General features: G+C 59.5%; 48 protein-coding genes and 1 pseudogene (1 of these 49 running past the window's edge). 15 read left to right on the forward strand and 34 right to left on the reverse strand.

The genetic code is table 11. From position 1 onward, the window contains the following. A pseudogene (locus AC1DD5_RS22075) lies at positions 1–342 on the forward strand (esterase family protein); the annotation flags it as partial. 23 nt (positions 343–365) lie between these two features. Next, positions 366–2,081, forward strand: coding sequence for a CocE/NonD family hydrolase (locus AC1DD5_RS22080; RefSeq protein WP_477516735.1), 1,716 nt, complete (start codon positions 366–368; stop codon positions 2,079–2,081). 1,568 nt (positions 2,082–3,649) lie between these two features. Here the strand turns inward: AC1DD5_RS22080 and AC1DD5_RS22085 are convergent. From AC1DD5_RS22085 to AC1DD5_RS22095, 3 genes are all read right to left on the reverse strand, one after another. Beyond that, positions 3,650–4,828 carry a thiolase family protein gene (locus AC1DD5_RS22085; RefSeq protein WP_477516736.1) on the reverse strand — a complete coding sequence of 393 codons (1,179 nt, stop codon included), beginning with the start codon at positions 4,826–4,828 and terminating at the stop codon, positions 3,650–3,652. 281 nt (positions 4,829–5,109) lie between these two features. Further along, positions 5,110–5,997, reverse strand: coding sequence for an SDR family oxidoreductase (locus AC1DD5_RS22090; protein ID WP_477516737.1), 888 nt, complete (start codon positions 5,995–5,997; stop codon positions 5,110–5,112). 230 nt (positions 5,998–6,227) lie between these two features. Further along, positions 6,228–7,016, reverse strand: coding sequence for a citrate/2-methylcitrate synthase (locus tag AC1DD5_RS22095; protein WP_477516738.1), 789 nt, complete (start codon positions 7,014–7,016; stop codon positions 6,228–6,230). A gap of 430 nt (positions 7,017–7,446) precedes the next feature. Here AC1DD5_RS22095 and AC1DD5_RS22100 point away from each other — a divergent pair, with 430 nt between their 5' ends. After that, positions 7,447–8,430 (forward strand): acyl-CoA thioesterase domain-containing protein, encoded by a 984-nt coding sequence (locus AC1DD5_RS22100; RefSeq protein ID WP_477516739.1) that lies wholly within the window; start codon positions 7,447–7,449, stop codon positions 8,428–8,430. Positions 8,431–8,620: 190 nt separating this feature from the next. Here AC1DD5_RS22100 and AC1DD5_RS22105 read toward each other — a convergent pair whose 3' ends face one another. The 19 genes from AC1DD5_RS22105 to AC1DD5_RS22195 form a co-directional block, all read right to left on the reverse strand. After that, positions 8,621–10,015 (reverse strand): cytochrome b/b6 domain-containing protein, encoded by a 1,395-nt coding sequence (locus tag AC1DD5_RS22105; RefSeq protein ID WP_477516740.1) that lies wholly within the window; start codon positions 10,013–10,015, stop codon positions 8,621–8,623. A 110-nt stretch (positions 10,016–10,125) separates the two neighbouring features. Then, positions 10,126–11,115: an electron transfer flavoprotein subunit alpha/FixB family protein gene (locus tag AC1DD5_RS22110; protein WP_477516741.1), complete on the reverse strand. Its 990-nt coding sequence runs from the start codon at positions 11,113–11,115 to the stop codon at positions 10,126–10,128. Positions 11,116–11,166: 51 nt separating this feature from the next. Further along, positions 11,167–11,940, reverse strand: coding sequence for an electron transfer flavoprotein subunit beta/FixA family protein (locus AC1DD5_RS22115; RefSeq protein WP_477522785.1), 774 nt, complete (start codon positions 11,938–11,940; stop codon positions 11,167–11,169). Between the two features lie 166 nt (positions 11,941–12,106). Beyond that, positions 12,107–12,859: an enoyl-CoA hydratase/isomerase family protein gene (locus AC1DD5_RS22120; RefSeq protein WP_442006399.1), complete on the reverse strand. Its 753-nt coding sequence runs from the start codon at positions 12,857–12,859 to the stop codon at positions 12,107–12,109. Then, complete coding sequence (locus AC1DD5_RS22125) at positions 12,859–14,034, reverse strand: thiolase family protein (protein WP_442006424.1); 1,176 nt, start codon at positions 14,032–14,034, stop codon at positions 12,859–12,861. The genes AC1DD5_RS22120 and AC1DD5_RS22125 overlap by 1 nt, the downstream gene beginning before the upstream one ends. Positions 14,035–14,154: 120 nt before the next feature. Further along, complete coding sequence (locus AC1DD5_RS22130; RefSeq protein ID WP_477516743.1) at positions 14,155–14,880, reverse strand: nitroreductase; 726 nt, start codon at positions 14,878–14,880, stop codon at positions 14,155–14,157. Between the two features lie 166 nt (positions 14,881–15,046). Continuing rightward, complete coding sequence (locus tag AC1DD5_RS22135; RefSeq protein WP_477522786.1) at positions 15,047–16,249, reverse strand: CaiB/BaiF CoA transferase family protein; 1,203 nt, start codon at positions 16,247–16,249, stop codon at positions 15,047–15,049. Positions 16,250–16,312: 63 nt separating this feature from the next. Further along, positions 16,313–17,110 (reverse strand): enoyl-CoA hydratase/isomerase family protein, encoded by a 798-nt coding sequence (locus AC1DD5_RS22140; RefSeq protein ID WP_477516745.1) that lies wholly within the window; start codon positions 17,108–17,110, stop codon positions 16,313–16,315. 136 nt (positions 17,111–17,246) lie between these two features. Next, on the reverse strand, positions 17,247–18,392 hold the full coding sequence (locus AC1DD5_RS22145; RefSeq protein ID WP_477516746.1) for an acyl-CoA dehydrogenase family protein: 1,146 nt from the start codon (positions 18,390–18,392) through the stop codon (positions 17,247–17,249). Next, positions 18,389–19,459 carry an acyl-CoA dehydrogenase family protein gene (locus AC1DD5_RS22150; protein ID WP_477516747.1) on the reverse strand — a complete coding sequence of 357 codons (1,071 nt, stop codon included), beginning with the start codon at positions 19,457–19,459 and terminating at the stop codon, positions 18,389–18,391. Before AC1DD5_RS22150 ends, AC1DD5_RS22145 begins: the two co-directional genes overlap by 4 nt. After that, positions 19,452–20,234, reverse strand: coding sequence for a TetR/AcrR family transcriptional regulator (locus AC1DD5_RS22155; protein WP_477516748.1), 783 nt, complete (start codon positions 20,232–20,234; stop codon positions 19,452–19,454). Before AC1DD5_RS22155 ends, AC1DD5_RS22150 begins: the two co-directional genes overlap by 8 nt. A gap of 272 nt (positions 20,235–20,506) precedes the next feature. Then, entirely contained in the window at positions 20,507–22,684 is a 2,178-nt protein-coding gene (locus AC1DD5_RS22160) for a 3-hydroxyacyl-CoA dehydrogenase NAD-binding domain-containing protein (RefSeq protein ID WP_477516749.1), read from the reverse strand. A gap of 288 nt (positions 22,685–22,972) precedes the next feature. Next, on the reverse strand, positions 22,973–23,401 hold the full coding sequence (locus AC1DD5_RS22165; RefSeq protein ID WP_477516750.1) for a MarR family winged helix-turn-helix transcriptional regulator: 429 nt from the start codon (positions 23,399–23,401) through the stop codon (positions 22,973–22,975). Positions 23,402–23,608: 207 nt separating this feature from the next. Then, on the reverse strand, positions 23,609–25,348 hold the full coding sequence (gene leuA, locus AC1DD5_RS22170; protein ID WP_477522787.1) for a 2-isopropylmalate synthase: 1,740 nt from the start codon (positions 25,346–25,348) through the stop codon (positions 23,609–23,611). A 77-nt stretch (positions 25,349–25,425) separates the two neighbouring features. Continuing rightward, positions 25,426–25,578 (reverse strand): hypothetical protein, encoded by a 153-nt coding sequence (locus AC1DD5_RS22175; RefSeq protein WP_477516752.1) that lies wholly within the window; start codon positions 25,576–25,578, stop codon positions 25,426–25,428. A gap of 206 nt (positions 25,579–25,784) precedes the next feature. Next, the gene (locus AC1DD5_RS22180; protein ID WP_477516753.1) at positions 25,785–28,697 is read right to left on the reverse strand and encodes an FAD-binding and (Fe-S)-binding domain-containing protein; all 2,913 of its coding nucleotides are present in this window, start codon (positions 28,695–28,697) and stop codon (positions 25,785–25,787) included. A 387-nt stretch (positions 28,698–29,084) separates the two neighbouring features. Continuing rightward, a complete protein-coding gene (locus AC1DD5_RS22185) occupies positions 29,085–29,792 on the reverse strand; it encodes an NUDIX hydrolase (RefSeq protein ID WP_477516754.1) in 708 nt (235 codons plus the stop codon). A gap of 34 nt (positions 29,793–29,826) precedes the next feature. Then, the gene (locus AC1DD5_RS22190) at positions 29,827–30,321 is read right to left on the reverse strand and encodes a MaoC/PaaZ C-terminal domain-containing protein (protein ID WP_477516755.1); all 495 of its coding nucleotides are present in this window, start codon (positions 30,319–30,321) and stop codon (positions 29,827–29,829) included. A gap of 23 nt (positions 30,322–30,344) precedes the next feature. Next, positions 30,345–31,187 carry a citryl-CoA lyase gene (locus AC1DD5_RS22195; RefSeq protein ID WP_442006385.1) on the reverse strand — a complete coding sequence of 281 codons (843 nt, stop codon included), beginning with the start codon at positions 31,185–31,187 and terminating at the stop codon, positions 30,345–30,347. Between the two features lie 592 nt (positions 31,188–31,779). On the opposite strand from AC1DD5_RS22195, the gene AC1DD5_RS22200 reads away from it, so the two are divergent. From AC1DD5_RS22200 to AC1DD5_RS22230, 7 genes are all read left to right on the forward strand, one after another. Beyond that, positions 31,780–32,559, forward strand: a complete 780-nt coding sequence (locus AC1DD5_RS22200) for an SDR family NAD(P)-dependent oxidoreductase (protein ID WP_442006384.1) — start codon at positions 31,780–31,782, stop codon at positions 32,557–32,559. Between the two features lie 116 nt (positions 32,560–32,675). Then, positions 32,676–33,728 carry an NAD(P)H-dependent flavin oxidoreductase gene (locus tag AC1DD5_RS22205; protein ID WP_442006383.1) on the forward strand — a complete coding sequence of 351 codons (1,053 nt, stop codon included), beginning with the start codon at positions 32,676–32,678 and terminating at the stop codon, positions 33,726–33,728. Positions 33,729–33,831: 103 nt separating this feature from the next. Then, entirely contained in the window at positions 33,832–35,376 is a 1,545-nt protein-coding gene (locus AC1DD5_RS22210; RefSeq protein WP_477516757.1) for a class I adenylate-forming enzyme family protein, read from the forward strand. 80 nt (positions 35,377–35,456) lie between these two features. Beyond that, positions 35,457–36,683: an NAD(P)/FAD-dependent oxidoreductase gene (locus AC1DD5_RS22215; protein WP_442006381.1), complete on the forward strand. Its 1,227-nt coding sequence runs from the start codon at positions 35,457–35,459 to the stop codon at positions 36,681–36,683. 46 nt (positions 36,684–36,729) lie between these two features. After that, positions 36,730–37,227: a MaoC/PaaZ C-terminal domain-containing protein gene (locus AC1DD5_RS22220; protein ID WP_442006380.1), complete on the forward strand. Its 498-nt coding sequence runs from the start codon at positions 36,730–36,732 to the stop codon at positions 37,225–37,227. A 175-nt stretch (positions 37,228–37,402) separates the two neighbouring features. Further along, complete coding sequence (locus tag AC1DD5_RS22225) at positions 37,403–38,218, forward strand: polysaccharide deacetylase family protein (protein ID WP_477516770.1); 816 nt, start codon at positions 37,403–37,405, stop codon at positions 38,216–38,218. A 5-nt stretch (positions 38,219–38,223) separates the two neighbouring features. After that, complete coding sequence (locus AC1DD5_RS22230; protein WP_442006423.1) at positions 38,224–38,871, forward strand: adenylate kinase; 648 nt, start codon at positions 38,224–38,226, stop codon at positions 38,869–38,871. Between the two features lie 577 nt (positions 38,872–39,448). Here AC1DD5_RS22230 and AC1DD5_RS22235 read toward each other — a convergent pair. The 5 genes from AC1DD5_RS22235 to AC1DD5_RS22255 form a co-directional block, all read right to left on the reverse strand. Continuing rightward, positions 39,449–39,754, reverse strand: a complete 306-nt coding sequence (locus tag AC1DD5_RS22235) for a 3-methyl-2-oxobutanoate hydroxymethyltransferase (RefSeq protein ID WP_442006378.1) — start codon at positions 39,752–39,754, stop codon at positions 39,449–39,451. Then, positions 39,651–39,872, reverse strand: a complete 222-nt coding sequence (locus AC1DD5_RS22240; RefSeq protein ID WP_477516758.1) for a 3-methyl-2-oxobutanoate hydroxymethyltransferase — start codon at positions 39,870–39,872, stop codon at positions 39,651–39,653. Before AC1DD5_RS22240 ends, AC1DD5_RS22235 begins: the two co-directional genes overlap by 104 nt. Continuing rightward, on the reverse strand, positions 39,839–40,183 hold the full coding sequence (locus AC1DD5_RS22245; RefSeq protein WP_477516759.1) for a 3-methyl-2-oxobutanoate hydroxymethyltransferase: 345 nt from the start codon (positions 40,181–40,183) through the stop codon (positions 39,839–39,841). Before AC1DD5_RS22245 ends, AC1DD5_RS22240 begins: the two co-directional genes overlap by 34 nt. 96 nt (positions 40,184–40,279) lie before the next feature. Further along, positions 40,280–41,095, reverse strand: coding sequence for an alpha/beta fold hydrolase (locus AC1DD5_RS22250; protein ID WP_477516760.1), 816 nt, complete (start codon positions 41,093–41,095; stop codon positions 40,280–40,282). A gap of 212 nt (positions 41,096–41,307) precedes the next feature. Next, on the reverse strand, positions 41,308–42,552 hold the full coding sequence (locus AC1DD5_RS22255) for a PucR family transcriptional regulator (RefSeq protein ID WP_477516761.1): 1,245 nt from the start codon (positions 42,550–42,552) through the stop codon (positions 41,308–41,310). 782 nt (positions 42,553–43,334) lie between these two features. Between AC1DD5_RS22255 and AC1DD5_RS22260 the strand changes: the two genes are divergently transcribed. From AC1DD5_RS22260 to AC1DD5_RS22280, 5 genes are all read left to right on the forward strand, one after another. Beyond that, positions 43,335–44,573 (forward strand): NAD(P)/FAD-dependent oxidoreductase, encoded by a 1,239-nt coding sequence (locus AC1DD5_RS22260; RefSeq protein WP_477516762.1) that lies wholly within the window; start codon positions 43,335–43,337, stop codon positions 44,571–44,573. 297 nt (positions 44,574–44,870) lie between these two features. Next, positions 44,871–45,776 (forward strand): nitrilase-related carbon-nitrogen hydrolase, encoded by a 906-nt coding sequence (locus tag AC1DD5_RS22265; protein WP_477516763.1) that lies wholly within the window; start codon positions 44,871–44,873, stop codon positions 45,774–45,776. After that, the gene (locus AC1DD5_RS22270) at positions 45,773–46,177 is read left to right on the forward strand and encodes an acyl-CoA thioesterase (protein ID WP_477516764.1); all 405 of its coding nucleotides are present in this window, start codon (positions 45,773–45,775) and stop codon (positions 46,175–46,177) included. Before AC1DD5_RS22265 ends, AC1DD5_RS22270 begins: the two co-directional genes overlap by 4 nt. Before the next feature lie 113 nt (positions 46,178–46,290). Further along, positions 46,291–46,653, forward strand: a complete 363-nt coding sequence (locus AC1DD5_RS22275) for a hypothetical protein (RefSeq protein WP_442006371.1) — start codon at positions 46,291–46,293, stop codon at positions 46,651–46,653. A 1,492-nt stretch (positions 46,654–48,145) separates the two neighbouring features. Continuing rightward, the gene (locus AC1DD5_RS22280; RefSeq protein WP_477522788.1) at positions 48,146–48,595 is read left to right on the forward strand and encodes a transposase; all 450 of its coding nucleotides are present in this window, start codon (positions 48,146–48,148) and stop codon (positions 48,593–48,595) included. A gap of 605 nt (positions 48,596–49,200) precedes the next feature. Here the strand turns inward: AC1DD5_RS22280 and AC1DD5_RS22285 are convergent. The 7 genes from AC1DD5_RS22285 to AC1DD5_RS22315 form a co-directional block, all read right to left on the reverse strand. Continuing rightward, on the reverse strand, positions 49,201–51,030 hold the full coding sequence (locus tag AC1DD5_RS22285) for a dipeptide ABC transporter ATP-binding protein (protein ID WP_442006369.1): 1,830 nt from the start codon (positions 51,028–51,030) through the stop codon (positions 49,201–49,203). Beyond that, positions 51,027–51,923 carry an ABC transporter permease gene (locus tag AC1DD5_RS22290; RefSeq protein WP_442006368.1) on the reverse strand — a complete coding sequence of 299 codons (897 nt, stop codon included), beginning with the start codon at positions 51,921–51,923 and terminating at the stop codon, positions 51,027–51,029. The genes AC1DD5_RS22285 and AC1DD5_RS22290 overlap by 4 nt, the downstream gene beginning before the upstream one ends. Next, entirely contained in the window at positions 51,920–52,927 is a 1,008-nt protein-coding gene (locus AC1DD5_RS22295; RefSeq protein WP_442006367.1) for an ABC transporter permease, read from the reverse strand. The genes AC1DD5_RS22290 and AC1DD5_RS22295 overlap by 4 nt, the downstream gene beginning before the upstream one ends. Positions 52,928–52,982: 55 nt before the next feature. Then, on the reverse strand, positions 52,983–54,584 hold the full coding sequence (locus tag AC1DD5_RS22300; RefSeq protein WP_477522789.1) for an ABC transporter substrate-binding protein: 1,602 nt from the start codon (positions 54,582–54,584) through the stop codon (positions 52,983–52,985). 319 nt (positions 54,585–54,903) lie between these two features. Beyond that, positions 54,904–56,568: a carboxylesterase/lipase family protein gene (locus AC1DD5_RS22305; RefSeq protein WP_477516766.1), complete on the reverse strand. Its 1,665-nt coding sequence runs from the start codon at positions 56,566–56,568 to the stop codon at positions 54,904–54,906. A gap of 292 nt (positions 56,569–56,860) precedes the next feature. Then, positions 56,861–57,325, reverse strand: coding sequence for a CBS domain-containing protein (locus AC1DD5_RS22310; protein ID WP_477516767.1), 465 nt, complete (start codon positions 57,323–57,325; stop codon positions 56,861–56,863). 96 nt (positions 57,326–57,421) lie between these two features. Continuing rightward, positions 57,422–57,671: the 3' portion of an MFS transporter gene (locus tag AC1DD5_RS22315; protein ID WP_477516768.1), read on the reverse strand. The gene runs 1,151 nt beyond the window's last position; only the last 250 of its 1,401 coding nucleotides appear in the window; its start codon lies beyond the right edge, outside the window; its stop codon occupies positions 57,422–57,424.

The following is a 57,671-nucleotide window of genomic DNA, read 5'->3' on the forward strand; positions in this document are numbered from 1 at the left end:
GGCGCCTTCACCGCTGCCTTCCACCGCCCGGACCAGTTCGGAAACGTGATCTCTCACTGCGGCAGCTTCATCAACATTCTGGGCGCGAACAACCTCCCCAGCATGGTCCGGCGCACCCCCCGCAAGCCAATCCGCGTCTGGCACCAATCGGGCAAGCGCGACGTCGATATCGTCTACGGCAACATCCCCATCGCCAACCATGACCTCGACGCAGCCCTGAAGTATCGCCGCTACGATTCCATGTTCGTGTTCGGCACCGCCGGGCACACCCTCGGACACGCCGGCGCAGTGTTCCCCGAAACACTCCAATGGATCTTCCGCGACCAGGTTGAAGCCAAATGACCCAGAACACGAAAGCAGAGGGCATGAACACCACAAACGAAGTTATTGACACGTCAACTTCAGTGCAGGTGACACTTGATGTCCCTGCGCGGATGCGGGACGGCGTCGTGCTGCGGGCCGATATCTACCGCCCTGCGGGGGACGGGTCTTGGCCTACCTTGGTGGTGCGCACGCCTTACAATAAGGCCGGTGCTGCGGACAACGTTTGGAATGGTTTCTCTCCGACAGAAGTGGCCCGAAAAGGGTTCATCATGGTCATCCAGGATGTTCGGGGCCGCTACGCTTCAGACGGCGACTGGGAGCCGCTGCAGCACGAGGGTCCAGACGGCTTTGACACCATTGCTTGGGCCGCCCAGCTTGCCGGCTCCAACGGGCGGGTCGGCATGGTCGGTGGCAGCTACTGCGGGAACACGCAATGGCAGGCCGCGCTTCAGCAGCCGCCCGCGTTGAAGGCGATCACGCCCCTGATGACGTGGACGGAGCCGCGTGAGGCCCTGGTAGCCCGCGGCGGTGCGACGCAGTTCACAGTGATCACATCGTGGTCGCTGGCTGCCGGTTTCGACTGGTTGTCACGTCAGGGCCTGACGGACGATGAGTTGGCGGCCCGCGTTTCGGCCCTTATTGAAGACTTCGACGGTCTCGAGAAGGACGGCTACTGGGAGTTGCCGGTCACCGAACTGCCCGTGCTGCGACGGCACGGCACGCCGGTGTTCGTAGAGCCGGGCGCAGCCACTGACCTGGAGGCAACCGAGCACATGCGGGTGGCCGGGAGTCACTCCCGTGTCCAGATCCCCAGCCTGCACACTGGAGGCTGGTACGACACCTGCCTGCAGGGAACCATCGACAACTTCACAGCAATGCGCAACCTCGGCCAAGAATCGCGGCTGATCATCGGACCATGGACCCACGAGGACTTCGGCAACCGGATCGGCGCGCAGGACTTCGGAATCATGTCCAGCCGGGACGCGGGAGCCCATCCAAACGGCAAGTGGAGCGATGAAGTGCTGGCGTTTCTCCGCGGCCACCTCACCGAGGATGCACCCGTGAGTGCCCCGGCGCCGGTCCGGATATTTGTGATGGGACGCAACGAATGGCGGGACGAGGAAACCTGGCCCCTGCAACGCTCTCGCACCGAGCGCTGGCACCTGCATGCCGATGGAGGCCTCAGTACGAAGGCACTGCCCGTCGAGTCAGGACCGAGTGAGATCGACTACGACCCCGCCGACCCGGTTCCCACGTACGGTGGGCCAATGGCACTCACACCAGGACGGGGACCGCATGACCAGGCACCGGTCGAGTCGCGACCGGACGTGCTCGTCTTCACCTCCGAGGTCCTCAGGGAGGACCTCGAGGTAACAGGGCCGATCCGGGTACGGCTGCACGTCCAGAGCTCAGCGCCCTCGACAGACTGGGTCGCCCGCCTGTGCGACGTGCACCCCGACGGACGATCCTTGAACCTGACCGACGGAATCCTCCGCATAAACCACGGTGCTGACGAGGCTCAGGAGATCGAGATCGACCTGTGGTCAACAAGCAACGTGTTCCTGGCCGGACACAGGATCAGGGTGCAGATCACCAACAGCTGCTTCCCCCGGTGGGACCGGAACCTCAACACCGGCGACCAAGCCGGGACGGAGTTCGTCCCCGCACATCAGCGGCTCTACCATGACACCAGCCGCCCGTCATACATCGAACTCCCCATCGTCCCAACGGAAGAGAAACAAGTTCCCCGCACCTAAATGAGTTCAGTGGGCACTGCGCAGACCAGGTGGCCCAGTGCCCACTGACCCGGATCGTACGCCGCAGGCTTACATACCTCCGATGCCATCGATAATCGCCCTGCCCCACACTGTAAAGTCGGGGATTCTGTTTCGCTTTGCAGCTGATTGAGACGGTTACTGAACGCCGTATCCGGAGTCTCTCCCAGCAATCCAGATATGGGGAACCAGCCCTCGATCTACCGGCAGACTGCTGACAGGTGACTGGAAGTGACGCAATAAAGTTGCGTGAAGGGCCTCAAGGACACTTTCTCAGTCCAAAGGACGTCCTTATGCTCCGCCTGAGGCGATTCTTGCGTCTGACGCCTCGGAGCTAGCAGCGTGTAAGGTTTCTTGACCACTGGACCTATTGCGGCGGGTCGCTGATCGGTACGATCCTTCCGTGCCGACCGGGGCCTGCTGAGCAAAATCGGATAAGCATCCTAATCGTGTCCTGCTCTGCTGCGTTCTGCGCCGGTATCGCTGCCCCTCCAGGACCGCCGGAAGCGGGGATCGGGCAGAAACCCGGGGAGGATTCTCGACGGCGGAGAGACCCGGAGCCTGCCGCGTGGCTAAGCATTCCCCACCAACGATAGTCAATCCGCTACGTCTGTCCCAGGGTGCTGTGCCATGCGGCTAAAAGACCGCCATCCCCAGCGGCTTCAAAGCGGCTGGAGTCCGTAACGACAGGATTCGCCCACAGGGTGAATGGGGACCCGGGATCTTTCCAGCTCGGCAACTTGATATCCACATTTAAAAACTTGGTTCTTCGAGTTCTTCGTAGAAGCTGGCGGATTATGGTCTCGTGGTGACGCCGCAATGGAGAACGTACCCCTCTAAGTTGAGTGCGGCCCAGAACCCTGGACCTCATTCCAACTGGCCGCCCGATCATATTCACACAACACGCACTCAAAGTTAACGCAGTCTAAGGACTTCACCGAGGTCCTGTACGTTAAGGCCTCCGGTATTAGCCTGCGGGAGGATGAGCAGGTGGAATTCCTAATCTCACGCTGCGTTGAAGGGCCAACCTAACACCTCGCATTCGAAACCGGGATCCGAGACACTTAGTGCCGGGCTACCCGGTGAACAGCGCCCTGGCGGCAAGGGAGGCCGCGAAGCGAAATCGTCGCAAGTTGCTGGTCGCGTTCACGTATGTCGCAATGGATTTTCCGCCGTAGTTCGGGAACCAGCGCCCCGACACTGTCGTGGTAACGATACGGGCGCTTTCATATCCGCTCATGACAAGGACATCTTCGACGCAGTTCCGCCCAGCTTTGTGAGAGCATTAAACTAGGTGGACCGAGCGATATCCCGGTCCCTCAGCTTAAAGTTGAGCTCGTCAACGCTTCTGGGCCAACGGCGCCGTCCGCTCAACCGGCAGGGATCCTTCAGTGCTACGGGAGTACAACGACCAATCCCAGCTAGGTAACTGCAGTCCACAAAGGGGATGCGGACAGCGCCGCATCCCCTCTTGAGGACAATCCGCCCGGTTCCCCCGACCTTAGACCAAGACCGCCAGGCTCGTTAGTCATGCTGGCAGCGAAAGAAACCTAGGCTACGAGGATTGAGACCACCGCTGCAGCAGAATCTCCGCCAACCTGCCCCCCAGAGTTCTGTGCTACGGCGACCTTTGCCGACTCCCGTTGCCGTGCACCCGCTTCTCCACGCAACTGAAGGACCAGTTCGAATATCTGAGCGGTTCCGGTAGCGCCAATGGGGTGGCCCCTGCTGAGCAAACCACCGCTCGGATTGACGGAAATCCTTCCGCCAAGGTCCGTCGCACCACTGCGCAACAGTTCCGCAGCACCCCCCGGCGCACAGAACTGCATGACTTCGTAATTGATTAGCTCGCCAGGGGCCGATGCGTCATGAACCTCTGCCACATGGACGTCCTCGGGACCAATCGAAGCTGCCTCGTAAGCCACCTTCGCAGCCCGAGACGAAGCGTTCGGCTTCGTCGGATCTGCTGAGCCCGAAACAAGCGCCGAACTGGCTACCCAAACAGGCCTGAACCTTGAGAGCTTGGACGCCACACGAGCCGAACACAGGACCACCGCTGCTGCCCCATCGCCGATTGCAGAGCACATCGGAAGCGTCAGCGGTTCACTGATCATCCGGCTTGCCAGCACTTCCTCGACCGTCGTCTCTTTACGAAACTGCGCGAAGGGGTTGAGCGACGCAGCGTGACGACTCTTGACGGTTATTCGAGCAAAATCGGCTGGCGTCGTTCCCGTGGCGTCCATGTACCTGCGAGTACGTTCTGCGTAAATGTCCATAAAAATGGAGCCGCTGCCGGAGCCAACATGCGAGGGCAGTTCCTCTTCCTTGTCTACCGCACCTCCGAACGCTGCGATTGAGACGGTCTTGTCTGCATGGCTCAGCTTCTCCGCTCCCACTGCCAGCACAACATCTGCCTGGCCACTGGCCACTGTCTGCCACGCCAGATGGAACGCTGTGCTGCCCGTAGCGCAAGCGTTTTCCACATTGATTATGGGCTTGCCCATGAGGCCCGTGTTCCTGAGCGCGGCTTGGCCTCGAATCATCTCCTGTCCGGTGATGACTCCAGACGCCGAGTTGCCGAAGTAGACGCGGTCTACTTTGTCCGCATCGATTCCGGCATCCTCCAGCGCTATTCTCACAGCTTCCTCGGAGAGACTCTTCACCGATCGATCAAGAAACTTCCCAAAAGAAGTCATTCCAATTCCAGCGATCGCTACGCGGTCGGTCATAGTTACTCCAATTCACTCTCTCAACAAAAACGCAAAGGCTCCGCTGCAGTGCGGGTCGTTTGCTCAAGTAGCCTTTGGCCAGTCTAACACTTACTGGTTGGTAATCAAGTCTTTAGTTCGACCTCCGAATCAGGCGACTCTTGCCAACGTCTCGGTCAGCAGTTTTCCACCGCGGCGAAACGCACCGTCCCCTCACCAGTGCGAGGACGCAAACACCTGTATGAGCAGGCGAATTCGGGCACGGCGCCTCTCCCGTTCGGCAATGGAAGGACGCGTTACGCTCAGGCTTCTTGGGCGATGGGCTCGACTGCGACGCCGACAAGTGCCTGCTCAATCTGCGGCACACTCCAACGGCTACCGTTCTCGAATGTCTCTACGACCCGCCACCCTTCGTAGACTCCGATCAGATCACCCACCACACGGAACATATGGCCGGAGAGGGCGCAGCGCTCGGCCGCCAGGAACGCGACCAGCGGTGAGATATTTCCGGGGTGCCAGCTGTCAAACTCCGTCTCGGACTCCGGCTCCGCAATCCGTTCGCTTAGCCCCGGCGTAGACAGAGTCAAGTGTGTCCGCGCAGCCGGCGCAATACAGTTGACCCGTACGCCATACCTCTTGAGCTCCTTTGAAGCGACCTGCGTCATGGCAGCGATCCCTGCCTTCGCTGCGGCGTAGTTCGTCTGGCCTGCCCCAGGCTGTAGACCCGCGGCCGAGGAGGTATTGATAATCGCCCGGTCTGCGGCCAACCCTAGTTTTGATTGGTTACGCCAATACGCAGCCGCGTGCCTGCTGACAGCGAAAGTACCCTTTAGATTGACGTCCACCACCGAGTCAAACTCCTCCTCGGTCATGTTGATCAACATCCGATCCCTCATGATGCCTGCGTTGTTTACCACCACATGGAGGACGCCGAATTCGCGGATGGCGGTTTCGACCAGCCGCTGCGCGCCATGCCAGTCACTGACGCTGTCAGTATTAGCCACGGCCTGCCCGCCCGCGGATTTGATTTCGGCAACCACGTCATGCGCCGGACCATTGTCCGGGCTCGCTCCCCCAACGTCATTTACAACCACACGCGCACCCTCGGCCGCAAGCAGCAGGGCGTGCTCGCGGCCGAGACCGCGTCCGGCGCCAGTCACAATCGCCACTCTTCCATCCAGAACACCCATAAGCCTGCTCCATTCCTTCGATCGTTCTTTAATACTGATGCTCAAGCGAGATTGTCCCGAGCCACGCTGCGATGCACGGAAATTCCGACGCAGTTGGGTTGTCGCTCAAATGAACATGCAGGAACTCAGACAGCAAAACTTCACATAAGTTATTGTGAGAAATGCACGATGACCGCAGCGGCAGCGCCAATACTGCTACTCGAACATTGTCATCACTGTTGGATTACCAATTACGATGGGTTTGGGCCAGTGTAATTTACCTGGTCGGCAGGAACGTGCCGCCAGGTGTTTCCTTGTGCAACCTCCTCCAAGTAGTGGGCTGCAAGGCCGACAGACCGCGGTGCGACCAGGAATATTCGCGTCGTCTCCCAGGTGAACCCGAGATCAAGAATGAGAGCTGCAATCGCGCCATCGACGTTCGCTGGAATCTTGCGCCCAACTGCTTGACTCAGCTCGTGTTCCAGGTGGGCCAGCAATGTCGAATGATGGGAGAAGACCCCTTCTTCCTTGGCGATACCCATCAGAATAGGAAAGCGCGGATCCGCACCGTGTTGCGGATGACCAAACCCCTCAAGAGGGGCGCGCTTTGCCCTGCTGTCAGCCACAATCTCCTTGGCGGCTCGCTGCAGCGATTCGTCGGTGACCTCGCCATCTTCGGCTATTCGATGAACAACCGATTGCAACTTCAATGCCAGTTGTTGTCCAGCGCCACCCTGGATGTCCCCGAAGGTGGTTACTCCGGCCGCAATCCCTACTTGAATGGGAACCCCGTATGACGCGAGCATTCTGGTGATCGTACTCGACGGCGATATTCCGTGTTCCATCACCGAAACGAGTAGAGCATCAAGAACGCGAGCCTGACCAGGTGTTGCACGGTTCCCGGTAAGAACCAGGTACATCATCTCAGAATATGAAGTATTCCCGATCAATTGACTCAGGCGGTGTCCCCGAATAATTACATCGTCCTTCTCGACTTCCCCTATGTCAGTTTCCCAAGCATTGGTATCCCGTGTGGTCACTTGATGTCCTCAGTTCTAGTTTTACCTGTAGTTCAATAACTTGCGCACCGAACGCTCCAAGCCTGCACGCTGGCTTCCTATATTGCGTCCAACCGCCAACGCCGCGAGGTACCAGATCCGCGACGCGAGCCTCGTGAGTGCTTTGGCAGTCCCTCTGGACCGCCCTTGCAACCAAGATTGCCGACCCTCGGAGCCGGCGAGCTAGTCGCAACCCCGTGGACTAGTCGTCTAGCTTGCCAATGTTCTGACTGGCTTGAGAGCGGTACTATGCAAGCAGAATATCACTTACTGATCAACAATCAAGTGTTTGACGAGTGGTTCACTAAAGAGTTCGACGGCAGCTTTTGCGGCTGAGACAAGCCAAACACTTGAGGGCACATAGATTGCTAAACGGATTCAGGCATAGCGAAGACTGCGATATGTTCGTGGAATGGCTCCTTCAACTCCGGGCATGCACAAGTCTTCCCCGCCCGCCGACCCCAGCACTGCAGCTTCCCGAGCCGTTGTGGCGCCCACGTCGGGGCGCGTCGAGCGGCTCATGCGAACCCGGCTGCGTGGCGCCGTTGACGGTACGGTACCCGAATGCACCGGTTCCATGGTCACTGGAGTTTGGTGCCTGGACCACGAGGGGCGCCCAACGGGGTTGACGGCCGCCTCCCTGTTGGACCAAACTCTCGCAACTTCTATCCGCGCCGCCGCCCCGGACCTTACTTGGATGGTCACGACGGAGCTGCAACTGAACTTCCTGGCCCCGCTACCTGCTGACGGCACAGTACTGGAGGCTTGGACCAGAAGCGGCTTCGTAGATCCGAGGGGAGGCGTGTCCTTTGGTAGTCTCCGTGGGCCGGACGGTAGAGAGCACGTACATGCCGTTGGCTGGTTTCAAACAGTCGGACCCACCCCTGCCGGGGCACTTGACCATTTCAACCGTATGGGCGCGCTGCCCTTGGGGCCCGAATCCGACGTCACGTTGGACAGATTGCTTGGCATGCGTAGTCCGGCCTCGAGCCCTGCGGGCGGGAAGCCAGCGAACACCGAAAGTTTCCTTCGGGGACCGGATTTCCCTGCGGTCGATGAGTTTATGAATCGCAATGGGACCGTTCACGGAGGGGCCATGACCATGATGGCGGGACTCGCTGCCCATGCGGCCACTCCGGCTCGTGATCATTTCGATCTCCAGTCCCTTCGGATGGTGTTTCTGCGCCCGTCCACTGGACCGATTGCTACACGCGCACGAATCCGACATGCAGGCCGCTCCCTGTGCAGCGTGGACGTGGAACTGTTCAGCATCCGTACAACTCCATGGAACCCGGCATCACGTGGCTCAGAAACTGCTCGGCGAGAGAACCCTGACAAGGCCTTCGAAACCAAGCCAGTCGCACAAGCCCACGCACTCTTCCGTCCGGCCCGCTGACCGACCTAGAGTGACCAGGCGAACAGTGCCGGTGACTCTGGACGTCAGCGCACCGGGCGTCGTCCGAACGGGAGGTCCCAACCGGAAATGGCCTTTGAGCGGCCTGTTATTGGGTTTGTTCCGGCAGGTCACGCAGGGATCAGCGGTGATTCCTGCCCATGCTTCACTCCATGGGCAGGAGTTCGTCGGACTATCTGGTGACCTTGCCCATACGGTTTGCGATGGGTGTGGTGAACAACGGTTTGGTCAGGAACCAGGCTGCGGCGATGACCAACAGCGAGATCAGAAACACGACAAGGCCCCACCAGTCCACTACGTCCCGGGAGCCGTACATGTGGTTTAGGTTCTGTAAGGCTCCGGTGAAGAACACCAGGAATACATGCACCACCGTAAACGCAACGAAGTAGAGCATCACAGGAAAGTGCAATGCCCGCGCCCATTCCACCGGATATATCATCGTGAGGCGCCGTGCACGTTCGGGCCACCAAGTCGACATCCGGACGCCGGTCAGAACCGCCAACGGGGCGGCGATGAACACCGTGAGGAAGTAGGCCATCACCTGCAGTGCGTTGTAATGCACCCAGCCATTTTCGGCCGGCCAGTCCAGCGAGGCATACTGGACTGCTGCTGAGAGCATGTTGGGGAAGACGTCCCAACTCATCGGTACGATCCGCGTCCAGTGCCCGCTGACAAATAGCAGAGCGACGAAGATTATCCCGTTCGCCACCCAGAGCACATCCAGAGTCTGGTGCAGCCATTGGGACAGTGATACCTTTTTCGGGCTGTTGCCCTTCGGGGAGAAGAACGAGTTCTTCTCCGCCGTCCAGTAGCCGGGAGGCTTACGCTCCGTACGGACCTGAAGGCCGGTGCGGACAATCAACACGATGAAGAACATATTGAGAAAGTGTTGCCAGCCTAGCCATGCCGGGATTCCGACCGGCGCACCTTCGGGCTGCCAGGCGTGCCCACTGTAAGACATAACGAACTGCTGCACACCCTCAAGCGTACGTAGCCAACGCGCGCCAACCACCATCAGCAGGCCCAGAACCAACAACACAGCGGTAACTACGGCGGGTTTCCGCCATGCCGGGCCAGTCACCCTCGACTTACTTATGGGGCCGTCCTCTGCCGCCCCCTTTGTGCCGAGGAGACTAGCCGAAGAGGTCATTTTGGCCGCCGGTGCGACCAAACCCGCCTGTGCGGAACCAGAACCGCTCCCTACTGCAGAATCAGTCGATGGACGCGCGACCTCCTGCTCTCCGGCCGCCGGCGGGACAGCGCCCATCCGGCGCTTGCGTGGAGGAGCGTGCTCAGCAGCGGGCTTGGCTTGCTCGCGTTCCCGCTCCGCTGACAGGTCGATTCCCTGAGGCTCCGTCTTATCGATCATCGCAGTGACGTCATCGATGGTCGGCGACATCGTCATGGCCTTCTCTGTAACCGACGAATCGCCCGGCTGCTGCTGCACATGCGTCTGCACGCGCTCTGCAGACAAGGGCCCGGCATCGGTGCGCTCGGGCGCTAGCGGCGTGTATCCTGCCATGCGGCGCCGTCTGGGTGCTTGGCTGGGGTCTCGCTCGCTAGTCATAGATCTCGGTCCTTTGCCTGGGTATCAACTTCGGGTTCAAATGGCCGGAAGGCCTCCGTCAGACCATTGCTCATGGTCCTCACTGGGTAGCGGACTGCCCGGCACCGGGGTCAGCTGCGTCGGTTGTTGATCTCTTCGATCAGCTGTGGGACCACTGTGAACACATCCCCGACGATGCCGAAATCCGCGACGTCGAAAATCGGAGCATCCTCGTCCTTGTTGATGGCAACGATCGTTTTGGAAGTCTGCATGCCAGCCCGGTGCTGGATGGCCCCTGAGATTCCCAGCGCCACATAGAGTTGGGGGGTCACCGTAACGCCAGTTTGACCCACCTGGTAGGACTGCGGCACGTACCCGGCATCAACGGCGGCACGCGAGGCACCCACAGCGGCACCCAGCACGTCGGCTAGTTCCTCCACCACGCTGAACGCCTCCTTCGAACCAACACCGCGTCCGCCGGAGACGACGTTCTTTGCCCCTCTCAACATCGGCCTGCCTGCCTTCGCCGCAGCCTCGCTGACCTCATCGACCGTGGCCCCAGTCGCCGTCGTGGTTGATATCTGCGCAAACGTGACCGAAGGAGAGGCGACGGCTTCTGCCACGCCCTCGATGGAGCCCGGACGCACCGTAACTACCATTAGGCCACCTTCCACGGTCGACTCGGTCGTGAAGTCGCCGCCGAAAATTGAGTGGGTAGCTATGAGCTCCTGGCTCTCCTCGTCGAAGCGAACCGCGACCGCGTCAGCGGCTACAGAACCGCCAGCCACAATTGCGAGCCGACCTGCCACAGCGTTGGAATCGTTCGTCGCCGGTACCAACACCAAGCCCGCCCCATACGTATGTACGGCGTCTGCCAGGGCACCGACCAGCGCGGACCCCAATTCGGTGGCGGCACTCTCCGATTCGGTCAGGTACACATTGGCCGCGCCCAAGTTCCCCAATTCAGCGACTAGGTCCCCGGACCGGCCCGGGGCAGTAACCGCCACCGCAACGGGCTTGCCGAGGTCGGCAGCCAACCTAAGCAGGCCAGCGGCAGTGGACTTCGGCGACCCCTCGCGGTTGGTCTCGATCAGGACCAGAACGTTTCCGGTATATGGCATGGTGTTTTCCTTCAGCTGTTTAACTTCTGTGTCAGTAGGGTCCGCTCATGTTCAGATGAGGCGGTTCGCCGCCAGGAACTCGGCCAGCTGCGCAGCCGCGGTGCCGTCGTCGACAACCTTCGGCCCGGCTTGCTTCGCTGGGCGGGCCGACGCCGAGACCATCACCGATGCGACTTCCGGAGTTACGGCGATTCCTAGATCACTGAGCGACCAATTCGCCAGCGGCTTCTTCTTTGCCGCCATAATTCCCTTGAAGTTTGGAAAGCGGGCATCGGCGGACTTCTCCGTGACAGACACCACTGCCGGCAAGGCCGATGACAAGCGAAGAGCACCGCCGTCCACCTGCGCCCGGCCCGAGACGGCGTCGGGTTCGATGACGACCTCATCAAGTCCCGGGAGTACAGGCCACCCGAGGATCTCGGCAACCATTGCTGGAACCACTCCACCCCGACCGTCCGTGGCCGCGTTGCCGGCGAGGACCAGATCCACGCCTCCGAGCTTTTCGACGGCGGCAGCCAGCACCCGCGCTGTCTGCACCATGTCGGAACCCACCAAAGACTCGTCCGAGACCAAAACGGCGGAGTCAGCGCCCATCGACAACAGCTTCCGAATGCTCTTGCCCGCGTCCTCCGGCCCCATTGCGACCACCACAATTTCGATATCTTTACGCGAATCCTTTAGCTGAAGGGCGTTCTCCAAGGCCCGTTCATTGATCTCGTCCGGCACAGACTCGGACGCACCGCGGTCCAGCATTCCGGATTCCAAGTCGATTTTACGATCGGACCAGGTGTCCGGAACCTGCTTCGCCAACACAACTATCTTCATGGAGAACCCTCCTCGGTGGGCTAACGCTTTCGCTTTCATATCCCAATCTACGGGGAGTTAGCGAAAAATACTAGTTGCTCGACAACTATTTTGTTGGACCGCCTGTGCAGAATTGCAAAGGTGGTGCGGTTTCGCCCTTCAGAAAACGAAAGCCACAGCCGACCGGTCAGCGACCAAGGAATGCCGGAATGAGGACCTGAGCCTCGTCGGCGGCCATGCGCTCACCGATAGTCACGGACTCGCGTGCACCCACCTCCGCCCGCGAGAGGCCGAGGCCCTGACGCAACAGCCTTCGGACATCGCCGAGCGCACCCGGAGCCCCGGCAACCCAAGCTGCGACCACCTCTTGCGCTCGGTCCATCGGGTCGACGACCACCTCTGAAACAAGTCCCTGGTCGAGCGCCTGACTGGCATTCAAAGGCCGGCCGGATAGGGCAAAGGCCAGTGCGCGGTGTAGCCCCATGGCGCGGGGCAAGCTGGCGGAAGTGCCACAGTCGGGAGTCAGGCCAATGGAGGGGTAGGCAAACACAAAGCTTGTACCTTCCCCTGCGATGATCACGTCAGCGGCCAGCATGATACCAAGCCCACCACCGGCAACGGCCCCGTGAACAGCCGCCACCACGGGCTTCTCCAGAGATTCGAGAGCCTGCACAGCCGCATCAACCGTGGCCGCCAATTCAGTCAGGAACCGACCCTGGTCTGGGGACTCCGTGAACGCAGAAATGTCTCCACCGGCGCAGAACCGCTTGCCGTTGCCGGTCAGCAAGACTGCCTTAATCGCGTCGTCCTCCGCAACCCGGCTAACCGCCTCTCCGAGCGCTACGGCTAAGGGCATATTTATAGTGTTGGCCGCCTCCGGGCGGTTGAGCTGCAGGTGTCCGACGCCGCCGACCGTAGTTAAAGTTACGGGCTTTGACATCAGATCCTCCGGAAGAGTGCTGCGAGCGCCTGTCCTCCACCGATGCACATGGTGACAATTCCGAGTTCCAGATCCCGGCGTGCCATGTCCTTGGCAAGGCGCAGCGTCAGGATCGCTCCGGTGGCACCGACCGGATGCCCTAGGGCAATGGCTCCGCCGTACGGATTGACCTGGGCCGGATCGAGGTCGGCGTCCCGGATGACAGCGACAGCCTGTGAGGCAAATGCCTCGTTCAGTTCAATCGAACCGATATCCTTCGGGGTGGTGCCGGTCTTCTCGAACAAGGACCTCAGAGCCAGCGTGGGTGCGTACCCCATGAGTTCGGGTTCCATGGCGGCCGTGGCCACCGCCTCAAGACTAACCAAGCCCTTCAGGCCACGCTGAGCAGCGACGGACTCGCGAGCAAGGACGACGGCGGCGGCGCCGTCGTTGATACCCGATGCATTACCGGCCGTGACTGTCCCACCAGTGGCAAATGCAGGACGCAATCCCGCCAAGGTCTCCATGCTTGTCTCAGGCTTGGGGTGCTCATCCTTGTCAGCTGTGAAAGGCTTTCGACCCGCGACATTGACTGGCGTGATTTCCTCGGCGAACGCTGCCTGGGCCTCGGGCGTAGCGGCGCGGCGTTGTGATTCGACAGCGAACTCGTCCTGTTCCCGGCGTGAGACGTTGTATTTGCTGGCGACGTTCTCGGCAGTGACTCCCATGTGGATGCCGTGCAAGGGGTCGGTAAGCATCATGAGAGTGCCATCGCTGAGGGAACGGTCGCCAAGGCGGTAGCCTTGGCGCGCGCCGAAGTCGTAGTACGGCATCCTTGTCATGGACTCGTTGCCGCCGGCCAGAGCGAAGTCAAGCTGGTTCCACTGCATTTCCATGGCTGCCGACCAGATTGCCTGCAAGCCGGAACCGCACAGCCGGTTGACGTTGTAGGCCGGAACACCCGTTGGCAGTCCTGCCGTGACAGCGACTCGCCGCGCGTTATACGCGTCGGCCCCCACCTGGCCAATGCAACCCATGACGACTTCGTCGATGTCGTCGCCGGTAACATCGGCGCGTTCCAGGGCTGCCCTGCTGGCCGTCGCCCCCAACACATGGCCGGGAACATCCTTGAAGATGCCTCCGAAGCTGCCAATAGGGGTGCGTGCACCGTCCAGGACGATGATTTTCTCCACGATTCGTTCTCCGTTGCTCTTAAGATGAATTGCTGGTGTGACTTTGGCGGTGAAGACCAAGGGCCCCTTGCCAGGATGGAAAAGTCGCATTTTCCCGACTGATCAGGAACTTGACTTTCGAGTTCAAACCCACTGGGTGAAACTATCCACGGTCTCCCGCGGCGTCACGAGTGAGTTCACTGGCGCCGACTCATCGGCGTAGCCAAGTGACATACCGCACACCAGCGTTTCGTCCGCACCAGCGCCGATGATCGGCTTAATTGTCGACTCGTAGTAGTTCCAAGCCGCCTGCGGGCACGTGTGGAGGCCCCGAGCCCGGGCCATAAGCATGATGTTCTGCAGGAACATGCCGTAATCGATGAGCGATCCTCGCCCCATGACCTTATCGACCGTAAATATCAGCCCCACGGGGGCATCAAAGAAGCGGTAGTTACGCTGTAGCTGAGCGTGCATCTTGTTCTTCTCGCCCCTGCCGATGCCGAGAAGGTCATACAAGCTCCAGCCGTTTTGACGACGCCGGTCGATGTACGGCGAGACCCATTCAGCCGGGTAGAAGTCGACCTTGTCGCGGTGCTTTTCGGCCAAGCCCGGATCAGAAAAGACCGCGTCGTCCACAGCGCACACTTGGTGGACAAGGTTATCCCGCTGATCGCCCTGAAGCACATACACTTTCCACGGTTGTGTATTCGTGCCGGACGCGGATTGGCTGGCGACGCGTAATATTTCTTGGATGTCGCTTCGGGCGACGGCTTTGTCCGGAAGGAATGCCCGGCACGAGAAGCGGCTCTCGATGGCAGCTTCCACACTCGCGGGGTCCTGCACTTCAGTCGTGACGCGTGATGATATCAACGCACTTCTCCTAGCAGTGTCTCGATTTCGGTAGTTCTTGCTGAAGGCCTTCATTGGCTATCAGGTGGACTCCGGCAGAACGGCGGTAGCATCGCGCCGGGCGAACCGCCCTGCAACTTCACCTGCAGTCTTCCCACGTTTTTGCAGCGCAGTGCCGTTCCTGCGCCTAGATGGTGCCCGCTTTGCGCAGTCCTGCGATCTCCTCGGCCGAGAGACCAATAAGTTCACTTAGAACCTCGTCCGTATGCGATCCCAGTTCGGGAGCTGGTCGCATCGCAGGCGCTGGCGTTCGGTTCAGCCTCGGCTGCGGTGCTGGCATTTTGAGCGCACCGTACCGCGGATTCTCGACGGTGGCGATGGTGCCCCGCGCTTGATACTGCGGATCGACAACGATGTCCTCGATCGAGTAAATGAGAGAGTACGCCAGGCCCTTTTCATCGAGGATCTGACAGAGTTCCGGAATGGGCCGAGACTTGATCCACTCCCCCACGAGTCGATTTATCTCCTCGATGTTGGAGATGCGATCCGCGTGAGTGGTGAACCGATCATCACCGATCAGCTCCGGTATTGCTTCGCACAGGCGGCGGAACATGCGGTCCGAGGATACTGTCAGGACGATGTGGCGCCCATCGATCGTTTCGAAGTGGTCCCCCGGCGCGGCCGCGAAATGAAGGTTCCCTGTGCGCTCGCGCCTGTCGCCAAACTTATCGAACGCGGTCACCATCACATCAGTGAATCGGAAGACCGTTTCATACAGCGAAAGGTCGATCTGCTGGCCCTTACCACCGCCAACGTCCCTGTTGTACAGGGCCACCATCGTCCCGAAAGCTGCAAGCACCGCTGTCTGGTAGTCAGCGATGGCAACGCCAACCTTCACGGGAGCCCGATCCGGGTAGCCTGTCGCGTTCAACACCCCGCCCAGCGCCAGACCCATTCGGTCATAGCCCGCTCGAGAGGCATATGGGCCAGTTTGTCCGTACCCGGAGACGCTGAGCATTACCAACCCGGGGTTCACCTGTTCTAGGTCTTCCCAGGCAAGGTTCCATCGTTCCAAGGTCCCTGGACGAAAATTCTCCACCAGGACATCGGCGGTCTTCACTAGCTCCTTCAGGATCCGTTGCCCCTCGGGTTGACGTAGGTCCAGCGTGATCGATTTTTTATTGCGCCCCTCGACGTTCCACCACAAGCTCTCACCGTCGCCCAAGCTCGGGCCGATATGACGCAAAGTGTCACCTTTGCCGGGTTGCTCAACCTTGATCACCTCCGCGCCGAAATCGGCCATCAGAGTTGCAGCCACGGGTCCAGCGACCATGGTGCCGACATCGATCACTCGTATGCCTGACAACGGTCCTTTGACGTTCTGTTCCATAGATCTCATTCCTCAAATCTTGAATACGCAGGTGAGGGGCCTCGGCCCGGGACGCATCGTCGTCTATCTACCCTGAAACTGCGGAGGACGCTTTTCCCGGAATGCCGCCAGCCCTTCTACGCGATCGGCAGAGTGGCTATAAAGGTTTACCAACGCCCGTTCGTAGCGCAGTCCGATTTGTGCCGGCTGATCCAGAGAGTCATTTAGCGCCTGCTTCATTTTTGCCAACCCGAACGGGCTTTTACCGGCAAGCTTGCTGGCCAGTGCCGATACCGCGTCATTTAGGCCTTCGCCAGGGACGACCTGGCTTACCAAGCCCATCGCCAGCCACTCGCGGGCGCTAGGCATATCGCCCGTGAACATCAGATACTTGGCATTGTTAAGGCCGATCTTGCGCGGCAAACGCACTGTGGCGCCCGCCCCAGGGAACATAGCGTAATTTGAATGGGCGTCCCCGAGGACCGCCGCCTCCGCCGCGATCACAACGTCGCACGCCAGCACCAATTCCAGACCACCGGCGATAGCGATACCATTAATCGCCGCGATCACAGGTTTAGTGCACTCTTCGATGAGGTTCGTGAGTTCACCAATTTTCTTCACAAAACGAGCACCCTCTTCGGTACTGCGCTTTGCACTGTCCTTCAAATCCGCGCCGGCACAGAAAGCCCTACCAGTTCCAGTGAGGACAATAACCCGCACATCTGGATCTTCATCAGCCTCCTGAATGACCTTGGTGAGATCATCAACAAGCGACGCGGTAAGCGCATTCAATGCCTGCGGCCGGTTTAGCCTTAGCCACAAGACGTGCTCGGACTGCTGCAGATGAAGTTCGTCCGTCTCCGTTGACAGCTCTATAGACATTCGTTTTGCCCTTCTCAATTAGCTACGTTGTGTCATGCCCGGGCATTCCGTTGACGCCCCGCCTTTGGTAGTTGTTGGCCGACCTGGCTCAAGTCCATTGGACGGTGAAACCCTTTTCTTCGTGGCGGGCCACCTCTCATCGCAGTCCCAACCCCTTCGCAACGATGCTGCGCAGCACCTCTTTGGTGCCGCCGCGGATCGTGCAGGAGGGCGCGTTCAAGACCACGTAAGCCAAAGCCGCCCGATATGAGTCAGCGGCGCCCGGGTCTGGCTCGGCTTGCAGCGCGAGCCGCAGGATCTCGGGAATCTCCTGCTCGAAGCAGGTGCCCAGGTCTTTTACCAGCGCGGCGTGCAGTGCGGCATCCTGACCATCGGCGATCATCGTAGCCACACTGCGCGACATCCGCCGCAGCGTGGTGAGGTGGGCCACCAGGCGCCCGAGGGCCCTGGCTCCCACAGCAGACGGCTGGTTCTTCACGACACGAACGAATTCTTCCAACACACTGAGATGCGACAGGAAGCGCTCGGGCCCGCTGCGTTCAAACGCCAGCTCACTCGTCACCTGTTTCCATCCATCACCTTCGACGCCGATTAGCGCCTCGTCCGGGAGAAACGCATCCTGTAGATGCACTTCGTTGAACTCCTGCCCTCCAGCGATGTTTACGATCTGCCTGCACACGATTCCGGGCGTCTTCATGTCGACCAGAAACTGGCTCAGGCCCGCGTGGCGCTCCTGGCTTGCCGGCGAGGTGCGGCAAAGCAGGATCATGTAGTGGCTGCGGTGTGCATTCGTGGTCCAGATCTTCGCCCCGTTTACGAGCCAGCCTCCGTCTACCTTCGTGGCGCGGGTGCGTACAGAAGCCAAGTCCGACCCAGAGTCCGGCTCGCTCATGCCGATACAGAAGTAGGACTTGCCGGCGGCGATGCGGGGCAGGATTTCTTCACGCTGGCTCTCACTGCCGAACCGGAGCAGCAGTTGGCCGCTCTGCCGGTCGGCTATGGAGTGTGCAGTGATCGGAGCCCGGGCGGCGAGCAGCTCTTCCATAACCACATAGCGTTCAACGAGGCCGTAGCCGCCACCGCCATAGCGCTGGGGAAAGCCCATCCCTATCCATCCGCGCGCGCCAAGCGCTTCGCTGAATTCAGGATCGTAGCCACCAAAAACGCTGGCTGCATGCGGGTCGCCCCGCCAATCAAAATCGTCCAGGAACTCGCGTACCTCTGCTCGCAGCCGCTCGCCGACCTCCGACTGCCGCGGTGGCGGAAAGGACAGGTTGCTCATCGCGTCGCTCCTATGTCGAGGCTGCTTCTCGTCGGCGCAACTGTGCGCCAGAGGGTCTTCTCAGATTCATTGATGAGGATGCTTTCCCCAAGTAGGTCGGCCCAGAACGCTTCGCTGCCGTATTCGTCGCGCCAGGACCAGAGTCGTTTCGTGAAGCGCTGCAATTCGTGTTCCTCAGTGAAGCCGATCGCCCCGAATACCTGGTGTGCGATGGCAGCGGCTTCTCCGGCTGCTTCCCCAGTGCGGATCTTCGCGCTTGCCACTGCAACGCTGTGCATGAGTGACTCATTCTCGCCAGCGATCCAGTCGTCAATCGCCTCACTCCCGGCTTCGGTCGCTGCACGCGCGGCTGCTGCCTGGGTCGCAAGTACGGCAATGTTCTGCTGGACCGCTTGGAACTTGCCAATCGGCCTGCCGAATTGGACCCGCATGTTGGCGTAGTCCACAGTCAGGGTCAAAGCACGTTCGATGGCGCCTGCCATCAGAGCACTGCGCGTGATTGCAGCTACCGCCTGCAGCGAATTCGATTCAAACGGCGCAGGCACCACCGCATGCGGCACTACGCCTTCGAAGGCGACGTCATCGCGCGGCTCCCCTGCGAGATTGTGACCGGGCGTAATTGAGATGCCCGATGCATCGCGGGCAACTACGATCAGTTGGGCTTCCGGGCCCTCACTAATGAATACGATGTGCGTGCAGGCACTGCCCCAAGGCACCCGTACAAGTGCCCCGCCGACGTGCCACTCGTCGCCGGTGCGGGTGAGCCGGACCGGTTCCGAGAGCGACGAAAAGCCGAGAGTCGGCAGTTCTATCTCTTCAACACCTGCAAGATCAACGAGCCAGTGCCCGATCATTGCCTCGGCCATCGGCACGGCAGCTGCGTGCTTGCCTGCGATTGCCAGAAGCTCGCAGGCAACTGCCCAGCTCACGCCCACGCCGCCCTTGCTTTCAGGCACCAATGCCTTGTCAAATCCAACGCTTTTAAGGACCTCCCATAAGTCAGAGGGTCCCTCAGCGAAAATGCTCGCTGCCGTTTGATGGAGCATCTCGCGAGTTTCATCATCCATCGTTTGCTCCTTCCTTCTGTTCGCGATCGGAGGGCGCTGCGAACGTGTGTTCGACTAATTGCACTACCTGATCCTTAATTCCACGTATGTCTGCCGGCGAACCTTGTATAAGACGTTGCGATGCAAGGCCACGAAGCGCGCCCACAACGAACTCAGCTCCGAGCGCTGGATTAATATCGCGGCGCACCTCGCCCTGCTCAATTCCGATGCGAAGGTTGTCCTCCAGCCAGGCAAACATTTCGCGGTTGTATACCGCTACTACGTCGGCCGTCTCCGAGTCTTCGAGCAAGGACTCCGCCAGCAGCAACAGGAGGGTTCGGGTGTTTATCCACTTCGGATCGCTACGCCCCAGGTACACGCGGACATAGCCAAGAACCGCCTGCAGGCCGGCAGGAGGCTTTGGCGCATCTTGCATCTCCTGCGCGAACGACCGATTGATGTGCAGCGTCAGGGCACGCAACAGCGCACCTTTGCTGCCGAAGTGGTGCGCGGCTTGTCCCCGGCTGTAGCCAGCCGTGAGGCCCACCTCCGCCAAGGTCATTCCGACCCATCCTTTGCGCGAGAGCAGGGTCCGCGCTGCCGCAAGAAGCCTCATCTCAGCTTCCTCGCGCCGCTCTTGCTGCGTGCGGCGTTGGGGCGGCGAGGTCTGCGTTTCTTTGCTTGCTACGCGTTTGCTTCCCCGGACAGTCTGCCGCCGTAGCTCAGCCTCTTCTTGAACAGTCCAACTGGGTGAAGGCCATCCCGCTGCTTCTTCGACTTCTTGCCCTTTGCGCACGTCTTACTCCTTAGAACGCCCTTGCAGCATAACAACTTACTGGTCAGCAATCAAGAACTTATTTGTCGACTATCAATCAAAGAAGAATCTAGCAGCCGATCCCGGAATGCGGCTGGGTAAGCAGCGCCTGGTCCGGTGGACTTTTTAGAAGCGAATCAAGGGAGCCAGACAAACCCCACTCCACCAACCCCCGCGGTCCCTGGTGGGCCTGAGCAGGCATTCACATTGTTGGCGCCGCAACCCAAGAAAGCACTTGTGACGTGGAAAGTGTCTCAAGGGGTCCCAGGGCAAGATGGGCTCTGCAGCTGGGCCTGCCGCTTGTCCAGGTGAAACCGCTGGCCATTGACTCTTTCGGAGGCGCCCGTCCGGTCCAAATAAGGAGTGATGCCACCGAGGTGGAGCGGCCAGCCAGCGCCAGCGATCATGCAAAGGTCCACGTCCTCCGCCGATGCGACCACTCCTTCGTCAAGTAGAAGCCCGATCTCTTGCGCCAAGGCGTCCTGGACACGTTCAAGCAGTTCCTCCGAAGTCGCAGGGCTGTCAGTGAACTCCAGGATTTCCAAGGTGGACCGTGGGATGTGCGGGCTGCCATCGGATTCATCAGACCAGAACGAGGTGATGCCATGGTCTATCAGTCTCTGGAGATTAGTCGAGATGGGGAACCGGTCGCCGAAGGCGAGATGGAGGGATTCGATAACATGCTGCGCCACAGGAAGACCGATCATGGCCAAAAGCCGAAATGGCGTCATTGGCAGTCCCATGGGCTTGAGTGCCTTGTCGGCGACGTCAGCAGGGGTGCCCGCGTCAAAGGCCCTCAGGACCTCCGCAACCAGCCGCAGTAGTACACGGTTAACCACAAATCCTGTGGCATCACGGATGAGCACCGAGGTCTTTTTCAGCGTGCTACCGAGGACGAACGCTGTGGCCAAGGCTTCATCATTGGTTTTGGCTGCCTGCACAACCTCCAGCAGGGGCATGGCGGCGACCGGATTAAAAAAGTGAAACCCGATGACGCGTTCCGGGTGCAGGAGGTCTGCGGCCATCTCCGTCACCAGCAGCGAGGACGTATTGGTGGCAAGAACGCACTTTTCGGAAACGACGGACTCGACTTCTGCGAGGACCTGCTTCTTGACAGAGAGTTCTTCGAAGACCGCCTCGATCACGAAGTCAGCGTCGGCAAAGGCGGTTTTGGACACCGAGCCGCTAATAAGGGTTTTAAGGCGATCGGCGTCGTCCAGGGAGATGCGTTTGCGGGTGAACAGCTTGTCCACCTGGGCGTGGACGTCACCTACACCTCTATCTACGCGGCCTTGGTCGATGTCCGTCATCACAACGGGTACCTGCAGCTGTCGGGCAAACAGCAGGGCCAGCTGCCCGGCCATCAGTCCAGCGCCGACAACTCCGACCTTGTTGATCGGGCGGGCCAGCGCCGGATCAGGCGCATTCGACGGATTCTTGGCTCTACGCTGTAGAAGTTCAAGAAACGCATACACGGAATCCTTGAACTGCGGTGTCAGGATCAGTTCGCCGAGTGCGTTGACTTCCAAATCCGCGGATTGTGCCTGATCCAGACTCCTGCCCAGTTCGAGCAGATCCAGCAGACGAGCAGGGGCAGGTGAGGCATTGGAGGTCTTGGATGCAACGATGGCCCGACCCGCAGCCACGGCCGCATCCCATTCTTCCCGAGAGGAGCCGGCAACCGAGGCCCGCCGTCGGTCAAGTTCTTCCCGGAATGCCGTATCGGTAATAACCCGGTCAGCCCAGGCCAGTGACTGACTCAGGAAATCGGGACTGTCGAATACAGTGTCTGAAATACCAAGCTCATACGCTGACCTGCCGTCAAGAACCTTGTTGTTAGCCAGTGGGTTCTCGATCATCAACTTCACCGCATTAGTGGGCCCGATGAGCCGGGGAAGTCGGTACACTCCGCCCCAGCCGGGCACCAGGCCGAGGTAGGCCTCGGGCAGAGATATCCCCTTCGCGTCCGATGAAATTGTACGGTAGCGCGCTGCCAACGCGACTTCCAGCCCGCCGCCTATGGCCGCGCCATTGACGAAGGCGAAAGTTGGAACTTTTATTGCCGCGAGTGCGCCAAACACCTGATGTCCTAGACGTGCAACAGCTCGGGCCGACTCCAGGTCCTTCACGCATTTCAGAGACTTTAAGTCTGCGCCGGCCACAAAAAAGCGATTCTGGCCGGTGATGCCAACGCCAGCCACGCGTCCTGAGTCGACGCCCTTCGCGACTTCCGCAAGCATCCCGTGGAGTGCCTGCAGCGACTCGGGGCTAAAGGTGGCGGGCTTGCCGTCACCACCGGTCAGAGTGATCAGCGCGAAGTTGCCGGCTCCAGGCAGCTGGACCTCTGTCAATTGCACATAGGGCGAGAGCCCGCCGAGGGGCTTGGCATCCGGATCACCGGATTGAGCTTCCGTGCGAGTCGGGTTTGTCATATGTCATTCCTTAGTCGAGGGAGGCAGTAGTGGCGGTCCGACACCGTCAGATCGGCTCTCTACAGAAGGGCATCGCGAGGTCACCGGGAAACCTGGTGGGCGACTTGTGCGGCGGGGATTGCCCGGGAGGACGAGCGCCTACTTTGCGTTAGCGTCTCCGCACCTTGGGAATATGATACTTGCTTAGCAACTATGATATTACTGTAGTTTTTGGCAAGACGAGATTTAGACCGGCGCATGCCCAGGCCCGAGGCGGAACTCTCTCAGCTGAGCATCCGGTACCAGGGCTCAGTCGCTGCTCGCCTCGGACGCCAGCTTTCTGAGAACGGGAATGACTGCCTCGAGCACCCTGCGGTCTTCCGGCGTCAAGCGCTCGCTGACTGTCCGGTCCAGCCAGCCATACCCAACAGACACCTCCTGAGAAAGTTTTTCGCCGCCCTCCCGCGTAAGTTCGATCCAGACCCGGCGACGGTCCACGTCATCAGGTACGCGCGTCACAAGCTGCAGCCGTTCCAATTCCCGCGCAGCGAGCGAGATGCCCTGAGGGCTGACCCGTCCAGCCACAGCAAGTTCCGAAGTGGTGGCCCGTCCGTGCTTGGACAGATATCTGAGAATGCCCAGCTTTCCAGGCGAGAGGGTCCGTTCTACGTTCAAGCGCGCCAGTAGAGGGTGCAGCGCCTCAAAGAAGGAGTGTGTCATTTTCTTCTGGTCGATCATGCCTCGAATATACAACCGACTTGATCAACCTGCTTGCTCTTTCATGCGAAAATCCTCTCTGGCAGGGCGCGTATCGACTCCTCGCCCAGAAAGAAAACGATCGCGACGCTGGCCTCATGCGGCAACCGAGCTTGAGGTTTCGGACACGACTGGTCGGGCGTCCAGCCGTGTCCAGAATCCTGCGAGGCGGTCAACCGACTGCCGAGATCAGGCCTGAGCGTCGCGGATGGCTCGATTCACGGCGGAAATGACAGCCTTGAGAGCGGCCGTGCTTGTGTTGGCGTCGATGCCGACGCCCCACAGCACGCGCTCCCCCACTGCACACTCCACGTAGGCTGAAGCCATCGCGCTACCGCCCTCTGAGAGGGCGTGCTCGCTGTAGTCCAGCACTCTGAGGTCCACACCATCCTGCTGGAGGATGCTCAGCAGGGCAGCGATTGGGCCGTTGCCGGTACCGGTGCGCTGAACCTGCACGCCGTCTACGGTGAGTGAGGCGTGAAGCGTCATGCCGCCGTCGTCATCTGTTTCCGTCTTGACCGCGCCCAGCGAGTATCGGCCCCACTGCCCGTCAGCCTCGCGGGAGGGCAGATATTCGTCCTGGAAGATCTGCCAAAGCTGAGCGCCGCTGACTTCCCCGCCCACCGTGTCAGTGCGTCGCTGGATGACGCCCGAGAACTCGATCTGGGCACGTCGCGGCAGATCCAGGCTGTGCTCGGTCTTAAGCAGGTAGGCCACTCCGCCCTTGCCGGACTGGGAATTGACCCTGATGACTGCTTCATAGGAGCGACCCAGGTCCTTGGGGTCGATGGGCAGATACGGAACCTGCCAAGTGAAGTCGGAAACGTCTTTGCCGGCAGCGGCCGCGTCCCGTTCGAGTGCTTCGAAGCCCTTCTTGATGGCGTCTTGGTGTGATCCGGAGAACGCGGTGAAGACGAGATCGCCACCGTAGGGCGAACGCTCCGGGACGGGCAGCTGGTTGCAGTACTCCACCGTGCGCCGGACCTCGTCGATATTGGAGAAGTCAATCATGGGATCGATGCCCTGGACGAAAAGGTTCAGGCCCAGGGTGACAAGGTCCACGTTTCCGGTCCGCTCGCCGTTGCCGAAGAGGCAGCCTTCGATCCGCTCCGCGCCAGCCATGTACCCCAGTTCCGCGGCAGCAACACCCGTTCCGCGGTCGTTGTGTGGGTGCATGGACAGGATGATGGCCTCCCTGGGGTGCAGATGACGGCTCATCCACTCGATCGAATCGGCGTAAACATTGGGAGTAGCCATTTCCACGGTTGCGGGCAGGTTAATGATGACCTGCCGGTCAGCGGAGGCTTCAAAAACATCGGCCACGGCATTGCACACCCTCACCGCGTACTCCAGTTCCGTGCCCGTGAAGGATTCCGGGGAGTACTCATAGATGATATGCGTGTCAACGAGCGTTTCCTCGTATTTTTTGCAGAGCCGGGCGCCTTGGAGGGCGATATCCAAAATTCCGTCCTCGTCTTGGTTGAACACCACGCGGCGCTGCAACACCGAGGTGGCGTTGTAAAGATGGACAATCGCCTGCTTGGCGCCCACCAAGGATTCGTAGGTCCGCTCAATCAGGTGTTCGCGGGCCTGGGTCAGGACCTGGATGGTCACATCGTCCGGGATATGGTTGCCCTCAATGAGCTGCCGGACGAAATCGAAATCGGTCTGGGAGGCGGACGGGAACCCGAGCTCGATCTCCTTGTAGCCCATGCGGACCAGCAGGTCGAACATCTTCATCTTGCGCGCCGGGCTCATGGGATCGATCAGAGACTGGTTACCGTCGCGCAGGTCCACGGCGCACCAGCGGGGCGCCTTGGCGATGATTTTGTCCGGCCAGGTGCGGTCTGGCAGTTCCACCTTGATCTGGTCCTGGAACGGCGTGTAGCGGTGGGCGGGCATTCCTGAGGACTTTTGTGCGTTTTGCATTACGGGAGGCCTTTTCTTGAGATCTTCATTGAAGGGTGGCCGGGTAACACGAACTCCGCGACGAGGATGGCCTTGCGCTAGATTGCGCCTGAGGACTCGCCGCGGCAGCTAAGGGGCGGGAGCTCCGTGCGCACGATCTGAAGGTAGGACGAGTGCTCGGACGAAAGGGCGCTGCTGCTGTTGAGTCGGACACCAAGGGCCTGCAGGTCATGGACGACCATGTCGAGCATCGCACTCCTCTCAGTTGACCTGTCGCGGGATCGGTTCCGCGGTCGTCCGCGCCGGGGAGGTGGCTTCTTAGGGCCGGCGAGTTCGGATTGCGGACTTCTGGACGGGCCGTGTTTTGTCAGCTCAACCAATGGGTCGAAAAAGAGGGGCAAGCCCGGCGTGTGGGGTTCGACTGCGACCGGAAAGCTTGTTGCTGGCTCTAACTTCTTCACTGCATTTCACCTCCAGGCGCGCGTTGGTCGAGCAGTTCCGCTAAATGCAGGCTCTTGCGGTCCGGGTCCAGCTGCTTGACCTGCATGGCGCAGCTGAAACCGTCGGCCAGAACGGGGACGTCGGAGGCTGTTTTAGACAAGGCCGGAGCCAAGGCCTGTTCGGCCACCTTCATCGAGATGGCGTAGTGGTTGGCTTCAAACCCGAAGTTCCCGGCGACCCCGCAGCAGCCTGTGGCTTCGTTGACGTTTGCGACACCGAGGGCGGCCAAGGCCTTTCGTTGGACGGTGGCCCCGAAGGTGGAGTATTCGTGGCAGTGGGTTTGCACGGTGACGTCCGTCGGCACGGCAGGTGGTGTCCAGCCGCCGTCGACCCATTCCTTCACGGCCTCCGCGAAGCTCCGGATCCTGTGGGAGACGCGTTCGGCCGCTTCGCTGCCGAGCAGTTCGGGTGCGTCCTTCTTCAACGCCGCGGCGCAGCTAGGTTCAATCACCACGATGGGGGTATCGGCCCCGTCGTCGAGCTTCGCGACCGCATTGCCCATGAGCTTCTTGGCGGTGTCCAACTGGCCGGTGGAGATCCAGGTCAAGCCACAGCAAGCATCGGACTCGCAGCCGACAGTGCGACCTGTGCTTTCCATGACCCGGGCCGCAGCCCCGGCAACCTCAGGCCTGAAGCCCTTGGTGAACGAGTCCACGAAAAGGACCGCATCTGCCGGGGCCGATGAATCCGCGTAGGGCGCCAATTCCTTGCGGAGCATGGCCCGGGAGGCAAACTTCGGCATCTTCCGGTGCGTAGTCAGCCCGCCTGCTGCGGCCACCACCTTGCCCAGCGGACTGGCAAGGACTAGGTTCACGAGCGGGCTGATCAGGGTGGTCAGTTTCAGCCAGCGCGGCAACCAGCCAAGGGAGAAATGCGACATGGGCCGCAGTTTGCCCTCGTAGTAGTGGGAGAAGAACTCCGACTTGTACGTGGCCATGTCCACCCCGGCAGGGCAGTCGTTGGAGCAGGCTTTACACGCCAGGCACAGATCCAGTGTTTCCCGGACATCCTTCGACTTCCAACCTTCGTCGATGCTTTTGGCACCTCGGACCATGTCCTGCAGAGCACGGGAACGGCCGCGCGTTGAATCCTTTTCGTCCCCTGTGGCTCGGTAGCTCGGGCACATGACGCCACCGGCATCGGATCGGCACCTGCCCACGCCAATGCAGGACTGGACGGCATGAACCCACGGGTCAGCACCGGCGGCCGCGGCCTCGACCGGACGGAGCTCAAAGTGAGTTCGCCACTCGCGTTGGGGAATACCTTCGTGCGCCAAGTTGGCATCCATGGGGTCCGCATCTGTCATGGATCCTGGGTTCAGGATGCCGGCAGGGTCCCAAAGTCCACGGTAGGTCTCAAATGCTGCGATCATTTTTGGGGAATACATGACCGGCAGAAACTCCGAGCGGGCGCGTCCGTCGCCATGCTCACCAGACAATGAGCCACCGTGCCGCACTACGAGGTCAGCTGCGGCGTGGGTGAACTTACGAAAGACGCCCCGGCCCTCCTCGCTACGCAGGTCATAAGTGATGCGGATGTGCATGCAGCCTGCACCAAAGTGCCCGTACATAATTCCGGTCAACCCGAACTCAGCTAAAAGGTCACGGAAATCGGACAGATATGCGGCCAGGTTCCGCGGCGCAACAGCTGAGTCTTCCCAGCCTGCCTGTGATTCCCCGCCGCTTGCCGGCCGGGAGGAAAGACCCGCCCCGTCTTCCCGGACCCGCCAGAGGGTGGCGCGCTGGACGAGGTCTGGAACCGCGCGCCCGTCCACCATCCGTCCGTTTGCCGCCAGCCGTTCGAGGAGCCGGGACGCTTCCCCGGCTACCTGCTCGGGGTTGTCCCCGTCCAAGTCCACATAGAGGAAGGCCTTGCCTTCGGGCAGGCCCAGAACTGAATCGGGTCCGCGTCGCAACTTCATTGTGTCCACGATGGCCTCGTCAATGCCCTCGACGGCGGCGGGCGAAAATTCCAGGATGGTCTCGATATCCTTGGCGGCGTCCACGACATCGGCGTACCCGAGACACACGAGGAGGGCGCTGGGTGCTTTAGGGACGAGTTTCATGCGGGCCCGCACGACGATCGCGCAAGTGCCCTCGGTTCCCACGAAGGCTCGGGCCACGTTGAAACCATTTTCAGGCAGGAGGTTGGCCAGGTGGTAACCGGAGACCTGGCGCTGGATACGGCCCAGCTCTACCCGAAAACCTGCCAGGTTGTCCTGGGCGAGCTGCTTAAGCTCCTCCCCCAGCTCAAAGGCGCGGGAGACCGAGAAGGTATCGGCTGGGTCAGTTGCGCGCAGACCGGTCGCCGTGGCGGTCAACTGTGCGCCGTCGGAAGTGACAACGTCAATCTCCAGCACATGATCAGAGGTGCGGCCGTAGCGTACTGAGTGATTACCGCAAGCATCGTTCCCGAGTGAGCCGCCGATCGTGGCCCGGTTCTTTGACGAAGGGTCCGGTGCGAACGTGATCCTCCCACCGGTGACCCTCTCTGTCTCAACGGTCAGGTGGGAGAGGACGACGCCGGGGTCGACGTCGACGGTTTTGGTGGCCTCATCGACGCTGTTGATCCGGTTCATGTACCGGGAGAAGTCCAGAACAATGCCGGGGCCTATGGCGTTGCCGGCCATGGATGTCCCGCCACCCCGGCTCACCAACGGTGTGCCGGTTTCCCGGCATGCGGCCACCGCAGCCACGACATCCTGGACGCTTCGTGGGAAGACCACGGCAACAGGCGGAACCCTGTAGTTGGACGCGTCATAGGAATACGCGGCAATACGATGGCCCATTTCTTCGGCAAGCACGCCCGCGGCTTCCAGCCGGGCAAGGACCGGTGCACGGCCCGGTGTGGAGAGGACATCTTGAGTCATAGCGTTATCAGGCTCCAGTTTCGTCCCGGTGAAGCCGGGCACGCACGTCGGATATGCAATATTGAAAAAATCTTCTGGTGACAAACCTGTCCAGTTGGAGAGGAACATCTCCCGGAAACAGCGTGGCTGCCCGCAGCGACGTTGACGCGCTCTGGAGAGCGTCCGTCATCAGAGCGTCCGGATCACCAGCGTGGGCCACACTTGCTCCTTTGTCCTCATGACAGTTTCATCCGCTCTGCGGCACATGCGTCACGCTACGACGACTGCTCCGGCGATGCTACTGGAATTGCACCAACCCCCTCACCCAAACTCTGGTGAAAATATTGGTAGTGGGTTGGCAGTGCGGCATCCCCGAATGCGCAACTGGTATAGGCACGCGAAGCTGTATCAAGACCGCTTCCGGGTATCCGTCATGCTCAGTTGCCGCAGGCGGTGGAACTCCTCTACTTCATCAAGGCGTAGGCACACCGACTCGATTGCCCGTTTCCCCGAAAGCACTTGCTCGGTGGTGCGCATTACTGCAATTTCATCCAAAATTGCCAGCGTTGGGGGGAGGAGCTTAAGCCTTCCGGCAGCTTCGTCTGAAAGGATCCTTCGCACCAGCATCCATTGCGACGATGTTGCCTCCGTCGTGACATGCTGGGGCTCCAGATCGGGCGCTACAGCAGTCACAAAAAAGAACGTATCGAAACGTTTGGGAAAGCCCTCAGGTGTGATCCAGTTTGCCCAAGGGACCAAGTCTTCTGGTTGTAGGACAACATCGCATTCTTCTGCCAGTTCACGCACGGCGGCAGACAGGAGGCAAGCGGCAGTTTGTGGCGCACTCGTTGCATCCGTTCCAACCCTGGTCCGCCGCCATGCCACCGCCTGAGAGTCCAACAGCGTTCTGCTCAGCGCCGATGGCAAGGAGTCAGCAGCGTCGACGCGGCCTCCTGGAAATGCGACCACACCAGCAGCAAAATCCATCGTTAGTGCCCTGCGTTGGACAAAGACTTCAACTCCGTGCAGGGAATCCCGCATCAGGACCACGCTTACTGCAAGCCGCGGAACCGGTGGGTCCATTGCGCATATCTCCTCACCAGCGGTAATGCTCATTGATTCCTCCTGCCGAGTTGCCCAACTCTCGTTGTCATGGTGTGTAAGCAGCAGACCGATACAGGAGAACGACCCAGAAACCCTCTTGGCAGACGTCGCCTCGCTGATTGAGTATCTGAAGTCTGGTTTTCACAATGCCCCGGTCCGGCTTAGTCGCAGAAGGCCGGAGCTCTACTACCTCTTCCCGTACAGCAATGGTGTCGCCGATGCGAACAGGTGCAATGAGGTTCCAGTCATGAATGCCGAGAAATGCTATGGCCGAACGTTCCTTCCACCCCATTCCCATTTCCAGGCCAAAAGCGATCGCAAGTGTCCCAGGACCGTGGAAAACCCGTTCTCCAAACTGAGTACCACGGGCATACTCCTGGTTGGTGTGTAGGGGGTGCATATCCCCCGACCACGTCGCGAAGGTAACCAGGTCCGTCTCTGTAATCGTTCGCCCTTGAGACGACCACGAATCTCCTGTTTGGAGATCCTCAAAGAATCGGGTTGCTGAAGGGATCAGACGATTCTCGGCCCCTGCATCCATCTTTGCTCCTGTTCGGTTACCGCCTAGGCCCCGGAAGGGCCCCAGCCGGCTTCGAGTCGATCCGCATTAAAATCACGGCCAGTAGCCCCCTCATAGGATGCTGAATCTCTCGGGACGATTCGGATTGGCTTCCCTCCGGAGAGCTCTTCGGATACGTGGGCGATAACCCCAGGCAGCGTCGAGAGCAAGGCAATACCTGTCCCTTCTTCTGGCGTGAAGCCGAGCCCCAGCAGTATCGCGGCCATAACACCAACGTCATTTATCGGGATGTCCGACTTACCTGGGAGTTTCGTGAAGGCCCTGTGCACTGCCTCGTACACTTCAGCCGCCTGATCCCACAGACCTTCCTGCATAGCAATCGATCGGAGCCGTTCAGCGCGAGGATCAACAACCTTAAAAATGGGGTGCCCCAAGCCCGGGATGCGTTCCCTTGCTTCACGCATGCGGTTTACCTTATCCTCAGCGAAAGCTTCGAGCGTGAGGCCGGATCCCAGAAACTCCGCATGCGTAGCCCGGATGAAGCGGCCGCTGTCCTCAGTCGCCAGCGTGTGCTTCCCGACAGATAAACAGGCGGCTGACATGCCGATAGCCATACTTGGATTGGCGGAGACAGCAAACCTTGCGGCCACTGTCCCGGGCTTTTCAAGACCATAATCCAAGATTCCGCTGAGGACTGCGTCCAGCGCCCGTATCTCATGGTCCGAAGGGATCCGACCACGGATCACGAGAAATATGGCTGCCGTGAAGGGGATTTGCCCGATCAGATCCTCAAGGTCATAGCCGCGAACATAAACGTTCGTATCAGTGACTTGGCTAACAGAGGATGACCAATAAGCCCCAGACTGGTCTGCAGTATCCTTTTGCAATGTTTCTCCCGAACCGTCATGTGTTTCAAAGGGCCTGCGGTGCTAGGCAAGATGACGAGCCAAGCTCCAAAATATGTCGGCCATGTCCTTGAACTTTAGAATCAACCGCATCATCCTGGCATTGGAGATTTTCTGAAGCCGTGACCTCCAGGCGGAAAATTACTAACGCATCTGCGCAAGTGCTGACGGATCAGTCAAGCGACGAAAACGTGGCACTGCTTGGAGCCGGGTCCCCCAGCGTACGGTCAGTTGGGGGACCCGGAGTTGGTACCGGCATAATCGTTGCCCTTCCCGTTCTGTGGTCTGGGCGCCTTGATTTGCCGGAATCTGGTGACGGTTTGTCGTACCCGCCACCTTAAAGCGACAAGACGGGTACCGGCCCCGGAATTTTTTCAACGCCCGCCACCCGCCCCTAGTCAAAGTACAAACGCGGGGCGCCAGCGCCCATCCTCATCCCTCACTTGCGAGTCCATAGTGGGCGGCCCAGATACCGAACCTCCAACCCGGCTCCTGTAGCTTCCACGACAACGTCGACAAAAAGCCGTGAAGATGACAGTTTCACTCGGAAGATCCCCAACGTAGTTTGTAGGGCATGGGAAGCAAAAGCGTAATTATCACCGGATCCGGCTCTGGCATCGGCCGGGCCATTGCCCAGGCATTCGTCGAAGCAGACTACGAAGTCTATGCGAGTGACGTTTCAGAGGAACGTTTGGCGGAGACCCGGCAAGAGCTCGGCTCTCCGGACTCACTGCACACACGGGTCGTAGATGTTAGCGACTACCACTCGGTGTCTGCCTTGGTGGACGAGGTTGTCGAGAAGACCGGCAAACTGGACGTCATGGTCAACAGCGCGGGAGTCTTCGACGGGTATGCCGACGTGCTCGAAACGACGCCCGAGTTGTGGGCCAAGATTATCGGAGTCAACCTGACAGGAACGTTCTACGGCTGCCGTGCAGCGGCGCAGGCAATGACGAAGCAGAACTCGGGTCGCATCATTACAATCGGCTCCGTCGCGGGCCAAAGGGGCGCAGCAGACGGCATCTCCTACGTCGCGTCCAAGGCGGGCATAGAGGGGCTGACCCGTCGTCTCGCCATCGATGTTGCTCCACACGGGGTAACCGCCAACGTTGTCGCCCCGGGCGTCATCAAGACAAATCTTCGTGCGACTTCTGAGGAGATCTTGGGTGATCTCGTTTCGACGCAGCAGCGAGGCATCGGGGTGTCGCCTGAAATTATGGACTTCCTCATTCCGGCAAAACGATCGGGCGAACCCTCAGAGGTGGCGAGCGTAGTGCTGTTCCTCGCGTCCGACGCTGCTGGTTATGTGAACGGGCAAACGATCCAGGTCGACGGCGGCTGGAACGCGACGTAGTCCTGCCGACCGTGTGGCCTGCTAACAACAGCTACCCCACCAACTCCCCCTTCGGGGCAAACATGAACCAACCGGAAACCAGGATGATCTTGGGCTCCGAAGTGAAAGGTGTATAAGTGATCAAGACAGCATTGACGGAAGCCCTGGGCCTCCAATACCCCGTCTGCTCCGCCGGCATGGCGCGTGTGGCGCAGGCCGAACTCGTCACCGCGGTCAGTAACGCTGGCGGCCTGGGATGCCTGGGCGGCGTCAGCTTCATGCCCGATGACCTTCGCGCCGAAATCAAGAAGATCGAAGCTGGAACCGACAAGCCCTATGCAATTAATCTCCTGCTACCGGACTCACTCACCACTGAAGATGAAGCACAGTGGGCGCCAGTGCGCGAACTGTGGCAATCGCTTTCGGGTGCAGACCAAGAAAAGCTTGCAGGTGTAGAGGCGCTTTTGACGCCTGGGGCCGTTGCAGACCAGGTGCAGATTGTCCTGGATGCCGCACCCTCGGCAGTTGTTTTGACGTTCGCTACACCGGACTGGTTCATCAAAGAGTGCAAGGACCGCGGAATCACGGTCTTCTCTCTTGTCGGCTCCGTGGGCAAGGCCCAGGAGGCCAGCGCAGCGGGTGTCGACTTTATTGTCGCTCAAGGAACTGAGGCCGGCGGCCACACCGGATACGCATCCACTATGACCCTTGTCCCTGCCGTAATTGATGTGGTGGATCAGCCAGTCCTGGCCGCCGGCGGGATCGCCGATGGACGCGGCCTGGCCGCCTCCCTGGCTTTGGGCGCGGCGGGCGTCTGGGTGGGAACGCGATTCATTGCCAGCCCCGAAGCATATGGGCACGACAATTTCAAGAACCGAGTGGTGGAAGGATCCTTCAAGGATAGCACTATCACTTACTCGTACAGCGGTAAGCGTATGCGTGCATTCGAGAACAAATGGACCTCGGAATGGGAGTCTTCTGACAAGAAACCCGCAGGATTTCCTGGACAATACGCCGTCGCCGGCACGCGGGTCGAAACCGGATATCAGGATGGCGACATGGACTTCGGAATGATGCCCGTGGGCCAGACCATGCAGCTTGTCCACGAAATCCTGCCCGCTGGGGAGATCGTCAAGAATATGGCAACGGATGCAGAAAAGATTCTGCGTGGACTTGCCGCCGGCAAATAGCAGGCATCGCCAATAAAAAGGCAAAGGGCCCGTTGAGTTAGACGAGTCCGACTCAACGGGCCAGTTGGAATCTTCCAACTATCAAAAGAAAGTGAAAGCGTAAATGAATGAATCGTCGCCGGAGCTAACGGATCCTGTCTCCGCAGCGCTGGAATCCATCGCCGAGCAATACCCCGATAAGACAGCGATTGTCGACGGCGACACCTTCATGAGCTACAAGGATCTCCAGACATCAATTGAGCATCGCTCAGCCGTGCTGCTTTCGGCCGGGCTCAAGCCGGGTTATCGGGTGGCCCTCGTCGCGGAAAGCTCAGCGGACTATCTCTCCACAGCCCTCGCTGTATGGCGAAGTGGCGGCGTATTGGTTACTGTCTATCCTTCTTCGGGTCCAGAGGACCTTGAATATGCCATCGCCACAAGTGACCCGGCGCTGATAGTCATCTCCGAAAGCGTTGATCGTGCGCATATCGCCCCTGCCTCACGAAATGCCCCGATTGTCGATATCGTTGACTTCCACGTAACCGAGGTTCGGCACGACGCTCTACCCAACCCCGAGGGTCTTCGCGAACCCCTTTCCATGATCTGCTTCTCGTCAGGCACCACGAGCCGCCCGAAAGCGATCATGCTTTCTGCTACAGCCATTTATAACTGCGCGGACACCTACGGCGAAGTCTGGCACCTTTCGTCCGAAGACAATGCCATCATCTGCCTGCCGATGGCATGGCTCTATGGGCTTGCTAGCACATCCCTGGCCGTCCTGCTGCGCGGCGGGACAGTGGTGATAGTCCGGAGGGCCCGCCCGGACATGATAGCTCCGGCCATTGAGGAGCATTCGGCCACATTCCTTGCCGGCGTGACGGCGACTTTCGGAAAGCTGGCCCAATACGCTGAAGCCCGGGCCGGGGATCGGCTGGCTTTCCCATCACTTCGACTGTGCATCTCAGGCGGAGAGCCCAGGAACGAAGCAGCGTTCAGCCGCTGGGAAGCCCAGACTGGACTACCCGTCCTGGATGCGTACTGCGCCTCCGAATGCCTCCCACTGGTGACTTACGACCCCATCGCGAACCCAACCCCTAAGCCAGGGTCGGCGGGCAAGCTTGTGCCCCGGTCGAAGCTAAAGGTTCTCGACGCCGACGGAGCGGAAGTTCCACCCGGGCAGGTTGGGGAGGCGTACTCGACTGGACCGGGGCTTATGCTCGGCTACTGGCGTGATGAAGAACAAACGCGGACAGCCATCACTGATGACGGCTGGTACCGCACAAAAGATCTTGTTCGGGTGGATGAGGACGGTTTCGTCTACGTGGTTGGGCGGCTCTCAGACGTCATCATCCGTGGTGGAACAAACATCTCGCCGGCGGAAGTTGAGCGTGTACTTCAGGAGCACGCCTCCGTTGGTGAAGTGGCCGTTGTTGGTCTTCCCGATGACGTCTACGGCCAGCGCGTGGTTGCTGCCGTCGTCCCCAGGGGCATAGAGCCCCTCGACGAAGCCGACCTGAAGGGATTCGCTGCCGCCCGCTTGTCGTCATACAAGGTTCCAAGCGAGTTCATCGCCGTCGACTCGCTTCCAGTGAATTCGACAACCGGCAAAGTCAATAGGCGGGACGTGGCGACACTGTTGACAGCTGAAAAGAGCCAGGGCAGGGCTTAGCAGCCGGCTCCTAGGCCGACAAATCACGAGACGGCCACCCTCATACGTGTTGCATCAAGACGAAGTTAGGACATGACGAAATGAAGCTCGACAAGGCCGGTGTGGTTGTTGTAGGCGGCGGAATAGTGGGTGTATCAACTGCCTATTTTCTTGCTTCAAAGGGGCACGATGTTGTGCTTCTCGAACAGCGGGAACTTGGCCACGGCGCTTCCGGGCGAAATCTCGGCTTCCTCCACATGCAGAATCGCCACGGCGACTACGCCGTCGAACTGACCCGTGCAGGGAGGGCCCTGTACGACGACTTTGCAGACATCCTCGGGCCATCCTTCGAATACAGAAGCAACGGTGCCATGACGTTCTTCTACACGGACGATCAGCGGCGAGTCTATAAGGAATTTGTGGAAGCCCGGATCGCAGACGGATTCAAAGCCGAGCTCCTTGACGACCAGGCCGCTCATGAAGCCGCCCCGATATTGCCGCCCGATGTTATTGGAGCCACGTTCAGCCCCGAAGATGGCCAAATTCGTACCCCGAAGTTCGTCCGTGCCTTGGCGCAGGAATGCCGCAGGCTCGGTGTTCGAATTCATGAAAACACGCCGGTCCTCGGACTCCTGCGGAACGGCTCGAAAGTCGTCGGAGTACGAACAGCCGGCGGCAGCGTTTCAGCGGACAACGTCGTTTGGGCGGGTGGTGTGTGGTCTACAATGCTCGAATCAGAGGGCGTAACCGTACCCATCAAGCCGCACAGGCTGGGTGCTGTCCTACTGGCTCCTGTAGAGGAGAAGCTCGATAAAATCCTCAATGGACCGCTTGCTGCGAAGCAATACGCCCACATCCGGAACCTCCCCAGTTACCGGGACGAGTACTTCACCTCCCCTTCAGAGGACCAGTCACAGGGCCTCGAACACATGGAATGTGTGGCCAAGACCGAGGACGGGAATCTATTCATTGGCTGCCCAATGGACTACCCCGACCAACTCGACGACAGGATGCCTGCCGCCGGTCTAAAGCTGGCCATCGATTCATTGCTCAAAACCTTCCCGAACTACAGGTCTCTCGGTATTGAACGTGCCTGGGCTGGCCTCGTCCCCGCCACGGCTGACTCCCTCCCGATCGTTGACGAGGTGGAGGAACTTCCCGGGCTGATTCTGGCCACCGGGCACGTCTACGGCAACTTGGCCGGGCCGATCACGGGAAAGCTGGTGGCCGAACTGATCTCAGGCGACCGCCTCAGCCACTCCCTCGACGAACTTTCCCTCTACCGGTCGTCCCTGACCACCCCGGTAGACGGAGTCATCCGCTATTAGCCCCGGGCACCCGCCCTGCCACAAGAGCACCAAAAACTATACGGAAGTGAAAGAAACATTGACTACTCATCTACTCGGCACGACCAATGAGTCAGCCGTGCGCTACCTGGACGAGTTGGAACTTGGACAGCAGTGGAACTCGGCAGGACGGACCGTCACAGAGTTCGATGTCGTAACGTTCGCCACCTGGTCCGGAGACATGCACCCGCTGCACACCAACGAGGAGTACGCCAAAACGACAGAATTTGGCACCCGGCTCTTCCATGGTCCCGGCGCACTTTCAATTGCCTTTGGGCTGGAAATGGCGCTGGGATGGAAGAACGGCTCAGCAATCGCCTTTTTAGGAATTGACAACTGGAACCTCCGTGCCCCGATCCGTATTGGCGACACCATCAGTGTCCGCGAAGAAGTGATTGGCATCAAGCCGTCTGCCAGCAAGCCCGACCGGGGTGTTGTGACCACTCGGGTTCAAATTCTGAACCAGGACGGCGTGATCTGCCAGGAAGGCGACTGGATCGTCCTTCTTTCCCGGCGGCCAGCCTAGGCTGGCCGCTCGAACCAGAACATTCGGCAAGGCGAACTCCCTTGCCTGAAACAGAAAGTTGCTCGTAGTGCCTCTTCATCTACCCGACGGCAAACGCCTCGCCGTTTCTCTAAGCCCCGACTTTGATGCCCAAAGCGTATGGCTAGGCACTTTTCGATCAACGTCCCAGTCCTTGATGTCCCGAGGTGAATTCGGCGCCTTAGTCGGCGCCCCACGACTCCTTGACGTTTTCCGTCGCTACGGAATCACTACGACGTGGTGTGTGCCCACACACACGATGCAAACGTTCCGCAGCTCAGTGGATGCAATTGTCGAATCCGGCCATGAAATCGGCGCTCATGGTGTCTACCACGAATATGTGCCTTCCCTCGATCGAACCGAGGAGGAACGGCTGCTGGAACTTCAAATAGCCCAGCACGAAAAGCTCCTGGGTAAACGTCCTCGGGGATACCGATCTCCTGCATTGGATGTTACGGACAACACCCTCGATCTCCTTGCGAAATTCGAGTTTGACTGGGATTCATCTCTCATGGGGAGGGACTTCGAGCCTTACCGGCCCCGGATGGTGGTCGGCATTAGCGAGGAAGAAGGCAACACCTTCGGCCCGGAGAGCAGCGTACTTGAGTTCCCTGTCTCATGGTTCCTCGACGATTTCCCCGAACTCGAATCTTTCAAGGGAAACGCGCTCATGCAGAGCAACGAGACGGTTCTGGCTCGTTGGATCGACAGTTTCAATTTCGCCTATGAGCGATGTGCCGGGGGCGCAATGACGTGGACACTACACCCGCAGACCATTGGACGGGCACACAACCTTATAATGCTCGAAAAGTTCCTCGACCACGTCACTTCATTTGAAGGTGTATGGTTTCCAACGCTCTCCGAGCTCTTCAACTGCTGGCAAGACGACGCTGCGCCAGCGGCGGCATCCTCCCCCGCAGGTTCCAGAACCCTCCTGAATGACCTCGATCCGCTAGATAGGATGATTCCGTGATCAGAATGCTTCTCATAGGTCCTCCCGGAGCTGGCAAAGGTACGCAAGCAAGCTACATTGCAAAGAGGTTCGGGATCGTCAGCATTTCAACCGGGGACATCTTCCGCGAAAATGTCAAAAATGAAACACGCTTGGGCCAAACGGCTAAATCATATCTGGATGCAGGGCAATTTGTGCCCGATTCGGTGACGAACGCGATGGTTCGTGAGCGCCTGGAACAAAACGACGCGGACAACGGATTTCTGTTGGATGGATATCCCCGCACTCTAGGTCAGGTTGACTATCTCGACGTGATCCTTGCAACCAAGGGGCGCGAGCTTGACGTCGTACTGCAGCTCACTGCCGATACAGAAGAACTGGTCCAGCGTTTACTCCAGAGAGCTGAACGCGAAAACCGCTCGGACGACACTGCGGAAGTCATTAGAAACAGGATGAAACTGTATTTCGACCAGACAACCGCCGTTACGTCCCGGTACGGCGAACGCGGCATCTTAACGGAGGTGGATGGGCTGGGAAGTATCTCGGACGTATCCAGCAGAGTTTCGACCGCACTGGATCTTACTCTCGGATTGTCATCAAGGCAGACCACCGCCGTAGCGGCTAATGGCAGACTCGAGCCGGCGCCTGTTCTAGTTGCCACGGCACTCCCCTAAGAATTCGTGTCCTAGTCTCCTTGAGAGGCCTCAGCTCCCGGAACGAACCGAGTGGATAGGACGCTTCCGCCGGCATCAACCTCTGCGTGACATTCCTGTCGCTGGTCGGGTTGACACGCCGGCAAACCGATGATCCTTCTGCGGCTGTGCCGTGCCCGCGCCAGAGCTTCAGCGAGCAGGCATCGCAGGTCCGGTGCCGGCACGGCACAGCCGCAGGCCCCGTGAAGCGCTGGTGGCCACCCTCATCGGATCCACCAGGGCCATCGCGAGGAAGCCGCTTCGTTCGGTTTCTCGTGGCGGCTGATCCAGCGAAAATTGGACCAGCGATGCTGGGTACTGATCAACACCGCTTCGAAAACGGTCGGCTCTGGCACACGGTTTGCCGGTGGTGAATAGAGATCGAAGTGCTCATCGTTGCCACCATCACCAGGAACCGTGACAAGCCAAAAAAGCCCTTGATGGGCGGGCAATGCGGGCTAAAGTCCCTCCCCACCTGGCGGCCTCCTGCTCAGAATTCGTTTCATCACTTCATCTTCGACTCTCACGCATGTGCAATCGTTACTGGCGTGATTAGAGATCAAGTGGTGGCCAGCAAGGGATAAGTAGAACTTGGCCGGCAATTAGATTCATCGTGTTTGGAATTAGTTAGAGAAAGTGGGGCCGGGCAGTTGTTGCAAGGAGTGTTTGCTTTCGGGAAATTCGCCGGAACGAACTTCTTGTCCGAAGGTCGTTGCAGCCTGGAGTAGTCTTGATCGAAGATCTGCGTATTGCTTGACAACTTAGCAACTTTCCCACCGCGAATCCCGGCCATATCCTGCCACAGAACCTGTCCGGTGGTCGCTTTGCCAGCGCCGATGCCGATTGTGGGGATATATCGCTGCATCTACCCGTCCCGCGGTATCCGCAGGAACCATTTCCATCAGAACGCAAAAGGCGCCCGCCTCTTCCAAGGCCAGGGCGTCTTCAATCAGCCTTTGGGCGTCGTGGCTGCGGCCCTCCACGCGGTATCCGCCGAGAGCGTGCTCGCTCTGAGGAGAGTGAGCCCGATGTGAGCGATGACGGGAATTCCTGCCTCTACCATCGCCCTCACTGTTCCGGAGTAAAAGCCTCCGCCTTCGATTTTCACGGCATGGGCCAGCCCCTCTTTGAGGAACCTGATGCCGGTGGCGATGGTTTGCCGGGGCTGATAACCACATAGCGGCCAAACGGTAGGTCGGCGACGACCAGTGCGCGCCTGGCAGCGGGTTACCGCGCGACATAGTGGCAGGAGTTCGTCAACGCTAACGGGCAAACTTGTTTCATTGCCAAACACATTGAAGCTAGCAGTAGGCGGCGCGCAGCATGTGCACAGTTGTCAACCCGAGGGGGCAAATGCCGGAACCCCAATCGGAAGTGTTAGCAACGATGACTAGTGTTTAGAGATGAACTCCAAGAGCTGAGAGTTGAACTCCACGTATTCGTTCAGATAGGGGTCGTGGCCGCTGTGCTCGAAGACGCTGAGCCGACCATCGGGTACCGTTTCGGCGAACCAACGCATTACGTCAACGTCGTAGAAGGGAGAATGCCTGCCTGCGATCACGAGGGTGGGGATTTTGATTCGTGGCACGACGTCTCGCCAATCTGAGAGAAAATGATCTGCGAAAAGACGGCGTGACTTGTCCCACGCAAAGTCCTTCCAAGATGGCGTAATCGAGTCAAAAAACTGCTGGACATGCTCCGGCAGATCCGGCTCTACGCCATCGTTGTCCCAATTAAGCTTAAAGTCGATGGCATCGAAAACATTCTGTTCGGTGATACCCCGGACACCCAGCTGCCAGTCTGCGGTGTTGACAATTTTTGCAGTTTGCTCAGCGGCGACAAATGCCGATATGCGATCCCATGGGTCAGCCGTAATTGAGAAGTAGGCAAGGCTTGCCGAAACTCCCATGGAGTGCCCCACGAGAACCGTATCGCGGAGGTCGAGGGCCGTGAGAAGCTCTCCAAGGTCCAGGCCTAGCCTGCTCATCCTCTGACCGTGCTCCGGCATGTCCGAGCGGCCGTGGAGCCTATGATCGTAGCGGATCACGCGGTATCCGGCTTCAAGAAGTGCATCTCTCTGCCATACAAAGTAGGCGCTGTGAGCGGTGCCGCCGGACGCAAAAACGATGGGCCGTCCGTGTCCTTCGTCGTCATACCGAATCGATACTCCGTCCGAGGTTTGGAAGGCGAGATTAGTACCGGTCATTTTCTTTCCTTAAGTTCTGCATATGAATCTTTTTGGGCCTCGAGGCCGCGCGGTTATGACCGGTTTCTGTTGCGGAAGCAGACTGTTAGGGCCCAGTAGCGCGCAGGCGAACTTCTCCAGCGCCAGAACGAACAGCACAACAGGTCACCGTCAGGATCTATAAGCGCTCTTCATAACCACGCCCACGCTCTTAGGATCACCCGCTCCGTGTCTCACCTGGCGGGAGCACGAACTACGCCGGCTCTTTCGACGAATGGCCTCGAGTAGGGCACGACGTCGCTTGCTTCAACGTCCGATGGTTTACGGCTTCGTCCCGTATCGCCGGACGATTTGGGCCGCAGCTGTTGAATCCGTCCCAGCTCAAGGGCCGTCAGAGCTAAGAAAACGGAAGAAACAGCACCCGGTTCCCTCAAATTGATGCCCAGGATTTCTTCAGCTTTAGCTATCCGGTAGCGCAGTGAGTTGTGGTGGATTTCCAGGTAGTCGGCCGCAGCGTTGATGTTCTGAGCATGCTCAAAGTATGTCTGAAGACCCTCTACCAGCAGCTCGCGCCCCTCCAAGGGCTTCAGGAACTCCTGGGCCCATTTGATCATCTTGTCGAAACCGACGTCAGCGAAAAGCCTAGTTGCATAGTTGAAGTCTTCGTACGCCATAAGTTTAGGACCTCGCGAATTACGGCGAAGGGTTCGAACCGCCAACTGCGCGTCCTGGTATGAGTCCAGAATGTCGCCCAAGGCATGCACACTGCGGCCGATTCCAATGAGGGCGCCTGGGAGTTTGGAGCCTTCCGCCACGATCACTCGCCGGAAGGCTTGAACGCTACACTGCGCCGCTATCGTTATTGTCTTGTCCTTGGCGGTCATGAGGTACGCGATGGACTGTGACTCCAGTGCCTTGCCCAACATTTCCGATAGATCCTCAGACGCCGGCAACGAGCGCGATGCGACCGCAGGTCGAATTGGCCGGAAAACAATGGTCCGCAACTCGTCGTCAAAAGACAGGCCGAAAGCCGCTATTCGGGCCGCCAATTCGGGATTGTGAGGCTCGCGGCGCAATGCCAGCGCCTCCTCAAGCACGGCAGTGCGTATGGCTCGTTCTTGTTGTCGGGCGGCCACGGCCATTCGCTGGCTGGCCTCGACCAAGGTTGCGGCTACGTGAGCGGCGGAGGTTGAATGGCTATCCGGAAAATTCGTCCGCCGAGCCGTGATGACGAGCCAACCGAAATGCGAGTCGGCCTCGTCAGGAGCCGAAATTCTGGCTGCCACCCCCCTCCATCCGTCCACGTCCACGTTCTGTGAATCGGCCTCGGTGCGGCCGATCTCTTCAAACAAAAGTGACATGGGTGTGGGCCCGGTGGCATGGACAGTCTTACCGAATCTGTCGATGAGGACTGCGGTGGCATTACATACGTGCGCCAATCGGCTTAGTAGCGCCGCTATCGGTTCAGTTTCTGTCATCGCTTGACTGAGCGCCCTCTGCAAGGAGGCTAATCGGCGGGAAACGGATTCCTCCGGCATTTGCATCGATCGAGAAAATGACATCACGACGCTAGCGACGTTCAGGGCTGGATCAACAGCGATGACGACGTGCTGCTCCCCGACGACTTGGATCCCTTCCGAAAGAGAGGACTCGGACGCCGTAACGAAGATGACGCGTCCGGGCCCATCGAGCCGGTCCGCGACCAAGTCACTAAAGCTTGCGGCACCTGGGCATATCACGACCACATCCACGTCGGTGGGTAAGTCTTCCGGCTTCAGCAAGACAACAGCGCCACGAACTTGCCTGGACTGCTGGGAAGCGTCCCCCGCGACAAGCTTCGCGGCAGGACCCAAGTCCGCTAGAACTGCTCCTAGTGGCAAGGAGGTCGGATCAACTATCATAGGGAACTCTTTCGGGAAGAGACCGGGACGGGCGGTTGGCCTCGCCTACCGCTTTCGCCCAGACTAGACCAGAAATTTAGCCGTCCCCCTGTGAGAATTCTAACGCTATTCGACGAACGTTGGACAAGAAACAATTACACCTGTGCTGGTGGGCTCCTAACGTCGCAGGTAGAGACTCGAACACCATACGGCTGGGCATATGGGGCCTGCTTGCGTTCTCTGGCGTATAGGTCATGTTGCATGGGCTTGACCTCTGGAAATTCAAGCGTCAAGGACTTCTCACCCTGCTATCGGATTCGTCTATCTGGAAGACTAACGAAGAGGGCCACAGGACAGCCCGAGGAAGAAGGTACCTTGCCATGAGCGCTGACACACTTGCGACAGGTGACATTGTCGTCATAGGAGCAGGAATTGTGGGGCTTTGCACCGCTTGGGAGCTGCGCAAGCGGGGATTCGACGTCGTCGTCGTAGAACAGCGGTTTCCTGCCTACGGTGCTTCCGGACGAAACGCAGGTTCCCTATGGCTGCAGACGCGGCGTACAGGGGACGAACTCTCTCTCGCTAAAGCCGGCAAGGAAAAGTACCAGGACTACTTGAGCGAACTTGGCGATGTGTTCGACTATCGCAATCAAGGCGGCCTCTTTTTCTTCGAAAACGACGCACAGGGCCGGGTTCTTGAAGATTATGCTGCCAACCGGCGGGCAGCCGGCTTGGACGCAACCATGATCAGCCGGGAAGAGGCTCAGAAGCACTCCTCCATCCTTCCGGAAAGTGCGCTCGGCGCCGTCTTTTGCGCCGATGATGCCCAAATAGATGGTGTGCAGTTCGTCAACGCTCTGGCCAGCGCCTGTGTGCGGGCAGGTATCCGAACTTTTGAAAATACGTCTGTCCTTTCAACCCTGCGAAACGGCGAAACCGTAACAGGGGTCCGCACGGTCCGGGGCGAGATCCATGCATCGGGCGTGGTGTGGGCAACGGGTGCCTGGTCAACCAACCTCCGGGCCGAGGGGATCGACGTCCCAATCAGCACTGCAAGAGTGGGTCAGATGCTGACTCAGCCCATAGACACGCGCTTGAACGCCATAATGCATGGACCCCGGGGTGTGTACGGATGCGGGGCGCTCACTGACCTTCCAACTTATGAAGCCGCGGTTTTTGCCGGCCCGAACAGTTCCAGCGCGGGAACGAGCCCCGGCGGGACTTCAGGGTCCTCGTTCGTTGACTATGACGACTCGATCGCCCAAAACCGCGGAGGGTCAATATTCATCGGAAACAGTCTTGACGGACGGGGTTCTCTCAATCCCCACATCAGCATCAATGCTACAAACGCAATGGTTTCGACCACCTTGGACAGATACTCAAGCCTAGCTGAATACGGCGTTACCGGTCTTTGGGCTGGTCTCGGAAGCGAAACAAGTGACCACCTTCCCATCGTCGATCGGGCTGACGGCGCCTATATAAACGTCGGCCACGCGTGGGGCATCGCAAGCGCGCCCATCTGCGGCCAGGTGATGGCGGAGGTCATCGCCGGGGAGACCAGCACCTTTGCTGGTGCTTTGAAAATGAACCGGTCCGCGCTCAGAATCTCTGCCGACTAGCTCTCCAGCCTTCTTTCCAAGTCAAAAGCCGTAGCAACTGGCTCAGTAGTCCTGACCCTTTGGCCTGAGAACCAAATCATTGACTACCCTTTCAGAATCCTCCTAGTATTCAGCCCCTCGACGCTCCGTTAGCGTCTATTGCATGAGTCGCCCGGCACATGGATTGTGACAACAACGCCATGCCCCACCTGAATATTCTTTCTACGACCTGCCGACCAGCTCGTCCGCAACCGCGGGAAGAACATAAAGGAAGAATCGCCGACCAGCGACGGCCGACTTCTCAGACAGGAGATTCCTATGACCAAGGCGTCACTAAAGGTAGCCACCATTCAGTTCGAACTCCGGCCGGAGAGGACTCTCCAGCAGTATCTGGATCATGTGGAGGGGCTGGTAAAGCGCGCGGCGGAACAAAAGGCCGAACTCGTGCTTTTCCCAGAGCTCGCAAGCACGGGGCTCCTCGGAGCAGTCACAGATCACGAAGTTACGACCGCCACAATCACATCGGACTACTGGAAGTTCCTGCCGGAGTTCACGGATGACCTCGTTGAGGGCATGCGCAGGATGGCCCAGGATTACAACATCGTGGTTGCTGGTGGAAGTCACAACCGGGTCGCCGAAGATGGATCGCTGCGCAATACAGCGTTCATCGCCCACCCGGATGGTCGGATCGAGTCCCAAGACAAGATCCACCTCACACCACAGGAGCATGCTCTAGGCGCCCGGGGCGGCGATGAACTCCTGGTCACAAAAATTGGGCCGTTTACGGTCGGCCTGCTGATCTGCGCGGACATCCAGTTCCCTGAGCTCTCACGTTATCTGGTCCATAAAGGCGTTGACCTGATCCTTTGCCCTTCGCTCACGTGGAACCGGCGGGGCGTCCACCGGGTGCGTACCGGCTGTCAGGCGCGTGCTATCGAGAACCAACTGTACGTGGTGATGTCACCACTGTTCGGTACAAGCGGCATTCCTACCGATTCCCCGATGTTCGCAGTTGGTAAGGCCCTAGTCGCCGGGCCCGTGGACAAAACAGTGGGAGTCAACGACGGGATCCTGGCCACCACTGCGTCAGCCGACGAAGAAGTACTGATCGCCGATTTGGACCACGACCTGTTGGTTGCCTCACGTGCAAAACCCGAAGCACCCGGCCTGGCACTGCGGAGGCTGGATCTGTACGCCAAGCTGCAGGCAGAAATGGGCGCATGATGCCGCTGTACCAGCATCGCGTGAGGAACCACGAGGTGGACTCTCAGGGGTTTCTCTTCAACAGCCGCTATCTCGAAATCGCCGACGTCGCCATGACGGAGTTCTTCCGCAGTATTGGTTGGCCCTACCCGAAGCTGGTCGCTGAAGGGACGGATCCCTCGGTTGTCAGTGCAGTTCTTTCCTTCAAATCCCCCGCTTACTTCGACGACCTTCTCGACGTTGACGTCAAGTGCCGAAACGTCGGGAATTCCAGCTTCAAGATTGACGTTTCGATTGCTCGTGGTGGAAAGGAGCTGGCGAACGTCGAACTCGTTTACGTTAACGTCGACCCAACTCAGGCCCGTTCCCGACCACTTCCGGAAGCCGTCGCGATGGCACTCGATGGCGCCCTGCAGGGCTGATCCAACAACCCTGCCCCAAGTCCCAGTTACTCTCCCTCTCAAGCTCGGCCAGCAAATCGTCGAAGTACGCCTTGCTGGCCACCGAATCACGAACTACAGAACATGGAGCCCTCATGACAAACGCTTTGACCCACAAACCCACTTTTGATCCGAGCAACGTTAACGACTTTGGTCCGGCAAAAATCGAACATCGAACGGCCGGAAGCAAGCTCAGGCAGCTTGGAACATACATTATGACCTTTCAGGAGGAGGGCTTCAGTGACCCGTGGACGGTTCAGTATGAAGAAACAATTTACGTGATTGACGGTCAGGCTCGCCTGATCATAATCAACGGCGACCACAAGGAAGACCTGATTGGTGACGCCGATGAACTGCTTGTTCTTCCTAAAGGAACCACTGTCCAGTACAGCGCAACCCCGGGTACCCGCCTCTTGCTTTCCATCAGCCCAGTCCACTGGCGCGACGAAGTCGCTTAGGGCGAATCCCAGCTATGGAAGCAACATATGATGAAGGTCTCGGAGGCTCTCAAAAGGCTTGGGCGCCACCGTCAACCACCCCCTGGGATCTGGTCGAAGAAGGGCATAACGTAGTTCTCGAAAATGGGAATCACCGTTTCTCCGGAACGGTAGACGCGTTGAGTTTCGACCGGACTATTATCTGGGTTACTTCATGGGTTGGGGAACGTCGCCTCTTCCATGCAGCTGACGGTTACCAGATGTTCCTTCAGCAACCCCTTTTGCCGTCGGTGGACGCTTAGGGAGGCGACTGATACGAACGGGGAAATCACAATCTGAAAATGTTGATTTCGTCCAAATGGTGCAGTGCCTCCTATGCCTTGCTGATACCCGTATTTTGAATAAGCTTGCTATGGGCAGTCTCGCGGGGGACCCAGACGCATCGCGCGCCGACCCGACTCCCACGAGACCACTCGACTTAGTCTTCCGGCTCTGAACGATCCACTTGCTGTGGGATCCTCGGAGATCAAAGGATCGGCAGCGGACGTCCCGCAAGAGTACACCTGACCGGGATCTGTGCGCGCGGAGGGGAATCTTGCTGGGGCCATAAGTACACTGCTGCGTGGGAAGCCAGCGAACTCCGGCGGTGTTGCCAATCCCGGACCGGAATCGCTCGTGGCGCTACTTGTCGCTGCGACATGTCGACTGCCCAAGTCTCTCTGGCCCTCATCATCCCTTGGTCAACACCGACGCCCCCTTCTCGCCAGGTGAAGCCCGGAGCTGTTCTTTGACCCATTCCCGGGAGGCCGTCACTGGCCGGCGGGCTTGCGTCCTAGTTCGGAGGGTCCAAACCCGTCTCGGGTGGGTCGATGATGCCGGCGCCTCCAGTTACGTTTTTCGTAACCTGTGGCGGTTAATGAGTGTTCTAGTACATGGGCCCCGGAGCGCCAGATGGGCATCCGGGCGATGAACCGACTGCCGGGAACAGGGCTCACGACCCAGTCCATGGTCCTGGAGTAATTCAATAAGAAGGCCGGGTCCACCGGCCTGCGGGCGGGGGCCTATCCGGCGAGATGCGGTGTTCCAGGAGCAACTGTGGAAAGGTCCCGGTGAACCCGATTGATGTGATCTTCGCGGCACCCGGCGAGCAGGCCCGGCACCGTGATGGAAAGGCAAGCCGTCGAACTGATCATCCCCAGCGTCGCCCAGAGTAAAGTCCTTAATTACTGACCATGGGCGATGCCCGGCTGCGGTCCGGTATGGCCAGGGACCTCGCACACGCCCGCCAACACGTCAACGCCATCCTGCTGCGCCACGGCATCCGCTACCCCAAGGACACCTGGTGGACGAAGGAACATCGCGAGTGGCTGCACCGCCAGCGCTTTGAGGAACCGGCCCTGCAGTTCACCTACGAGGCCGACGTTGAACAGCCCGAACTACTCGTCGCGCATCTATCACGGATCGACAAACACGCCGCGGCCAGCCGCTACTCCCCGGTGCTCGAGGCGGTGATGTGCCTGCGGGGCATCCAGATGACCACGGCGTCGGGCTGGCCGTGGAGATCGGGGACTGGACCCGATTCAGCGGTTCGTCCATCGGTTCCTACCTCGGGCTGGTGCCCAGCGAGGAGTCCTCCGGTCAATCCCGGCACCAGGGCCCGATCACCAAGGCCGGGAACACCTATGCCCGCAAACTCCTCATCGAAGCGGAGTGGCAACACCGCCGCCCCTACGCCCGGCCCGGGCAACGACTGATGCGCCAGCTCGATCTCGTCGACCCGGCCACCCGCATCCGCGCCCTGGAAGGAAACCACAGACTCCACCGCAAGCCTGGCTCTCGAGTTGGCTCCGCTGCTGCCATCGCAGTCGCACCACGTCCCGGAGGCACGTTCGGGGTCAGGCCGCGTTCATGCGTTCTCCTTGCTGGAGCGGGGCGGCCAACGACCAATGAGCAGACGGGCTAAACCGTCGACGGCGCTCGATTCTAGACTCCGATACGCTCCAGCCGAACACATCGTCATGCCGCAACCAACCGCGAATGTCAGCCTGACACTGCAGTCGAGAAAGACTCGGCACCACAAGTCACCACGACCGGCCGGCACAAGATGAACGGCCCCCGGCACAAAAGCCAGGAGCCGTTCATCCATGCCTCTTGACAACCGGAACTACATATCAGCCTCCTGAACGCGACGCCTGAGTGATGCCGCTACCAGCGCCAGCGCCCTCGATAATAAGTTTGGCCGGCTCGATCCAGGCCCCATCCAGGTTTATATCCGCCGAGCAAACCGGCGTAACAGTCCTATACAGAGCAGTTCTAAAGGAACTCAGGTGCCAACCGCTACTCGACGACAGCAACCACCGCATTTAGTTCGGTGATCCGGCACCAGGTAGCGAAATCCTCCCGGTCGGCCGACGGCCGCATCCTAAACTACATTCGCCGATTCCGGCGACAGGGAAGTGGCATGTACGGCAGGTTTCACGTCAAGGGTGAGCCGTGATGAGAACGATCCCTTGAACTCGCACAGTACAGCTTTCAACCTCAGGATCGAAGCCGTACTGTGCGTCTTTTTCAGGTAAGTGAGCTCGTAGCGTCGACTCCATACGTTTGTGGCCTGAACATCGGGATGGCCCCAACGAGTTCACGCGTGTAGTCGTCCGCCGGTGAATCGAATAATTGGGTGACCGGACCGATCTCCCTGACAACGCCCTTCTGCAAAACGAGCGCGCGATGGGCTATTGCGCGTACTACCGCGAGGTCATGGGTGACGAATACTACAGATGTGCCGTACTCAGCAGACAGTCCGGACAGGAGATCGAGTATTGCAGCCTGCACGGACACATCAAGTGCTGAGGTGATTTCGTCGGCAAGAATAAGCCGTGGATTCGTCACGAATGCCCGCGCGATGGCTATGCGTTGCTTCTGCCCGCCAGAGAGCTCACTTGGGTATCGATGGACCATTGATTCGGGAAGGTTTACGTCGGCCAGGATTTTACGTGCTCGTTCTTCACGGTCGGCCTTGGATAGCTCGGGTGCAAAGAGTTGCAGTGGTCTGGTAACGAGGCTCATTACGTCGTGCCGCGGGTTCAGGGACATGTCGGGGTTTTGGAAGACTATTTGCACGTCGCGCCGCGCGGAGCGTGACCTCTTTCCCACGTCTGGGGCCAGAGTGGCGCCATCAAACTGAATTTCTCCGCTGCTGCGTGGGTGCAGTCCTGCAATGGCACGCAGCAGAGTTGATTTTCCGCTGCCTGATTCACCGACAAAGGCGAGCGTCTCGCCTGGAGCGACGCTGAATGTGACTCCCTTGACGACCGGGATCGCATGACCACGCGAGCCGTACTCGCACCAGACATCATCAACAGAAAGCAGCGAGGCTGAATCCTCGACTGTTCCCAGGACTCCAGGTCGGTCACTGATCGAAAGGGTTTCGTAATTGCCGGCCCGGAGGCACCGAACGTTGTGGGTTGGTCGCAGCGGCAACAGCTTGGGGTTGGATTCCGAGCAGCTCTTGATACTGAACTGGCATCGTGGTGCGAAGGGACAGGCCCCAGCTACAACCCCTGGAGGCGGTGCCCCGGGGATCCCTGATAATGCGCGAGTGCCGGTTGCATCCGGAACAGCCGCCAGCAGCGCCCTGGTGTAGGGATGCTCCGGACGTGACATCAATTCACCCGCTGGACCGGACTCGATGACTTGGCCCGCATACATGATTGCGATTCGGTCGGAGATCTCCGCGAGGAGAGGCAGGTCATGGCTCACGAACAAGGCAGCGGTCTGGTGTTCCTCCACTACGCGTCGCAGAAGTTTGACGATCCTTGCTTGGGTCGTAACGTCCAACCCAGTCGTCGGCTCGTCGAGGATCAACACCTCGGGATTGCATGAGATAGCAATCGCCAGATTGATCCGCTGTTGCTGACCACCACTGAACTGATGCGGATAACGTCGAAGCGCGGCCTCCGGATTAGGAACGCCGACCTCCTTCAAAAGTTCCACTTGCCTGTCATGGTTGGCTTGTCCGGTTAGTCCGAGGTGGATCTTCAGGGGCTCGGCCATCTGACGCCCAATAGTCAAGGCCGGAGTCAATCCATTCGACGATGCTTGGGGCATGTAAACTACCTTGCTCCCCCATATGCGTCGAAGTTGTGCAAGGGGGATGTTCAGCAGATCAATGTCGCCGAGCTTTGACTGGCCAGCGGGCACTTGCATGGCGCCTGGCCGATAACCGATCGCCGCCAACGCCGTCGTGCTCTTGCCGCAGCCGGATTCGCCCGCCATTCCGAGGATCTTTCCTCGCTCCAGCACGAAATCGACGTCGCTCACGACCTCTTTCAGGACGCCGTTCCGCAGGCCGTACCCCACTGAGAGGCCTCGCACTTCCAGTGCGACGGAGGTACTCATAGCATGAAGTCCTTAGTAGTGTCTTTGTTGACATAGGAGATGATCGCATCTGCGATCAGGTTGAGGCCAACCGACAGAGCGGCGATGCCGACTACCGGTGCGAGAGCCGCCCAGGGCTGAACCTGCACGTAGCCCAAGCTGGTCGCGATAGAAAGGGCCCAGTCCGGGGAGGGGGGCGTCGCTCCAAGGCCAAGGAAATTGAGGGCTGCGACGAAGAGCACCCCGTAGGTGATCCTGAGGGCAAGATCCGAGACGAGCGGTCCGACGATGTTCGGGGCGATCTCCCGCACGACAATGGAAACAGCATGCTCGCCGCGTGCCCGAGCGGCTTGGACATAATCGGCCGTGACAACTGCGAGCGTTGCACCCCGGGCGACCCGTCCGATGGGCGGTACAAAGACTACAGCCACTGTAATCAACAGGACTGTCGCCGACGAGCCGAATCCAGCTATAACCGAGAGGGCAATGAGCAGTGGCGGGAGAGTCAGGAGAATGTCGAAGACTCGGGCAACCACCTTATCGAACACTCCCCCGGCATATGCAGCAACCATCCCCAACAAACCCCCGGTGATAGTCGCCAGTGCAACGGCCGCCAAGGGAATCAGCAACACCATCTGGCCGCCCAGTAGGAATCTGCTGAAAACGTCCCGCCCCAAGTGGTCCGTTCCGAACGGCAGACCACTGCTGGGCGGCGAGAGCGGGCGCCCGACAGCAAGCTGATCGTACGCATGTGGAGCCAATGCCGGACCGAGAATGAGCACTAGCAGGACGGCGCTGACAATAACCAGTCCGAAGCGACCCGACCAGGTGTGGGTAATGGGTCTCAGAGGACGAAACTTACGTACTGGTCTGCGATGAACAGCTGTGGCTTGAGGTATGGAATCAACGCTCATCGGGCTGCCTTCAATCGTGGGTTGAGATACGTGACGAAGATATCCGCGATGAAACTAAGCGCGATAAATACCGCCCCCAGTAGCACGGTTATCGATAGAGCGGAGTTGGTGTCACCCTGGGTGATGGCCTGAATCAAAAGACGCCCCAGCCCTGGGAAACCGAATACGTTCTCAACGATGATGGCTCCTCCCAGAAGGTAAGTCATGACGAGCGCGACAGCGTGCACGAGCGGGACGGCAGCAGACCGGGTGGCGTGACGCCATACGACTAGTCGTCTGGGCAACCCCCGCAAAACGGCGTTCCTTGTGAACGGTGCGTTCAATGCCTCCGAAACGGACGCACGTGCTATTCGTGAAACGTAAGGCACAACACTCAGTCCCAAAGTCAACGCGGGGAGGACGAATGCCAGGAACCAGGCAGCAGTGACCTCCCCCGCGGCGGCAGACGAACCAACGGGCAGCCAGCGAACCTGAACGGCCAACAGGATCATTACGCCCAATCCGATGACGAACTCCGGGAGCGCGGCCAGCACTGTCATCACCACGAATGCAACTCGATCAAAGAACCCTCCTTTTCGAGCCATGAACACTCCCAGGAGGATGGCAACGGGAAGGGACCAGGCCAGAGATGCCAAAGCGAGCTCTGCCGTATGGGCGAAAGCAGGAAGTACCAGCGGCTTGATCGGTACTTTTGAGATCAGAGTTGTTCCCCAATCACCCTGGATATAGTGACCGAGCCAGTCGAAGTATCGAACCAGCAACGGACGATCCAGTCCTTGCACCGTTATGAACGATTGCAACTGCTCGTCGGTGACGTTGATCCCGAGGGCGTTGCGTGCGATTTGCTCACCTGAACGGTTCATTGCTACGAACGCTATGAACGAAATCAGCAAGAGCGTCAGAACCGACATCAGAAGCTGACGGCTCAACGCCAAAACGCGAGTCATGCTCCTGCCGCCAGCTACCACCGGGTCGGCTACCGGTTCCGCTGCCACGATGGTCATGTCATTACCCTTCTCAGTTGCGAGTCATCGATCGTGTCTGCCCGTCCCCGGGCTTTCAGGCCAACCACGTCTTCCTGAAGTCCACTGTGTCAATGGTGATGAAGAGTCCGTTGACTTTGGAAGACCGCGCATAAGCAGCGTCCGCCCAGACAGGAAGGAGAATGCCGTAGGTCTTCCGGGCTTGAAGGTAAGCCTGCTGAGTCAGTTCGATCTGCCGGCTCTGATCTGTTGTGGCGTAAAGCTCGTCAACGATCTTGTCCAGAACTGGATCCGAGAAGTGGCTATAGGGCCAAGCCGCGTCCTTCCGGTAGGAGGCGTCAAACCGGGACACGGGGAAGACCTGGGGACAGTAAGACATAAAAGCAGGAGTGACCATATATCCCTTGGACCAGTACGTGTCCGGCGAGAACTGGTCCAGTGTTACGTTGATCCCCGCGCTCTTTACGGCCTGCTGCCATGCTTGAGCAGCGTCCAACATCCCAGGCACAGAATCGGTGACACTCAACTTGATGTCGAGGCCATTCGGGAAACCGGCCTCGGCCAGCAAGGACTTCGCCTTATCGGGTGCGTACTCGGGCTTGAGGCCTGCCGGATACCACGAAGAGTCGGGGGCGGTGAACACGTCTGCTGCTGCCGCACCGTGGCCTTGCAGCGCGGTTTCGACCATCTTGTCGCGATCGGTTGCCAGCTTGATGGCATCGAGCACCCGCTGGTCGTTGAACGGCGCGACGCGCTGATCGAATGCAAAGATCCATTGTTGCCGGTTCTTGATCGTTTCGAGTACCAGGTCATTGCGGCCTTGAATCCCGGCCCACAAGGAGATCGGAATCAGGTCGGTGAGATCTGCCGCTCCTGACAGCGCTGCCTGCAACTTGGCGCCCTGATCCGGCGTAATCGTTGCCTCGATCCCATCCAGGTACGCCGCGCCACCCCAGTATGCGTCGTTTCGGACAGCCTTCCAGCTTGTGCCCGGGCTCCACGCCGTCAACTTGAACGGCCCCGTGCCTACGACGTTGGTACCGCTGAAATCAGTGGTTCCGTCCTTGACTATTTGACTAAGAGAATTGCCCATAGTCTGCATCAGGACACTGTTGGGCTTCTTAAGCTTGAGCACAACCGTCGAGGCGTCCGGTGCCGAAACCTCGCCCATGTCGAGGTAAGGCGACAGGAATGCGTTCATCGAACTCCCTGTCTTTGGATCGAGCCAGCGGCCTATCGTGTAAACGACGTCCTTTGACGTGAAGTCACTTCCGTCATGCCATTTAACGCCTTCCCGAAGGTGGATTGTCCACTGTGTGGCACCGGAGTTTACTTCCCACGCGGTCGCCAGAGCTGGCTGCGCCACAAAATTGGGGTCGGTCACCACAAGCATGTCATAAACCACTTTTAAGACCGTGGACGCATTTCCCGTGAGGGCGGTGCCAGGGTCCAGGGTGTCCGAACTGCTACCGTCACTGATCGAGAGGCGCAGGGTACCGCCCTTCTGAGGCGTTCCGCCGGACTGTTCAGAACCGGTGCCGGGCGAGCTGGTGCAAGCAGCCAGCAATAGTGCGCCGAGGCTGATGCCGCCGACCGCGAGCACCTGCCGCCGGGAAGCCTCCAGTTTGAACGGATTGACGGGCCTTGCTGCGGACGACTCGTGACTGCTGTGATCCATGTGGTACGCCTCCATGTTCGGTGCATCGGACAGACCGATGACGATTGATAAAGAACTTATCTGTGAAAAAGATCACCGTTAATTGTTGATTTTCATAAAAGGGAGATCGCCGTTGGTGGATCCCACAAGCCCGACACATCGAGCGGCGGCGGCCTGCCCTTGTCAAGTTGTTTGGACAGAGAGGTTGCGTCCTTTTAGGCCAGGCGTGCGGAAGCCCCATCGACGAAGGGAGGTCCCAAAGCGCCGTGAGGGACGTCGACGCCCCCACGTGGCTGCTTTAGGACAGCGACGGGGCGGGTAACCCGCGCTTGCGGTGCCCTCACCAGATCGTGAGCGCAATGATGTGCGGCCGGAGGTCCCCGCGAAGGTCGCTGACCACTCGGGTGTGCGCATCGAACACCATAGTGGGGCGCGAGGTCGTGTTGTAGGCCGGCCAGTCCAGGCTGTCCGTTGAGGGGTTGCCCGTCCTGGCGAAGTTCATCCAGGCATCGAACATTTTGTTGCCTACATGGAACCTGTCGCCATTCGGGTCCGCGGCGATGCGTGCCTCGTTGGAGTCCTCGCCGTCCCAGGCCACACCGTAGTCCTGACGGTTGAAGACGAACGGAAGCTCGACGCCGTGCGGAGACCACCTGCCGTCGAAACACGGAGTCCTCCATTGGCATTCATACGCGAAGACCGGGGCCCCTCCCTGTTCGGCCTTGGCAGAGCTTTGCCGAACTGCACTGTTCCAAAAACCGATGTCGGTCGTGATCCGCAGCAAAAGCTCCGTCTGCGGCAGCGACGGCATGGCCCGCCGGTATTCAGCAATCAGGGGGACGAGCTCCTCAACCTTGACGTTGCTGACGATGGCGTACAGCGCCAGTCTCCGCGCGAACTCGAGATCGTCGGCGGGCGGTATCTCCAGCTCCCGTGGGACGAAGCCGGCAAAACCCACCGTCTCGTGCAGATCGGTACCGATCATCATCGGGATGTGGCGGGCAGACTCCGGAGCACCATCTGCCCAAGAGTTACCCCTCAGGATTCTGCCGTCGATTACCGGGCCGTATTTCAAGGAGGCCGTCAACCCGTCCGGGGTCAAAGGCGGGTCAGTCACCTTCTCTACGTAGCGCACTATCGCCCTCGCCGGGGCCGCCTGCAGGGCTTCAAGGTCACCCTCGCGGATGCCTAGTTCCCTGTAGAGGCCTGCCGTCACGGCGGAGGCATCCTCAGCGGTGTTGGAACTGAGCAGGGAGCCGCTCATCACGATGGCCTTGTGGAAGAGGCCTTTGGCCTCTTCCATCGCCATCAGAGTCATGACCTTGGCGCCTCCCCCGGACTGGCCGAAGATTGTGACGTTGTCCGGATCGCCGCCGAAGGACGAGATGTTCTCCCTCACCCAATGCAGCGCGGCAACGAGATCGAGCTGGCCGACATTTCCCGAGGTAGCGAACCGCTCGTCGGCAGACTCACCGAGATACGTGTATCCGAATGCGTTTAGCCGGTGGTTGACGCCGACGGCGATGACGTCGCCGCGGCGCGCCATGCTGCCCCCGTCGTAGAATGGCGCCCCCGCCGAACCCCAGATGAAGGCCCCGCCGTGCAGCCAGACCATGACGGGCAGCTTCGAGGACATGGTCGCGTGGTCCGGCGCCCAGACGTTGAGAACGAGGCAGTCCTCGTTTTCAACGCTGGGGTCCACCCAGTCAGGAAAGTCCGGGTTGATCTGGGGACATTGAGGACCTAGCTCGAGCGCGTCCCGCACCCCCGCCCAGGGCGTGACTGGCCGAGGCGGCAGGAAGCGATTGGGCCCCGCCGTCGATGCACCATAGTGGATGCCCTTGAACACGGCCAGCCCATCGGCGACCAAGCCGCGCAGTCTGCCTGGTTCCGTCTCGACTGTCCGGTAGCCTGTCGAGGTTCCGGCGGCAAAGCCCGGCTCAAGAGGTTGCACCACGGCGATACTGTTGCTTTCGCCCGTTCCCGCGTAGTTGTCAGTCCTCATGGTGGTGCAGGCTCCTGTACTTTGGCCGCAGTTAATTCCCGGTCACAGGAGTCAAATGCGGCAGATTTCGAGAAAATTCGAACGTTAGGAAGCTTTCGCTCGGCACATACGCATGAGCGAGTTGCCGCTCTTATCCCGACAGTGGGGGCGTGGCCCTACTTAGGGTCCCGACCAGGCAGAGGGATTCCTCCGGGAGCTGCCTGGCTAAATGGCTTCCGATTTCTTCAGGGAGAGTTGAGAGGAATATATGAGAAGGAGCGACAGCGTGGAAAGTGGAGAATGTACGGCAGACTCAGGTGCAGCTCGGATACTCTCCAACGCGCGCTTCGGCCTGTTCCCGCTGCCGGGCAAGGACGCCTGCGTCTGAGCAGTATCCTGTTCCGCTTCGTTTGAGGCAGAGGAGGCCCCTCAGATGCCCATCGGCGTCGACAACGGCGAGCCGGCGTCGGCCTAAGGACTTGAGCCACGCGGTCGTCCGACTGATCGGCCACCACTCCGAGGCTGTCCTATCCTCAAGCCTTCCCAAGTGTACTGCGGGCGCTTCGTCGGGCGCTTCCGCCGCAATGTCAGAGCGTTCGATGGTGGTCAAAAGCTGTCCGTCTGCCGCGACCACTAAGGCCAGCTGCACGTGTTCGTCAGCGAAGAGGGAACGAACTTCGCCAACGGTCGAGGTCCGAGGTAGCGTGTTGGGGAACTTCACCATCGCCGCCCCGGCTGTGCCGCTGGCAGCTGGCCGAGTGCCCTGCTGACGGTCCAAGCCTTCTCCCCTCCGCATATGTTGTCGAGTATGCGCTCCCCGCCTCACCGCAGACTACACATCCCAGCCTGCGCAGCTAAGCCATGAAATGAACGGTCACACCTGGCCGATATGGCGACGACGACCGGCGAATGCGTGGATAAGCAGCGCTATGAACACCGCCATGCAGAGCAGCGCACCGATCGCGAAGGTTGCCCGGATTCCGTCCCCGGTTGCGTGGAGGTCAGGTGCCATATTCGCCGCGAGTACAGCGCCAGAAACGGCGGTGCCGAAGGAAGCGCCAACTGATCGTAAGACCTGGTTGAAGCTCACGGAACTTCCCAATTCTGCCCTAGCCACACTTCGT

The sequence above is a fragment of the Paenarthrobacter sp. 10L420 genome (assembly GCF_056395385.1).

Excerpts from the sequence above, each read along its gene's own strand:
- AC1DD5_RS22080 (WP_477516735.1), top strand. The coding sequence starts at position 366 with ATGAACACCACAAACGAAGTTATTGACACGTCAACTTCAGTGCAGGTG.
- AC1DD5_RS22085 (WP_477516736.1), bottom strand. The coding sequence starts at position 4,828 with ATGACCGACCGCGTAGCGATCGCTGGAATTGGAATGACTTCTTTTGGG.
- AC1DD5_RS22090 (WP_477516737.1), bottom strand. The coding sequence starts at position 5,997 with ATGGGTGTTCTGGATGGAAGAGTGGCGATTGTGACTGGCGCCGGACGC.
- AC1DD5_RS22100 (WP_477516739.1), top strand. The coding sequence starts at position 7,447 with ATGGCTCCTTCAACTCCGGGCATGCACAAGTCTTCCCCGCCCGCCGAC.
- AC1DD5_RS22105 (WP_477516740.1), bottom strand. The coding sequence starts at position 10,015 with ATGACTAGCGAGCGAGACCCCAGCCAAGCACCCAGACGGCGCCGCATG.
- AC1DD5_RS22110 (WP_477516741.1), bottom strand. The coding sequence starts at position 11,115 with ATGCCATATACCGGAAACGTTCTGGTCCTGATCGAGACCAACCGCGAG.
- AC1DD5_RS22115 (WP_477522785.1), bottom strand. The coding sequence starts at position 11,940 with ATGAAGATAGTTGTGTTGGCGAAGCAGGTTCCGGACACCTGGTCCGAT.
- AC1DD5_RS22120 (WP_442006399.1), bottom strand. The coding sequence starts at position 12,859 with ATGTCAAAGCCCGTAACTTTAACTACGGTCGGCGGCGTCGGACACCTG.
- AC1DD5_RS22135 (WP_477522786.1), bottom strand. The coding sequence starts at position 16,249 with ATGGAACAGAACGTCAAAGGACCGTTGTCAGGCATACGAGTGATCGAT.
- AC1DD5_RS22140 (WP_477516745.1), bottom strand. The coding sequence starts at position 17,110 with ATGTCTATAGAGCTGTCAACGGAGACGGACGAACTTCATCTGCAGCAG.
- AC1DD5_RS22145 (WP_477516746.1), bottom strand. The coding sequence starts at position 18,392 with ATGAGCAACCTGTCCTTTCCGCCACCGCGGCAGTCGGAGGTCGGCGAG.
- AC1DD5_RS22150 (WP_477516747.1), bottom strand. The coding sequence starts at position 19,459 with ATGGATGATGAAACTCGCGAGATGCTCCATCAAACGGCAGCGAGCATT.
- AC1DD5_RS22160 (WP_477516749.1), bottom strand. The coding sequence starts at position 22,684 with ATGACAAACCCGACTCGCACGGAAGCTCAATCCGGTGATCCGGATGCC.
- AC1DD5_RS22165 (WP_477516750.1), bottom strand. The coding sequence starts at position 23,401 with ATGATCGACCAGAAGAAAATGACACACTCCTTCTTTGAGGCGCTGCAC.
- leuA (WP_477522787.1), bottom strand. The coding sequence starts at position 25,348 with ATGCAAAACGCACAAAAGTCCTCAGGAATGCCCGCCCACCGCTACACG.
- AC1DD5_RS22175 (WP_477516752.1), bottom strand. The coding sequence starts at position 25,578 with ATGCTCGACATGGTCGTCCATGACCTGCAGGCCCTTGGTGTCCGACTC.
- AC1DD5_RS22180 (WP_477516753.1), bottom strand. The coding sequence starts at position 28,697 with ATGACTCAAGATGTCCTCTCCACACCGGGCCGTGCACCGGTCCTTGCC.
- AC1DD5_RS22185 (WP_477516754.1), bottom strand. The coding sequence starts at position 29,792 with ATGAGCATTACCGCTGGTGAGGAGATATGCGCAATGGACCCACCGGTT.
- AC1DD5_RS22190 (WP_477516755.1), bottom strand. The coding sequence starts at position 30,321 with ATGGATGCAGGGGCCGAGAATCGTCTGATCCCTTCAGCAACCCGATTC.
- AC1DD5_RS22200 (WP_442006384.1), top strand. The coding sequence starts at position 31,780 with ATGGGAAGCAAAAGCGTAATTATCACCGGATCCGGCTCTGGCATCGGC.
- AC1DD5_RS22210 (WP_477516757.1), top strand. The coding sequence starts at position 33,832 with ATGAATGAATCGTCGCCGGAGCTAACGGATCCTGTCTCCGCAGCGCTG.
- AC1DD5_RS22215 (WP_442006381.1), top strand. The coding sequence starts at position 35,457 with ATGAAGCTCGACAAGGCCGGTGTGGTTGTTGTAGGCGGCGGAATAGTG.
- AC1DD5_RS22225 (WP_477516770.1), top strand. The coding sequence starts at position 37,403 with ATGTCCCGAGGTGAATTCGGCGCCTTAGTCGGCGCCCCACGACTCCTT.
- AC1DD5_RS22230 (WP_442006423.1), top strand. The coding sequence starts at position 38,224 with ATGCTTCTCATAGGTCCTCCCGGAGCTGGCAAAGGTACGCAAGCAAGC.
- AC1DD5_RS22235 (WP_442006378.1), bottom strand. The coding sequence starts at position 39,754 with ATGCAGCGATATATCCCCACAATCGGCATCGGCGCTGGCAAAGCGACC.
- AC1DD5_RS22250 (WP_477516760.1), bottom strand. The coding sequence starts at position 41,095 with ATGACCGGTACTAATCTCGCCTTCCAAACCTCGGACGGAGTATCGATT.
- AC1DD5_RS22255 (WP_477516761.1), bottom strand. The coding sequence starts at position 42,552 with ATGACAGAAACTGAACCGATAGCGGCGCTACTAAGCCGATTGGCGCAC.
- AC1DD5_RS22260 (WP_477516762.1), top strand. The coding sequence starts at position 43,335 with ATGAGCGCTGACACACTTGCGACAGGTGACATTGTCGTCATAGGAGCA.
- AC1DD5_RS22265 (WP_477516763.1), top strand. The coding sequence starts at position 44,871 with ATGACCAAGGCGTCACTAAAGGTAGCCACCATTCAGTTCGAACTCCGG.
- AC1DD5_RS22270 (WP_477516764.1), top strand. The coding sequence starts at position 45,773 with ATGATGCCGCTGTACCAGCATCGCGTGAGGAACCACGAGGTGGACTCT.
- AC1DD5_RS22275 (WP_442006371.1), top strand. The coding sequence starts at position 46,291 with ATGACAAACGCTTTGACCCACAAACCCACTTTTGATCCGAGCAACGTT.
- AC1DD5_RS22285 (WP_442006369.1), bottom strand. The coding sequence starts at position 51,030 with ATGAGTACCTCCGTCGCACTGGAAGTGCGAGGCCTCTCAGTGGGGTAC.
- AC1DD5_RS22290 (WP_442006368.1), bottom strand. The coding sequence starts at position 51,923 with ATGAGCGTTGATTCCATACCTCAAGCCACAGCTGTTCATCGCAGACCA.
- AC1DD5_RS22295 (WP_442006367.1), bottom strand. The coding sequence starts at position 52,927 with ATGACCATCGTGGCAGCGGAACCGGTAGCCGACCCGGTGGTAGCTGGC.
- AC1DD5_RS22300 (WP_477522789.1), bottom strand. The coding sequence starts at position 54,584 with ATGGATCACAGCAGTCACGAGTCGTCCGCAGCAAGGCCCGTCAATCCG.
- AC1DD5_RS22305 (WP_477516766.1), bottom strand. The coding sequence starts at position 56,568 with ATGAGGACTGACAACTACGCGGGAACGGGCGAAAGCAACAGTATCGCC.